A 57,066-nucleotide genomic window follows, 5' to 3' on the forward strand; every position below is an offset into this window, starting at 1 on the left:
GCTGCACTGGCTGCCTTCAGGGCGGATGAGCGAGCAACTGATGGCAACTGAACCGACCGTGCGCAGAGCCGTTGTAGACCGTCCCTACTACTACGCCACCAGTATGGAAAAGACAGTTCACGCCTACACGAGGGACGAATGGGGCATTGGCGGGTCGCAGCCATCCGGCAATTACTCGGTTCACACCACCACGGGGCTATACATTGTCACGATCCTGATGACCATACCCGCGATATTTGCACCACTTCTTTTGATTATCGCGGTGGCCAGCCTCAACATCATTGTTGGCTTACTCGCTCTGGTGTGCACCGTGCTATTCACTGGAGGGTGGCTATTCGGGATCGGCAACCTGCGCCGGGAGCGGCAGGCGTCGAAGCAGCGACGGCTCAAGGGGCTGCCGAAGCCCCGCTTCGCCCTTTCCGACGATCATGCACGCGACTGGTTTGAGTCCCACCCGTCAGGGATTGCCATCACCCGAGAGAATTTTCCCGACAGCACCCGCCCGTTCCCGGGCGAAACTTTCCCGTAAGGATTTGATCGTTAACTGTCGTGCTGGGGCTGGTGTTCCTCGGCTCCCTGGTATTCCTAGCTGCCATGCGCCGTCGTGCGTTTGGTAGCACCGATGAGAGTGACGTAACCGACTGCGCCGTGCCGCTTCCGAAGTCTAAACTGGACGAATGACTACAGCAGCTACCCCCTCCGTCGGCCTGGTCGGATGGCGCGGCATGGTCGGCTCCGTCCTGATGCAGCGCATGCAGGATGAAGGCGACTTCGCCAACATCAACCCGGTGTTCTTCTCCACCTCCAACGCGGGAGGTGCCGCCCCGACTCTTGCCGGCACTGCCGCCGGTGCGGCCGGCAAGCTCGAGGACGCGTTCGACGTCGACACGCTGGCTAAGCTGCCCATTATTGTCACCGCCCAGGGCGGCGACTACACCAAGCAGGTCCACGGCGAGCTCCGCCGCCGCGGCTGGGACGGCCTCTGGATCGATGCCGCCTCCACCCTGCGCATGAACGACGACTCGATCATCGTGCTGGACCCGATCAACCGCGACGTCATCGACAAGGGCCTCGCCAACGGCACCAAGGACTTCATCGGCGGCAACTGCACCGTGTCCTGCATGCTGATGGGCCTCGGCGGCCTGTTCAAGAACGGCCTTGTCGAGTGGGGCACCTCCATGACCTACCAGGCCGCCTCCGGCGGTGGCGCCCGCCACATGCGCGAGCTCCTGAGCCAGTTCGGCACGCTCAACGCCGAGGTCAGCACCGAGCTGGACGACCCCGCGTCGGCCATCCTGGACATCGACCGCAAGGTCCTGGCACACCAGCGCACCGACATCGACGCCAGCCAGTTCGGCGTCCCGCTGGCGGGTTCGCTGATCCCCTGGATCGACGCGGACCTCGGTAACGGCCAGTCCAAGGAAGAGTGGAAGGCCGGGGTGGAAACCAACAAGATCCTCGGCACCGACGCTGAGAACCACATCAAGATGGACGGCCTGTGCATCCGCATCGGCGCCATGCGTTCGCACTCGCAGGCGCTGACGCTCAAGCTCCGCGAAGACCTGTCCGTCGCCGAGATCGAGAAGATCCTGGCCGAGGACAACGAATGGGCCAAGGTCATCCCGAACACCAAGGAAGCCTCCATGGCGGAACTCACCCCGGTGGCGGCGTCCGGCACGCTGGACATCCCCGTGGGCCGCATCCGCAAGCTCGAGATGGGCCCGGAATACATCAGCGCCTTCACCGTGGGCGACCAGCTCCTCTGGGGCGCCGCCGAGCCGCTGCGCCGCATGCTCAACATCGCCACCGGCGCCCTCTAGGCCACACCGGCGCACACTAGGAACTGCCGAGGAACGTCAGGTACCTCGCGGTCTGCAGCTCAAATGACTTTTGGGCTGCAGGCCGCAGTCCGTTAACGGCGTCAAACGGTTCCGGCACGACGGCGGCCGTCCGGCCGTTGCCCTTCGTCGCCCACGTGCCGATCACCTCTCCCCCGGAGACGATGGTCTTCTTGAACATCCCGTTGCCGCCGGGAACCACTTTCCGGGCGTGCTCGGTGGGCAGCACCAGCGACCGGTCCGTGTAGCCCAGCAGGAATTCATCGAACCCGGGCAGGGCCAGCAGGGAGCGCTGGCCGGGTACGCCGTCGTCGAGCAGGGCCGCGGTGGCCGGTGACATCCAGTAACTGGTTCCTTCGAACTCCAGCGCTGCGAGCTGGTCCTTCACCAGGGCCAGGGCGCTGCGGACCTCCGTGACCGGCGTGTTGGACCACCACGCGAAATCCCGTTCCGTGGCCGGGCCGTGGCTGAGCATGTAGCGCAGCAGCAGCTCGGCGACGCCCTCGGCCCGGTCCAGTTCCCGCGATTTCGGGATCCATTCGTCGAACGCCTTGATGAGCTGCTGGTTTCCCACGAGCGGTCCCTGCACCAGCCAGGCACGCTGGCACAGGATGCCGAGCAAATGGATGCCGCGCTGGCCGGCTGTGGACTGACCCGCGCGTTCAAAGGCCTCGAACAGTTCCTGGCGGGTGGCCGCTCCCCCGCCCGAGACGAGTTCCAGGGCCGTATCGCGGACGATGTCAACGTCACGCGCTTCGATCTGCAGCTCCCGGTGGCGGCTGCCCATTCCGCGGAGCAGGCGGGCGGCGGTGATGTCCAGTATCCAGCGCAGGTCCTCCGGAGCGAGCAGGTGAAGGGTCCCGCGCATCGGCCAGGACCGGACTATCGACCCGTCGTCCAGTGCCGCCCGGACCGTGTCTGCGTTGGCCCCGCGCACCCGCAAACCGACGGCCCACAGCGCCGCTTTCAGGTCCTGGGCCTGCATTGCTGTCATCCAGCGCACGGCCTCGGGAGGCGATTCGAAGGCAGGACCCAGCAGCCCCTGCGCAGCGAGGCGCAGCCGTCCGATGACGTTCCTGGTTACCCGGGTCCGCGTCTCTGGTCCCATGACCCCATCGTAGGGCGCCGCCCGGACATTTGCGGTCCGCAGAGCGCCACAGCCCGGCTGCGATGTCCCGCACGTGAATCGCCTCCGGGCGGAGCACTGCGTCCTCCCAGCGGATTTCCAGCGGAGGTCCGTACGCTGGATGGATGACCATCGGAGAGCTCTGGCCGCACCTGCGGCTCCTGTGCCGGGCGCTGGCCCTGCTGGGCTGGGCCGCGGCTGCTGCCGGCATGACGGCAGGACTGTCCATCGCCGTGGCCGGCGGGACCAGCCTCTCCCCCGCCATGCAGACCCTGCAGGTCGTTTCGGTGATCAGCATGGGTGTTGCCGTCATCAGTTTCATCACGGCGTCCATGCTGCAGCCCCGGCACCGGGGCCGGCGCGCCACGGAGCCCCGCGGGTTGGATTCAGCCCCCGATCCCGCACACGACTCCTCCGGCGAATTCCCGCCGACCCTGCAGAGTTTCCTGTTGGCTGCCTTCGCCATGCTGGCGGGGGCCGCGGTGTTCGCCTGTGCAGGGCTGGTCCTCCGCAACGGTCCCAGCGCTCAGTCCGTGGCCTTTTGCCAGGTCTTCCTGTTGGGCGCGGCGGCGTCCGGTTTCACCTTCATGCTGTTCAGCAAAGTGACCCCGCGCCACGGCAGCAGCTGACGGCCGGAGCGGTTAGAGTTCGACGCCGATCAGCAGGGGTTCGGGGTGCAGTTCAATTCCGAAGCGTTCGACGACGCCGCGGCGCACCTCGCGGGCCACCGCGAGGACGTCCGCCGCGCTGGCCGAACCGCGGTTGGTGATGGCCAAAGTGTGCTTGGTGGACAGGGAGGCCCGCCCGCCGGAGACGCTCCCCGGTTCGAGGCCGTAGCCCTTGCCGAAGCCGGCATGGTCGATCAGCCACGCTGCCGACAGCTTCACCAGGCCGTCGGCTCCGGCCGGGTACCGGGGAGCGTTGTCCGGAAGCGACTCGGCCGCGTCCGCAGGAACGATCGGATTCGTGAAAAATGATCCGGTGGAATAGGTGTCGCGGTCCTCGGGGTCCAGGACCATGCCCTTGGACGCCCGGAGCCGGAGGACCTCCCGGCGCACATCGTTGGCGTATGCCCTCTTCCCGGGCTCAACACCCAGGGACTTCGCCAGCTCGGCATAGCGGATGGGCGCGCTCATCCGTCCCAGCGGCAACTGGAACTCCACCGTGAGCACCACATAGCGCGGGGAACCCTGGACTGTGGTCTGCTTCAGGATCGAGTCCCGGTAGCCGAACTTCAGTTCTGAATTCGTAAAGGTCCGGACGGCGTTCTGGTGGCGGTCCCAGGTCCGGACGGCGGCGATGGTCTGCGAGACGTCCGCACCGTAGGCACCCACGTTCTGGACCGGTGTGGCGCCCGTGGACCCGGGAATGCCGGACAGCGCTTCGATTCCCGACCATGCATGGCGCACGGCGTGCTCCACGAGGGCATCCCAGTTGTGCCCGGCCTGGACCACCACGGCGACTCCGCCGCAGGAGTCCTCGGCGTTGACGGTGAAGCCTTCGGAAGCAATCCTGAGCACGGTGCCGGGGTACCCGTCGTCGGAAATCAACAGGTTGGACCCGCCCGCGATGATCAGCAGCTGCTCCCCGGCAGCGTCGGCAGAGCGGACGGCGTCGATGATTTCCGACTCGGTGCGCGCCTCGATGTAGTTGCCGGCGGGTCCGCCGACCGCGGCAGTCGTGAGGTCGGAAAGCAGAGTCTGGATCACCCATCCACCCTATCGGTCCGTGGTCGAGGAACGGGAACTCGAAGGAAGTTTCCGCGCCACCGGCGATAGCAGGAAGCTGACCGCCAGCATCACCATCACGGCGAGCAGCGAGTGGAGGATGCCCACATGCTCGGCCAGGAGTCCCAGCAGCGGCGGTCCGCACAGGAAGGCGCCGTACCCGATGGTGGACACCACGGAGACCCGGGCCGCCGCTTTGACCGGATCGTCGGCCGCAGCGGACATGCCCACCGGGAAGCCGAGTGACGCACCGAGGCCCCAGAGAGCCAATGCCACGAAGGCCAGCCACGGCACGGGGGCGAACACGAACAGCCCCAGTCCGGCCACGGCCAGGGCAGCGCACCAGCGCATCACCGGGACGCGGCCAAACCGGTCCAGGACCAGGGTGCCGGCGAACCGGCCGACCGTCATTAAGGTCACGAACAACCCGTAGCCGGCCGCACCGGCGGCATCGCTCTGGCCGTGGCCGTCAGCCAGCGCGAGAGCCACCCAGTCGCCTGCCGCCCCCTCGGCGAGGGCGAGTCCAAGCACCAGCACGCCGAGCAGCAGGGTGCGCTTGTCCCGCCAGGCCTGGGCGATCTGGCGTTTGTTGTCGAGGGGCTGCTCCGGGACCGCGTCCGTCTGGCGGACGATCGGGATGGGCCCGGTGGACGGATCCTCGAACGTGTTGGTCCCCGCCGCCTTGAACGGGCGTTCCCCTTGGACGGGCGTGATGTCGGCGCGGAACCAGGATGCTGCGGTTGTCACCGAGCCTGCGACCAGCAGCCCGGCGGTGGCGAGATGCCAGAACACGGGGATCCCGGCTCCGGCAGCCCAGGCACCCAGCCCGGCTCCCGCCACCGTTCCCAGGCTGAAGGAGCCGTGGAGCCGCGGCATGATGTGCCGCCGCACGGCCCGTTCCACCGCGGCGCCTTCGACATTGGATGCGGTGTTCCAACTGGCAGTGCCAAGCCCGATAATGGCCAGGCCGGCGGCCACCGGCACCGGGCTGGCGAGCACGGACGTACCGAAGCCTGCCAACACCAGCCCGAAGCCCACCATGATGCTGCCGATCCGGATGGTCCGTTTGGAGCCCAGCCGAAGCACAATCAGCCCTGAGGCGGAAACGGAAACAAACGAACCGGCGGTCAGGCAGAGCAGCAGCAGCCCGATGGTGCCCGGGGTCAGGTCCAGGCCGTCGCGGATGGCCGGCAACCGGGACACCCAGGTGGAAAACGCGACGCCGCTGGCGCCGTAGGCCACCACCACGGCGTTCCGCCAGTGGGTGACCTCGGCAGCCGGGACAAACACGTCCTTGGTCACTGCGGCATTTTTGTTACGCAAGCCTGACGACTGCCTGTGCCTTCATCAGGACCTTCTGGCCGGCGAAGACCACGGTGAGGTCGACACGGGCGGTGCCGGCATCGGCGTCGAGCGCGCCAATGACGCCGCTGACCTCAATGACGGCTCCGGGCTCTTCTGTCCCGGTGGTGTCCGTCACCAGGACAGGTTTGGTGAAGCGGGTCTGGAAGTCGACGACGGCGGCAGGGTCGCCCGCCCAGTCGGTCACCAGCTGTACTGCCGCGCCCATGGTGAACATGCCGTGGGCGATGACGCCGGGCAGGCCCACGCTGGTGGCAAAGGCTTCATTCCAGTGGATCGGGTTGAAGTCACCGGACGCGCCGGCATACTTCACCAGGTCCTGGCGGCTGACGGTGATGCTGCGGCTGCCGAGGTCCTGGCCGACGGCCAGTTCGGACAACGCGGGGGCAATCGATGCGGTGCTCATGGTTACTGTCCCTCTCCGCGGACCAGGATGGACGACGTGGTGGTGGAAACGGCCTCCCGGGAAGCGCCCGGGCCGTCCGCGGTGTTTTCGCCGGTAAGGGCGAAGATTTCCGCGCGGGTGGTGATCATTGCGCCGCCGCCCATGGCACGGACGCCGTCCACGTGGAGTTCTGCAATGAGCCGGTCCCCGGCGAAAATCGGGCGGTGGTGGACGAAGCGCTGGTCCGCGTGCACTACACGGGAAAAGTCGATACCCGACGCCGGATCCTCGATCAGCTGGGCATCGGCGCGCTGGGCGATGATGATGGCGAAGGTCGGCGGCGCCACGAGATCCCGGTGGCCGAGGGCCTTGGCAGCGTCCAGGTCGAAATGCGCGGGGTGGGTGGCCTTGACGGCCCGGGCGAACTCGCGGATTTTCTCGCGGCCGACGTCGTACACCTCTGCGGCAGGGTAGCTACGGCCCTGCAGATCCGGATTGATAGTCATGGCCTCAAGCCTATCGTTCCGGTGCTCGTTCCCCTGCGGTCCGGCCGGCTACCTCTTGTAGGTCTTGCGGATCTGCTGGCCGCGCACCACGATTCCCACCACGTGCAGGAGCAGGCCCAGCCCGATCACCGGCAGGGACGCCACGGCAAGGCCCTGGTTGTGGGACGTGTTGCCTACCAGGTTGAGGATGATGCCTGCAGCGATCAGTCCCATGGCGCTGAAAACGAGCACCTTGTAGGCGGTGGATGCGGTAGCCCAGAATTCGTTCAGCACCGTGCCATTCTACGGGGCCGGGTTCAGAACAGGGACTCCTGCACCGGAGGGACTTCCGAACCGTGGTTACCCAGTTCGACGGTCCGCGCCTTCAGCTCCCCGAGGTTCACCACAAATTCCAGCTCAGTTCCGTCCAGGGCCGCCACGGCGATGGTGCCGCTCAGTGCGGTGATCCGGAACCCGTGGGCGCCGGTGGCGAAGGTGGCCACATACAGCCACTGCTGTTGCATCAGGTAGGAGCGCAATCCCGGCGGTACGCGGCCGCCGCGATGGAAGTCGTGGATGAGCCGCGAATCGTCAACCACGAAGCATCGCTCGCACTGGTTGCCCCTGACGGCGGGCGCCTTGGCGGGGCAGAGGATGTGGTCCCGATCGGCAGGGCTGCGGGGCCGGGCGGCGGCCCATCCCAAAAGACCCCGTGGACCAGATAACGGGTATCGGTCACGGGGTCTCCTGGTTATGCTGATGCAGCTTACAGCGCGGGCTGCACGCCAAACGCTACCGCGAGCTTCATGATCTTTTCGGCGCGGCCCAGGCGGGGCAGGTCCGAACCGTCGCGGATGACTCGGCCGTTGGCCTCGAAGTCCGCCATGAAGTCCGTGGCCCAGGCGACGTCGGACGGCGTGGGGCTGATGACTTCGTTAATGACATTAGTCTGGTCGATGGCCAGGCACAGCTTGCCGGTCATGCCCATCATCACGGTGATCCCGGTCTGCTCGCGCAGGATCGGGTGGTTGGTACCCACCGTGGGGCCGTCAATGGGGCCCGGGAGGTTGCCGACGCGGCTGGCGACCACCAGCTTGGCGCGCGGATAGGCCATGGCTTCCTGCGTGGCTGCCATGCCGGTGTCGCGGCGGAAGTCGCCGGAGCCGAAGGCCAGGCGGAACGCGCCCTGGGCCTTCGCAATGTTGTTGGCTTCCTCGATGCCGACGGCGGACTCCACCAGCGGAATCACAGGGGTCTTGCCGTCCATGCGGTGGAAGCTTTCCGTGACCTGGTCAGCGGATTCGGTCTTGGCCAGCATGATGCCGAGCAGTCCGGGGGTGCCGCGCAGGCCGGCGAGGTCGGCGGCCCAGAACGGACTGGTGGCGTCGTTGATGCGCACCCAGGCACGGCCGCCGGCGGTCAGCCAGTTGACCACGTGCTCGCGGGCAGTCTCCTTCTGCGACGGGTCCACGGCATCTTCGATGTCCAGGATGATCGAGTCCGCCCGGGACACAGCGGAAACGTCAAAAAGCTCGGGCTTCATTGCGTTGACCAAAAGCCACGAACGGGCAATTTCGGCGGGGATATTTCGTTCGGGCCGTACAGTCACGACGGCGGCGGAGGTAGAGGTCATACATCTACCGTATCCGCCCGGAACACCCAAACGCTAAGTAACAGCCGCCCGCGGTCCGAACAATGCCGCGAACAATACGACCAATATCCGGCCCGCCCGGCGCGTCAAACTCCTTCACGGGCCCAAACCGGGCGAAACGGGGCGTCTTGTGACCCGGAGTTTCGTTCTGTTTCCGCTCATTTCCGCGGGTTTCCCGCGTGACAGCAACGTTCGCGGGCCCGTACGTGCTGCGCACCGACTTCATCGCGAAAAACCCCAACACCACACGCACGTTCACCACCGGGGTGGCCAAGGCCATCGAATGGGAACGGACCACACCCCGCGAGGAAGTGATTGCCCGCTTCACCAAGAAGGACGAGGATTTCACGCGCTGGGGCAAGTGGCTCAAGGACACCAGGATCGTCCAGGGCGAGCTGGATCCGAAGAAGCTCTACACCAACGAGTTCAACGGGCTGGTGAGCGGATGAGCCCCGCCCCGACGATCCTGCCACGCCGCCTGGCTGGCATCCGCACTCGGCGCCGCAGTCATCCTGGCAGTCACGGGCTGCGGCGGAGCTGCCGGCAATCCCGTCGCTGAGCAGGCCAAGACGGTCAGGTACCAGGGCTTCCAACAACGTCTCACTCCCGGAACTCGCGCAGGACCTGGGCTTCCTTGAGGACGTCAAGCTCGAGTGGGTGAGCAACACCACCAGCGGTCCGCAGAGCATCCAGTCGGTGGCCACCAGCCAGACGGACATCGGCGGCGCGTTCACCGGTGCGGTGATCAAACTGATCGAGGCAGGGGCTCCGGTCCAGGCCGTCATCAATTACTACGGCGAGGACGACAAAACGTTCACGGGCTACTACGTGCTGGAAGGCAGCCCCATCCGCACCGCCCGGGACCTGATCGGTAAAAAGGTCGCAGTGAACACGCTGGGAGCCCACCACGAAGCCGTCATCACTACCTTCCTGAAGAACAGCGGCCTGTCTCCCGACGAAATCAAGCAGGTCCAGTTGGTGGTGGTGCCGCCGAACGAAACCGAGCAGGCACTGCGCAAGAAGCAGGTGGAGGCCGGGACCCTGGGCGGCGTGCTGCAGGACCGCGCGCTCGCGGAAGGCGGCGTCCGTGCCCTGTTCACCGACGTCGGCGTGATCGGCGGGCCCTTTGACGCAGGCCAGTACGTGATCCGGAAAGACTTCCTCTCAGCCAATCCGGACACCAGCCGGAAACTGGTCACCGGCATCGCGAAGGCCATCGAATGGGAACGCAGCACCCCGCGCGGGGAAGTCATCGCGAAGTTCGAGCAAATCATCGCCCAGCGCGGCCGCAACGAATCCAGCGAAGCCCTCAAGTACTGGAAGAGCGTGGGCGTTGCTTCACCCGGAAGCCGCATCCAGGACAAAGATTTCACCCGCTGGACCGACTACCTCACCTCCGCCGGGATCATCAACGGCGAACTGGACCTGCCCAAGCTCTACACGAACGAGTTCAACGGGCTGGCCGCCGGGACGGGTCCGTCCCATGGAACCAGCGCCTCCCCCGGAACCACTCCCAATGACACGAAAGGACAACCATGACGCCGAAAATCAGCCTCCGGAACGTCACCAAGGAATTCGCGGTGCGCCAGGGCAAAGGCAGCCGGAAGCAGCCGGGCCAGTCGGTGCTCACCGCCCTGGATGACCTCAGCCTGGACGTCGCTCCCGGCGAGTTCCTCACCGTGGTGGGACCCAGCGGCTCCGGCAAAACCACCCTGCTGGACCTCCTGGCCGGTCCGGCCCACCTCGGGAAGCGTGCTGGTGGACGGCAAGGAAGTCACCGGGCCGGGACCGGACCGCGCCGTCGTCTTCCAGCAGTACGCGCAGACCATCATCTTCATCACGCACGGAATCGATGAGGCCGTCTACCTCGGCCAGCGCGTGGCCGTGCTCAGCGCCCGCCCGGGCCGGCTCAAGGAGTTCGTGGACATCGACATCCCGGACCGCGACGGCGACGGTGACGTGCGCTCACATCCGGCGTTCGTGGAACACCGGCACCAGGTCTGGTCCCTCCTCCACGACGAGGTCCGGCTCGCCCAGGACTCCGGACACCGCAAGATCCTCCCCGACGGTACGGCCCCCGACGAACAACCCAAGGAAAGGAGCGCTGCCTGATGAGCGCTGTGTTGACCCGACCGCCAGAGGCGGCTGACGCCGTCGAACCTTCCCTGCAGCCCGGGCCCTCCGGTCCCGGAACCGGACCGCGCCCGACGCCGGCGGGCCGGATCGCTGCCTTGACCGCGGTCGCCGGACGGGCGGGCTGGAAGTCGCTCGCCGTGCTGCTGTTCCTGGCACTGTGGGAACTGGGGCCGACGTACCTGGCCAGTCCGTCCACCCGGGTGTTCCTGCCGCCGCTGCACGAAGTCCTCGCGGCGGGCGCGAAGCTGCTGGAGACCGGGCAGCTGCAGAACCACCTGCAGGCGAGCCTCACCCGCTCCGTCTCCGGTTTCAGCATCGCTGTGGTGTCCGCCGTCGTGCTGGGGCTGCTGATTGCCTGGTACGGCTGGCTGAGTTCCTTCCTGAACCCGCTGCTGGAGCTGTTCCGCAACACCGCCACGCTGGCACTGCTCCCGGTGTTCACGCTGCTGCTGGGCATCGGCGAGGAGTCGAAGATCACCATCGTGGCCTACGCGGCGTTCTTCCCGGTCCTCCTTAACACGATCGCCGGCGTCCGGACCGTGGACCCGCTGCTCATCCGGGCAGCGAGGTCACTGGGACTGAACAGTTTCCGGCTGTTCCAGAAGGTCATCCTGCCCTCTGCGGTGCCGACCATTTTCACCGGCATCCGGATGGCGGGCACATCCTCCATCCTGGTGCTGATCGCCGCCGAAATGGTGGGTGCCAAGGCCGGGCTTGGCTACCTGATCGTCAATTCGCAGATGAGCTTCCTCATCCCGGACATGTACGCCGGCATCCTCACCGTCTCGGTCCTGGGGCTGGCGGTCAACGTCCTCCTCGTGGCCCTGGAACGGCACTTCTCCCGCTGGCGCACGGCCGTCGGCGCGGGCAACTGATTTCAACCCTGCACCACCAACCAGATTGGAAAAAGCAATGACCACCATCACCGAAACGAAGCTCGAATTCGCCAAGCTCGGCTCCCGCATCGGCGCCGAAATCCGCGGCCTGGACCTGAGCGGTGACCTCTCCGCGGACACCGTGGCGCAGATCCGCGCAGCCCTCAACGAGCACAAGGCCCTTGTCAACGCTGCGCAGCATCGACCTGCCGGCCTACGGCGGGGAAACTCTGATCGCATCCTCGGCCGGGGCCTACCGCGACCTGCCTGACGAGCTGCGGAACTTCGCGGACACTCTGTGGGCCATCTACACCAACGACTACGACTATTCGGTGCCCAAGAACCTGGAGCACCAGAACGCGGAGGAGCGCCGCAAGGAGTTCACCCGGCTCAAGTTCGAGACCACGCACCCCGTGGTGCGCGTCCACCCGCTGACCGGCGAGCGCGGATTGTTCATTGGGGGCTTCGCGCAGCGGCTTCGGATCGTGGGCCTGTCCAACACTGCGTCTAGGGACATCATCCGGCTGCTCCAGGCCTACGTCACGCGGCCCGAGAACGTGGTGCGGGTGAACTGGGAGCCGAACCAGCTCTGGTGCTGTTCGACAACCGCATCACCCAGCACTACGCCCCGGACAACTACGACGGCCAGCTGCGCAAGCTGAACCGCGTGACCATCGCCGGGGACATCCCCGTGGGCGTGGATGGCAAGCCGAGCCAGGCGTTGAAGGGCGACTCGTCCACGTACTCGGTGGTGGCGCCGCTCTAAAACGGCTAGGGGAGGTTGCTCCCCCGGGCGGTGACCCACAGCCGGTACCACTCGGCCCGGGTCATGGCGGCGGCGACCCGGGCCGCGCCGGCGCAGGCGCGGATGCGGTCCGGGTTCGCCGAACCGATCACGGGTGCAATCCCGGCCGGGTGCCGCATCAGCCATCCGAGGAGGATTGCCTCGCGGGTGGTTCCCGTGCTTTTCGCCATGTCACCGACGAGCGCGGCCGTGGCGGCCTCCGCCGGCGTCGGGCTTTCCGGCGGAGCTCCGGTGTAATGGCCCCGCGCGAGCGCTCCGTAAGCCTGCAGGGTGATTCCCTGCCGGCTGCAGAACTCCACGGTGCCGTGCGGGAAGCTGTGATCCAGCCCCTCCTCCGCATGGTTCACCAGCACGGTGCTTTCCAGCCAGGACCGTTTCAGCAGGCTCATTTCCAGCTGGTTGGCCACGACAGGGGTGTCCAGATGGTCCTGCAGTGCCTCAATCTGCGCCGCGGACATGTTGGACACCCCGACCTGCCGCACTTTGCCCTCCTGCATCAACTGCCCGACGGCGGACGCCACCTCCGCCGGGTCCGCCAGCGGATCGGGGCGGTGCAGCAGGAGGACATCCACGTAGTCGGTCTTCAGCCGCTTCAGGCTGCCGTTGACCCGCTCCAGGATGCTGTCGCGGCTCAGGTCGTAGTGCGTCTCGAGGCCCCGCTCGTTGAGCCGGATCCCGCATTTGGTCTGGAGCCGGATTCGTTCCCGCAGCCCCGGCGTGATCGCCAGGACTTCCCCGAACACGGCCTCCGCCTTTCCGCCGCGGTAAATGTCGGCATGATCGAACAGCGTGATGCCGGAATCCAGGGCCGCCTCGATTGCGGCCGCGGCCTGGTCCACATTCTCGGAGGCAAAGGGCTCGGCGGACCAACTGCCGCCCAGCCCCATGCAGCCGTAGATGAGCTCCTGGCCACCAGCCGATGCATGGCCAGCCAGTGCATGGCCGGGCCGGCCGGGCGCGGGGTTGTCCCCCGTCACCCGGCCGCCCTGTCCGCTCGACGGAGTGCTCACCGCATCCAGACCGTGGTGGCGCCGGGCAGCTTGCCGGCTTCCAGCGGCGCGCTGCTCAGCAGGACCTCGCCGGCCGGAAGTTCCACCGGCTCGGTACCGAAGTTGGTCACCGACTGCCAGCCTCCGTGGCGGCTGAAGTGCAGCACCTCGGGGTTGCCGGTTTCCACCCATTCCAGCTCTTCGGCGGCCTGCAGTTCGCGGCGCAGCTTCAGTGCCTTGCGGTAGAGCTCCAGGGTGGAGCCTTCCACGCCGTCCTGGACTTCCACCGCGTAGCGGCTGAACCATTCCGGCTGCGGCAGGTGTGCGTCACCGTTGCCGAATCCGTACGACGTTCCGTCTGCGGCCCAGGGCAGCGGGACGCGGCAGCCGTCCCGGCCGATCTCCACGCCCTTGTTGCGGAAGAACGAGGGGTCCTGGCGCTCGGAGTCGGGGATTTCGGTGACTTCCTGCAGGCCCAGTTCTTCGCCCTGGTACAGGTAGGCGGAGCCCGGCAGTGCCAGCATCAGCAGACTGGCTGCACGGGCGCGGCGCAGGCCCAGTTCAACATCCAGTTCCTCGGCGGGGGCGCCGGCCAGCAGCCAGCCCTTGCCGTCCTGGCCCTTGGCGTGGACTCCGCCGCCCTTGGGCAGGCCGTAGCGGGTTGCGTGCCGGACGACGTCGTGGTTGGAGAAGACCCAGGTTGAGGAGGCGCCGGTGGCTGTCGCTTCGGCGAGGTTCCGGGTGATGATTTCCTGGAACTCCTCCGCGTCAAAATCGGCCTGCAGGAGGTCAAAGTTGAAGGCCTGGCCCAGGCCCTGCGGGCTGGCGTAGCGGGCGCGGCGGGTGGCGTGCACCCAGGCCTCGGCGACGGCCGTGCGCGGCGGGTTGTACTCGTTGAACACTTCACGCCATTCGGCGTAGATCTCGTGGACTTCGTCGCGGTCCCAGAACGGGTGCGAGCCGTCCGGGAAGCCGTCCGTTCCCGTGTTCGCGGCGCTGAGCTCCACCTTGGAGATGAGCGGCTCGGTGAGGTCCTTGGTCAGTGCGTGTGCCACGTCCACGCGGAAGCCGTCCACACCGCGGTCGGACCAGAAGCGCAGGGTCTTCAGGAAGTCGTCGCGGATCTCGCGGTTGGACCAGTTCAGGTCCGGCTGCTCCTTGGCGAAGATGTGCATGTACCACTGCCCGGGCGTGCCGTCCGGTTCGGTGATGCGCTCCCAGGCGGGGCCGCCGAAAACGGAGTCCCAGTCCGACGGCGGCAGTTCGCCGTTCTCGCCCAGGCCGTCACGGAAGATGTACCGGTCACGGGCGGCCGAGCCCTTGGGTGCCGCGAGTGCCTCCTGGAACCATTCGTGCCGGTCGGAGGAGTGGTTGGGGACGATGTCCGCAATGAGCTTGATGCCGGCCTCGTGCAGTGCGGCGGACATTTCGGCGAAGTCCTCCAGGGTGCCCAGCTTGGGGTCCACGTTGCGGTAGTCGTCGACGTCGTAGCCGCCGTCCGCGAGCGCGGACGGGTAGAACGGGCTAAGCCAGACGGCGTCGATTCCCAGTTCCTTCAGGTACGGCACTTTGGCAGTGATGCCCTTGATGTCGCCCAGGCCGTCACCGTTCGAATCCGAGAAGCTGCGCGGATAGATCTGGTACACGGACGCCTGGCGCCACCAGTTGGGATCGGCTGCGAGGTTTGAGTCGGACAGGGTTGCCAGAGTGGCGGTGGTGGACAAAGGAAATTCCTTTTCTTGGATTAGGTGTTGTTGTTGGTCAGGAAAAAATGGATGCCTGTTTCACTGCGCCTATTTCACTGCGCCCCGCATGACTCCGGACAGTACCCAACGTTGCGCCAGGATGTAAACAACCAGTGTGGGAGCCATGGCCATCAGGTACGAGGCGAAGGCCAGGCTGTAATCGGTGTTGAACTCCCCCTGAAACAGCATCTGCACCACGGGTAGGGTCTGGAGGGCCGGGTCCGCGATGATCATCTGCGGCAGCAGGAAGTCGTTCCAGGAACCGAGGAACGCGAAGATGCCGACGGTGGCATTCATGGGGGCCAGCAGCGGCAGGATGATCTTGAAGAAGACCTGCCAGGTGGTGGCCCCGTCCATCCGCGCGGATTCCTCGAGCTCCACCGGGATGGCCCGGACGAAGGCGATGTACAGCAGGGTGTTGAACGAGATTCCGCCCAGGATGTGGAGGAAGGCGACGCCGGCGGGGTTGTCGAGTCCCAGCAGGGCGGTCTGCTTGATGAGCGGCAGGATGATCACCGGGAACGGAATGAACATTGCCGAGAGCAGGTAGACGAACGAGCCCCGGAAGAAGCGGCGGTTCCAGTTGCGGGCAATCGCGTAGGCCACCAGTGAGCTGGATGCCAGGGCGCCCAGCACGCTGAAGATGGTCACCAGTGCCGTGGACAGGAAGGCCTTGGGGAAGTTCGTCGCCACGTAGGCCTTCGCGAAGTTCTCCCAGTTCAGCGGGTTGGGCCAGGCCAGCCCGGTTCCGGTGCCGATCTGGTCCGGGGACTTCAGCGCCATGGCCACCGTGAAGTACAGGGGCACCAGGATGGTCAGCGAGGCCACGAGCATCAGGGCGGTGAGCCACCAGTTGATCCGGTAGCCTTCACGGGACGTCCGGCGGAACCGCGGCGGACGCGGCTTTCCGGGCTGGGAGGGAGCGGTGCCCGCGGGTCCTGCGTTGCCGGCGTCGGGCAGGGTGTTGGAAGCAGTCATTAGAGTGAAACCCCCCGGCGCTGGATGATGCGCAGCTGGATGACGGAGATCAGCAGAGTGATCAGGAAGTAGATGACGGCGTTGGCCATCTGGTAGGCGTAGTCCCCGCCGGTGAAGCCGGAGAAGATGCGCATTGCCACTGACTGGGTGGCCATGCCGGGACCGCCGCCGGTGAGGCCCACGATGATTTCGTAGGTTCCCAGGAAGCCTTTGAACCCGAGGATCACGTTGATCACCAGGTAACCAAGGATCAGCGGCAGGGTCAGGCTGGTGAACTGCCGCCAGGTGCCGGCGCCGTCGAGGTCTGCCGCCTCGTACACCTCGGAGGGAACACTCTGGAGTCCGGCGAGGTAGATGATGGTGGCTCCGGGCGCGGCCTGCCAGACCGTGACCACAACAATCGCGATCCAGGCCAGGTTCTCATTGGCAAGGATGCTGGTGGCCAGCGGCGTCATTCCGTAACGCTCCGCCAGGACGGGGAGGGTGTTGGAGAAGAGGTAGTTGAAGACAAAGGACACGATCAGGGCGGACAGCACCATGGGGATGAAGAACACGGTGCGGATGCCGGTGCGCCACTTGATCTTCGCGTTCAGGCCCAGCGCGATCGCCAGCGACACCACGTTCACCACCACGGTGGTGGTGAGGGCGAAGACGAACGTGAAGACGTAGGACTGCAGTACGGCCGGGTCCTTGAAGATGTTTACGTAGTTCATCAGGCCGATGAACTTCCAGTCCCCGTAGCCGGCGTAGTTGGTCAGGCTGAAGAACACACCCACGAGTGCCGGCAGGGAGATGAAGAAGGCGAACAGGGCCAGCACGGGAAGGATCATCCAGTAGTACGTGGGATCGATCCTGCTCCCGCTGCGCGTTGCTTTGGCGGTGGATGGGCGGGGTGCGTGTTGGGAGGGCGGCGCAGTCCTGGCCGCCCGGGAAGTGATGGTCATGGTTACTCCTGGAGGCGGGATCAGACGGCGGTGCGCTCGGCCACGCGGCGCCATTCGGCGTCGACCGTGGACAGGAACTGTTCACCGTTTTTGTTGTAGATGAAGGACTGGATGTAGTTGTTCATGGGGATCGACGGCGGGAAGTACGTCCCGGCGCCCTGGTAGTACCGTCCTTCGCCCACGTGGGCGGCCACTCCGCTCAGGTGCGGGTTGCTGTCGGCGGGGGCGTTGATGAGGGGTGAGAAGGCGGCGTTCTTCTCGTTGTACGTGTTCACGACGGACGGTTCCAGGAGGTAGTTAAGGAAGCGCTCCGCGGCCGCCCGGTTGGGGGTGTTGCGGGTGATGGAGAGGGCCATGTCCACGTTGACGCGCACCTTGGTCTCTTCCGGGTTGTTGGTGACGGGCAGCGGGAAGGTGCCCAGCTGGATGTCCTGGTTGGCCTGCACCAGCTGCGAGAGCGCCCAGGGGCCCTGCAGGTACATGGCGGCCTGGCCCTTGGCGAACGCGGCGTTTCCGTCGGCATAGTTCTTGCTGGCCGCACCGTTCTGCGAGAACGAGGCCAGCTGGAGGATCTTCGGCAGTGATGAAGCGTAGTGGTTGCTGAACGACTCGGGCGCCTGCTGCGAGATCCTGGCGCCCTTGGCCATCAGGTCCTTGAAGAACGCTCCGACGTCCAGCATCCCGCCGGTGACATAGTCAAAAGCGCCCTGGCGGAGGGTCCAGGCATCCTTGAATGTGCCGTAGATGGGCGTGATGCCGGCAGCCTTGAAGGTCTCGCACGCGGCCACGAACGCGTCCCAGGTGGTCGGAACGGCCACACCGTGGGCGGCAAAGAGGTCGCGGTTGTAGATCACGCCGGCAGCCGCGACGGAGAACGGAAGGGCGCTGGTCTCGTGCCCTTTGTACTGTCCCCAGGAATTGACGAGGTCCTGGAACTTCGGGTCCACGGTCTTGGCGACCGGGAGGTCTGAAAGGTCGGCGAAGATTCCCTTCCGGACGAATTCAGCCGTTTCGGTCGCGAAGCCGCGGGTCACGACATCGGGCGGGTCGTTGCGGACCAGTGAGGGGACGAAGTTGCCCTCGTTGAAGTCCTGGACCACGTGGATGTCAGGGTTCAGGGCCTCGAAGTCCTTGATGACCTGGTTGAAGTAGGCCACCACCTCGGGCTTGTTCTGCATGAAGCGCAGAGTGGTGATGCCGTTCCGGGGGCCGCCCGCGGCGGTGCAGCCGGTGAGGGGAATCAACGCTGCGGCCCCTGCCAGGCCCGCGGCCCGGATCAGGGAGCGCCTGCTGAGCAGCGCTGCGGGTACAGCGGCGTTCACTGGGCAGGGGCCGACGTGCGGGGGCGGCCTGGCTGGGACTGGAGTCCGGGCGGGCAGTGCTTCGGGATGCGGTTCACAGTTGCTCCTTTGCAAAAGGCTGAGTGAAGGGCGGAAGTAAAGCCAGTGGTCGGCGGCCGTCCGGTCCACGGTGCTCTAAGTTTATATGGAGTCTAAATTTAGTTCCTCAAGTATTATGTGGTGCAAAGCACAGAGAGGTCAACACCATGTCTGAAATGACGGCCGCAACGCCCCAGCTGCTGCGGCGTGTAAGCGCCGGGGCGGTCCTGGATTTCATGCGCGCGTCCCAGGCAGTGACTGTCACGGAAGTCATGGAAGCGACGCGGCTCACCCGCGCCACAGCCATTGCCGTGTGTGAAGACCTGATGGAGCGGGGCTGGATACGCGAACTGGAAAACCAGCGGGCCTTCGGCGGATACCAGAAAGGCAGGCCGGCACGCCGGTTCGAGCTCAACGAACGCGCCGGCTACGTTCTGGGCATGGACGTGGGCATCTCCAAGGCCACGGTGGTCGTCTCCGACCTCCGGGGCAAGGCCCTTGGCCGGGCGAGCCAACCGTTTGCCGGCGCCGAAATTTCGGCCGGGGAACGGGTCGCCGTGATCGACCGGACCGCCATGATGGCCCTCAACGGCGTGGGGGCCTCCCCGGACTCGGTGCTGGCCGTTGGTGCCGGAATTGCGGCCCCGGTGGACCGCAACGGGAACGTGCTGGTCACCCAGCACTTCTGGGGCCTGTTCGACGTCGGGCTGAAGGCCGCGCTGCGGGACCTGCGCGGCTGGACTGTGCTGCTGGAGAACGACGCCAACCTCGCCGCCCTGGGCGACCGCTGGCGGGGTGCGGCGGCCGGCGTGGACGACGTCGTGGTCATTCTCGCCAGTGAACGCCTCGGCTCCGGCATGATCGACGGCGGCAGGCTTCTGCACGGCCGCGGCGGCGGTGCCGGTGAACTCGCGTTCCTTGACATGGTGGACGGTGTGGGAGACACCTTCGGCATCACCTATCTGGCGAGGGCCTGGGCCGCCGATGCCCTTGCCGGGAAGGCCAAAACCTCGCTCCGCACCCATGCCGGGGAGATTGTGGAGGCGGAGCAGGTCTTCGCCGCAGCGGCTGCCGGCGACGCTGTGGCCCTGAAAATCCTGGACCGGCTGGCCGACAGGATGGCAAGGATCATCGGCGCGGTGGCCACGATCCTCAACCCCGATCTGGTGGTCATCGGAGGAGCCGTGGCGAATTCCGCCGGCGTGCTGCTGGAGCCGATCACCGAACGGCTGACCGAGTTCACCGTTACTCCGCCCAGGGTTGCCGTTTCCCCGCTGGGCGACTCCATCGTGACCGTGGGTGCCGTGCGGTGCGCGCTGGACTACGTGGAGCAAAACGCCCTCGACCTGGAGCTAGCCGCCCCGGCCTGAGCGGCGCCCGTCCTTACCAGCGCGAACGGACACTTGCGGCCCGTCGGGTTCGGGGCTCAAGTGTCCGTTCGCGCTCTCCGGCGGGGCGTTGGTTCCCGCTTAGCCCGCAGGCTCCAGGGCCGCGGCAACGGGCAGGGTGCCGTCCCGGAACTCAATGGTGCGTCCGGCCGTTTCCGGCAGCCTCAGGACGGCGGCAGCCACGAGTGCCACGTTGGCCCGGGATGTTCCGGTTCCCGAGGAGGTGTCCGCCGGATCGACGTCGATCAGCCCGTTCCCTGGGCCGTCCGTCAGGGAGCCGGGGCCAAGGATGGTCCAGGCCAGGCCCGTCCCGCGCAGGTACCGGTCCGCTGCGGCCTTCGCCTCCGCGTAGGCGTGGAAGCTGTGATCCGCAGGCACGCCGTGATCAGGACCGGCACCGAGATAGGACACCATGATGTAACGCCCGACGCCGGCCTCCGCCGCCGCGTCCATCGAACGGATTGCCGCGTCACGGTCCACGGCATAGGTGCGGTCGGGATTGCCGCCGCCGGCACCGGCGGACCACACCACGGCGTCATGTCCGCGCAGGGCGCTGGCGAGTTCCGCCGTCGTCGTATGTTCAACGTCAAGGACCGACGGCGTGGCTCCCGTTGCCGCGACGTCCTCCGTATGGTCCGGGTTGCGGAAGAAGGACGTCACGTCCTCACCATCCGCCGCGAGGATTCTGGCCAGTTCCAAAGCCACTTTGCCGTGGCCGCCGATGATTGCGAGGCGCGTCATGGCCCCATTCTGTCCCACGCGTCACCGGTTGTGGCGTTCAACCCGCTTTCTTGCCGGTCATCACCTCATAGTGCCGGACGATCTGCGCCTGGGTCAGTTCTTTGTCGTACACCGCTACCTTGCCCACTCCGCCTTCAAAGAACGATTCCAGGTTGCTGGTCCCGATCCGGAGCGGTGCGTCCCCCCTGGTGGGACCGATTGTCCGGCCATTGATGCTGAGGTCGTCCCGGTCACGCAGGATGCCGTCCCGGTAGATCTTCGTGTAGCCGTGCGGATAGTGCCGCCTGAAGCGCCCATGTTGATGACCAGGACGTAGTGGATCCATTCGCCTGCCCTGACGTTGTCCTGGAAATAGGACCCGGCCCCCAGTCCCCCGTCCTGGTCGAAGGCATAACCTGAAATCCGGTTGGGCCTGTCTTCGGCATTCTCGGCGGAATAGATGCGGGCAACATACTCGTAATTCTCCGGCTCGCCCTTGCCGAGCCAGTGGACGTAGCCGTGCCCTCTTCGTGGCGGAACTGGAGCGCATCGGGGCGCAGCCACGCCTCAAGCGTGATGACGCCGGCAGTGTCCGGGCTGAGGGCCGCAGCGTCGGCGATCTCCAGATGCCGCTCCGGGGAGGACCGACGCATTCGATAAACCAGTAGGCAAGTTAGCCATTGTGGTGCTTCCTGGCACGCTGTCGTGCCGATGGAGCCGGGGCGCGATGGCTGCACGCCGCTATGGATGCAGGTAAGGACCGGGGGACGGAGCCTTGTGCGCACCCGGACCGTGAGGAGTTATGTGCAAACCACGGTGGGCCGGGCCCTCGGCTTGGTGGTCCAGAGGGACCGGCCTTATGCGCCTTTGAACTGGCCGTTGTCTCGACCAGGGCTGCGGAAGCTATGCAACCTCTCGGTGAACTAATTCACACGATTTAACCTAGTTCGAGCAGACGGGATGGCTACGAGTGGTAACTACTCGATTCCCGCGTGGCTTAGGGCAAGAGGTGGAGTGGACTACTTGCTCGCCGGGCGGCGGCCTACTGAGGGAATCGGCGGCTACTCGGGGGCCGCCCATCCCCGAGGAAGTACTGTTGCGCCAAAGTCCACAGGTTGGAGACGGTCCAGTAGATCAGGACGCCGATGGGGAAAAGGATGCCTCCGGCACCAAAGACCAGCGGGAGGACATACAGGAGGAGCCTCTGCTGCCGCATCACCGGATCCGCTGCGGTCTCTTCCGTCACGTTCCGGGCCATGATCAGCTTCTGCGTGATGAACTGCGACGCCGTCATGGTCAGGATCATCAGGACGGCCAGTACTGCAACCGCCGCGGGATCACCGGGAGTGCCATGGAGCAGGGACGAGGACAGCGGGGCGCCGAAAATGCTGGATGAGTCGAACTGCACCACCTGCTGGTGGCTCATGGCCCCGATGCCTTGGTCTTGGCGGGGTGCCGTGGAGATCCCTGAGAACACCTGGAAGAGGGCGAGGAAGAACGGCGCCTGGATCAGCAACGGCAGGCAGGCGAAGAACGGGTTGGTGCCATGCTTTTTGTACATGGCCATCTGCTCCTGCGCCATGGCCTGCCGCGAGAGCTGGTCTGTTCTGCCTTGTATTTTTCCTGGAGCTTCTTCAGGTCAGGCTGCAGGAGCCGCATCCGGCGCTGGGCTTTGACCTGCACCAGGAACACGGGGATCAGCGCGGCGCGAATCACCAGCACCAGCCCGATGATGGACAGCGTCCAGGTCCAGCCGCCGGCGGCCGGCATGCCGATGGCACTCAATCCTTGGTGGAAGCCCACCATGATGGCGGAAACCAGCCACCTGAACGGAAGCATGACCGCTTCCAAGAAGTCCACCAAGTCCCCCATCCGCCAGTTGCTGCAAAGCTACTGTGAAACAACCCGCTTGTCACGGGCCCGGACAATGGGAATTCACATGATTCAGGAAACAGGAAAGCCCCCGGGATCTCTGGGATCCAGGGGGCTTCTCCTGTAGCGGTGGGGAGGCTCGATCTCCCGACCTCACGATTAGACAGGCCCGAAGCCCTTCACCTCCATGAGGGGGGCGGCTTCACTGACTTTGACGAGATCGGTGATCTGGTTGTTGTTCCTGGTCAATTCCTTGTCGAGCTCATCGATTCGCTTCGCCAGCCTGACAGCTTCCGCACGGGCTACGGAGAGTGCCAGATCCTCGTCCCGGGCACGCCACCGGGACACTTCTGCAATCTGCACTCCGCTCAGGGCCTTGCGGGCATCCAAGCCGAGCTTGTGGACACGCACCAGGGCGGTCAGTGCGTTCACCGCACGGGTCCGCTCGGCGGTCATGAAATTTCGCGCAGAAACCAAAACCCTCAATGCCGCACGGATACCTTCATTCAGGCGCGGCCGTCGCAGTTGCTTGTCCTCCAACGGGAGCACTGCCCTGGCGATCCGCTGGGCATCGAGTTCATCGGATTTGCCGACGCCGTGGTGGGCTCGGGCGTCCATCCGTGCCGCCTCGACAACCTGGTAGCCCTCGGAGGCCACGGCTCCGGCGAGGATGGCCCCGTAGGAGGCAGCGCCTTCGATCACCCAGAGCGCGGCAAGGTCAGCACCCGTGCGGCGGGCCACCCAGGCAATGGCGCTGTTGATGCCGGTACTGCTGGTGGGGAAGTCCCTGGTACCGACGAGTTCACCCGTCCTGGCGGCGATGATGGCGTAAACGTGGTTGCGTGCGTGAGTGTCGACTCCGACGACAAACGCGTGTGAATGCGCAACGATAGACATGGCGGTCGCACCTTCCTCTTCACGGATATGGTTGTGGCCGCTGTCGGCCGGTACCAGCCCGGGTAGAGGTCACTTCGGAACAAAACTGTGATGAGCCATGCCCTGGGGCGGACAACCTTCTGATCAAGTCACCGAGGTGGGCCGGACGGGTACCGGCCGACCACCCCGATGGAAGGACAGGTCGGGGCCAAGACACCATGGTCGGTCCAGCCGGGGTATTTTCGGTCCTCAGCAGGGTCTTTGACTACGGAAACCGATAGGGGCGCGAACAGCGTCCGGGGAGGAGGAGGAGGAGGAGGAGGAGCGCGTCACCGCTGACCAGCTATGCCACCATCGGCGGTCCGGAACTCCCGTCCTGTGTGGTGATAGGCGTGTGCTGGGCGAAATCTTGAGCGAAACGCCCGGGTGATCTTCAGTCCGAGCTGAGAATCTGTGCGTAGGCTCACTGCACAAGCCCGGTGAAAGGTTGCACCGAGATGACAATTACCAGCTATGTCGTAGGACTGTCGATCATGTTGGTCCAGATGATGGCCGCCCTGGGCGTTTCTGTCTTTCTGGTCCGATTCCGATTCGGCCGGTAGGAGGTTCCCGATGCCTCCGTATGGCGGCCTTAGGGCTTGGTCGGCTCGCGAAGATGCAGGACGATCACGGCGGACAGCGACGGCGAGCGTGGGCCGTCCGCGAAGATCGCGTGTCCGGATCCACACTATGAGGCCTGAACGATGGACGGTAAGGAATCCTCGCTCCCGCCGTTGGACTGGTACTTTACTTAAGCTAAAACCGTTCTCGAGTCTGGACTCCCATGTGGGATAACCATCCCCCCTGCCCGTTGCAGTTCACACGGCGGGCAACCCTTGGTGCCCTCGGTGCCGCCGTCGTCGCCGTCCTGAGTGCCTGTGGTGACCCAGGCAAGCCGGTCGCGTCCGGAACGGACGCGCCTTTCGCGCCTGAATCTGCAACCCCCACCGCGACCCCCACCGCGCCGCCCAAACCGACCTTCGTCTCGGACTACACCCTGCCACCGGTGGTGGACGGGCTGGCGCCGGTCATCACCAAGATCGACACCAAGCAGCCGGTGGTGTTCCTGACCATCGACGACGGCAACACCAAGACCCCCAACGAGCTCCAACTGCTGGCCGACTACGACTACCCGTGCTCCCTGTTCCTGACCAAGTCCGCCATCCAGGACAAGCCCGGCTTCTTCAAGGACTTCCTGGGCCACCACTGCCTGATTGAAAACCACACCATCAGCCACAACGTGAACATGGTGAAGCAATGGGGCTACCAGCAGCAGCTCAACGACATTGCAGGCATGCAGGACTACGCCGTGCAGCAGTTCGGCCGCCGTCCCGTGCTGTTCCGGCCGCCCGGCGGTGCATACTCCAACGCCATGCGCGCCGCCGTTGCGGCCGCCGGGCTCAAGGCAATCATCACCTGGGAAGCCAAGGCCAACGCCGGCCGCATGGACTACCAGGTGGGTAACTCGCTCCGCCCGGGTGACATTGTGCTGATGCATTTCCGCCCGGAATTCGCAGCAGACCTGGCGGCATTCCGCGCAGCCCAGCAAGCGGCCGGGCTCCACGTCGTGCTCTTGGAGGACTTCCTGGGCCTTGCCTAGATGGCTGCCGGGACCGGGGTTCGCGCCTCGGGCCCGGCTGCCGCGGTGACCAGTTCGACCGGCCCGTCGGCAGCATCCAGAGCGGGGGACTGGGCGGTGGCCGCTTCAAACGGTCTTCCCAGCGCCCGGTATTCCCAGCCGGCCGCACGGTAGGCGGCGGCGTCCAGGGCATGGCGTCCATCCACCATGCTTCGCCGGGCAACCAGCATGCCCAGGGCTGCGGGGTCGGCGTTCCTGAACACGTTCCATTCCGTGAGGAGGGCCACCACGTCCGCGCCGGTGACGGCGGCTTCGAGGCTCGGGGCGTAGCCCAGCAAAGGGTACTTGGCCCGGGCATTGTCCATGGCCTGGGGGTCGAAGACAGTGACAATCGCTCCGGATTCGTGGAGCATCCGCGCGACGTCGAGGGCGGGGGCGTCCCGGATGTCGTCGGAGTCCGGCTTAAAGGCGGCTCCCAGAATGGCGATCCTGGCCCCGGCCAGGTTGCCGTGGACGAACCCACGGATCAGGTCAACCGTGCGCCGGCGCCGGCGCTGGTTGATGGCGTCCACCTGGTGCAGGAAGCCCACGGCCTGCCCCACGCCCAGGGCTTCTGCGCTGTGCGCGAAGGCACGGATATCCTTGGGCAAGCATCCGCCGCCGAAGCCGAGCCCGGGTTTGAGGAACCGTCCGCCGATGCGGCTGTCGTAGGACAGGGCGTGGGCCAGCAGGTTGACGTCCGCGCCGGCGGCTTCGCAGACTTCGGCCATGGCATTGATGTAGGAAATCTTCGTGGCCAGAAACGAGTTCGCGGCGACCTTGACCAGCTCTGCGGTGGCAAGGTCGGTGACCACCACCGGTGTGCCGGATTCCGTCAGCGTCCGGTAGCACGCACTCAGCTGCTCACGCGCCCACCCGGACGCGACGCCGAACACCAGGCGGTCGGGCGACAGGGTGTCGCTGACGGCATGTCCCTCGCGCAGGAATTCGGGGTTCCATGCCAGTTCGATTGCCTCGCCGGCCGGTGCAGCTGCGCGGGCCAGGGAGGTGAGGTGGCGGGCGGTGCCCATGGGGACGGTGGACTTCCCCACGATCAGGCATTTGCGGTGCAGGTGCGAAGCGAGGCGTTCGACGGCCGCGGTGACGAAACTCAGGTCCGCGGCCGGAGAGTCCGGCGCCTGCGGGGTGCCCACACAGATGAAGTGGACGTCTCCGTGGGCGCCGGCCCTGGCGAAGTCGGTGGTGAAGCGGAGCCGGCCGGTGTCCAGGGCCCGGGTCAGCAGCTCCGGGAGGCCCGGTTCGAAAAACGGCAGTTTCCCTGCGGCGAGCGAGTTGATTTTGGCCTGGTCCACGTCCACACCGATCACATTGAACCCCATGATCGCCATGCACACGGCATGGGTGGCGCCGAGGTAGCCGGTCCCCACCACGGTGATGTCCGGATGCTCCGCGATGCGAGGGACCGCGCCGCCGGGAGGTTCCGCAGCCAGGGCTTCCGCAGGCAGATTCTGGTCCAGGGGAATCAGGTCAGGCATGGTGGTCTCCTTCAACGGTTGAGCGGTGAGCGGGCGTACCCATTGCTGTGTTGCGGGAAAATCAGTGGGAGGTGCACTTGATGTTGCTGGGGCCCTGCCGGGCCCCGGGAGCGGTGTTGGAGCAGCTGACGGTGTTGTGGAGCGCAGGCGTGGCGGCGATGCCGTGCCCGGGCCCGTTCACGGCGGCGGTGTTGCCGGTGAAGAGGTTGTGGTCGCCCCAGTTGTGGAGGACGTTGTGGGTCTGGAATCCGTCGCGGGGCGCGTCCCGGCCCTCATTTCCTTCGATGGTCCAGGCGTTCCCCTTGACGTTCACCCAGGCGTCCGCAGTGGTCATTCCCGTGCCGTTGAAGCGGTTGCGGGATACCACGCCGCCCACGGTGCCCTCCTTGATGTCCACGCTCTCACCGGTGGTGGCGGATATCGTGTTGCCGCTGATGGTGTTGTAGTTGCTTTCATCCGGGCGGCAGCCCGTCATGGTGCACCAATTGCTGAGGGCGGACCCGATGTAGATGCCCTCGCCGTATTCGGGGACATCCTGCCCGGTGTCCCTCACGGTGTTCTCGAGGAGGAGGTTGCTGCTGCTGTTCCGGCGCAGGTGGATGCCTTCCATCCCCACCTGCATGACGGTGAGCTTTTCCAGGACAGCGCCCGCCACAGCGTCGGCGACGATGCCCTTTTGGGCGTTGCGCACGGTGAAGCCGGACAAGACCCAGTAATCCGCCTGATCCAGATGGAGAACATATCCTTCACGGATGTCGCCGCCGTCCAGGACGGCGCCAGGGCCTCCGCAGAGGAAGATCCGCTCCTGGGCGGACCCGGGATGGTCAGCCGTGAAGCGGCCGGTATACACGCCGTCGTTCATGTGGATAACGTCCCCCGGGCGGGCACTGGCCAGCGCTGAGGAGAGTTCGATGGCGGTGCGCACCGACTTGGTGGGGCGGGGGCACTCCACCGCCTTCGCTTCGGGGACGGGGCCCTGCCCCGGCCGGGCGGCCTTCGCTGCGGAGCTCATCGGTACGTCCTTGGGGTCCATGGCAGGTTCCGGGGCTGCCGTAGGCGGCGGCAACGCCGGTGATGCGGTCTGCGGTGCGGCCTCAGGGGAGCTTTGCACTCCGAACCCGCCGCCCGGGGTCCGCCAGAAGCCGCGCTGGCCCAGGGACAGAATGCCCGCCCCGAGGAAGGCTGCCACCAGCACAGCGACCGCGGCGTACATCCGCCAGTTGCGGACAGTGGCCCGGGACATCATTTCCACCCCCCGATTCCTGTGAGGCTCCCGGTTCCGTCGGCGTGCCCGTCCGGGGGCAGGGCGATTGCGGGCGGCGTCCCGTCGGCCGTGAAGCTGCTTAGCGACGCCTGGTCACCGTACGGATGCAGGGTCTTTCCCTTGTGCCGTGTACCGCGCAAGGCAGTAAAGACGACGATCAGGGCCAATACGGTCCACACGATGGTCAGGGGCTGGAAGAACGTGGCCACCTGCGCCCAGAAAGGCCTGGTGGTGGTCCACGCCCGGGTGTTGTTGGTGTCCGTGACCGGGGCCCGGGTGCCTTTTTCGTAGAGGGCGCTGGGTCCTGTTCCGGCGATGGTGTTGCCGGCAATCTCATGCGCAGCGCTGCCCAGGGCGGTGATCCCGTGCTTGGTGATCCCCGCCATGGTGTTCAGGGCAATCCGGGCCTCTGCGTTGCGCAGGAACACTCCTGTTTCCCCGCCAATGATGGAGTTCCCCGAGACCAAGGTGCTTTTCACGCCGTCCAGCAGGGCAACGGTCCGGAATTTCTGCCGCAGCAGGGCGTTGCTCTCCACTGTGATGTTGGCGGCATCGCCGGAGACCAGGATGCCGGTGCCGTTGTCAGTGACGGTGTTGCCGTAGATTCCGACGTTCTGGCCGCCGATGATTTCGACGCCGGCGCGGCCGTTGCTCTCCACGGTGCTGTTGCTTACGGTATGGCTGCCGTAGAGCGCCGTGGGTCCGCCGCCCGCAGACGCGCCCGGAGCCAGTGACCGGCCGTCCACCCGGATTCCGTCCCACCCGTTCGATGCGGCCTGGACCTGGGTGAGCGCAATGCCCTGGGTGGCCCGGGCCAGGACGAATCCGCTGCCCGCATTGTTGCGCGACGCCGTCATGTCCACTGTGGTGTCGCTGACGCGGTGGTGCAGGACAACGCCGTCCACCAGGCTCCCTTCGACGGTCATGTTGCTGATGCGGACTCCCCGGGCCTTGGTCAGGAACAGGCCGAAGGCGTTGCCCGACACCGTGGTGTCCTCCACGGACCCGGTAACGAAGTTGTCCGCCGGGGCCGGCCCGGCGTCCAGCAGCGGTACCGCCGGCGGCGCGGGCGCGGGCGCGGGTGCCGGTGCCGCTGGGGCTGGGGTAGGGGCCGGTGGCGCAGTCACGGTCCTTGCCGTGGGGCGGTCGGTGCCGGTCAGCGCCAGGCCTCCGGTGCGGCCGCTCCAGAAGCCCAAGGCTTCGACGACTGCGTGGCTGATGGTTGCCTGGCCGCCGATGGAGCGGATGTAGGCGCGCCCGTCACCGGTCGCGGTGTCCGGGCCCGCCCCGCCGTCGTTCCAGCTCGTGATCCTCACCGGCCAGGCGGCGGAGCCGGCGATGTCCAGCCTGCCGCCGTCGTTCACTATGGAAACGAACCCCTGCGGCTTGCTGGCAAGCCGCAGGTCCAGCCCGCTGCCGCCGCCAACGGTGAGCACTGCGCCGGCCTGGATGAGAATGTTTTCCGACAGCAGGTACTGCCCGGGGGACTGCTGGGTGAAGCCCTGCGGTGCCAGCTGCAGCAGGTCCGGCACGGTGTACGGCGCGGCCCGCGGCGTCAGGACCAGCGTGAGGGACTGTCCGGACTGCACGCGGTACGGGCTGGCCAGCTTCACGCGCTTGGTCCGGGCATCGGCGGCGGCCGTACGCACCTGCGCCAGCCGCTGGTCCTCCGCGATGACCAGCGCCGGTTCGCGGACCCGATCGCCGGCGTAGGCGGCGCCATGGCCGCCTTCCGGCTGGGCGGTGTCCGCCGCGGAGGCGAGGACCATGGCCGGCGGTTCCGCTGCTGTGCCCGCGGTGGCAGGGGACGGGGAGAAAATAAGCGCTGCCGCCGCCAAGGGCAACACCGCGCAGCGCAGGACCGGGTTGGCCTTCATCCGAGGGCCTCCCGGCGGGCGAGGCTTTGCGCAGTCTGGCCTTCACCGCCAGTGGTGGTGTCCAAGCGCGTCAGCCAGCCCTGCTTGTTCATGGTGATGAACGCATAGACCTTGATGGGCAAAGCCACCGTAATCACGACTATGGCAAGCAATGGCAGCAGAACGATGTCCCGCGGATACCGGACAAGGTGCGAAATTCCCCGGACGCCGCGCCCCAGCAGGAGCCAGCCCACCGCCAGCCCCACTCCCAGGGGCGTCAGTTCCAGCCGGCTGAAGAGCAGGTACACCAGCGAAACGCCCATGGTGACGGGCGTCAGCAGGATCTGCAGCACTGTGATCTTGGTGACGAACGGCACGCGCCACAGCCAGCCTTTGTAGGCCGCAGTCAGGTAGCACCGGTAGGAGTTCCTGCTCCAGCGGATGCGCTGCTTCAGGAAGCCACGGAGCGTATTCGGGAACATGGACAGGGCCCGGGCCGAGGACTGATGGACCGTTTTGTACCCAGCGGCCAGAACCAGCCAGGTGAGCCGGCCGTCGTCGCCGGAGATGCAGCGGCGGCTCAGGAAGAACTCATCCTCAAGATGCGGCAGCAGCGGCCGGACGACCGACGCGCGGTAGGCCGCCGTGCGGCCGGACAGGCAGGCGACGGCGCCCGCCCGGCCCATGGCCGGAACGTAGTCGAAGTAGCGCAGGTTCACCAGCCAGTCTGCCATCCGCCGCCACACACTGGAATTGCGCTGGTACACGTTCTGCTGGGTGCCCACCCCGCCCACGGCGGGATCCGCGAACGGCATCTGCACCGCCGCCAGCAGCCCCGGCTCCCAAGACGTGTCCGAATCGACGAAGACCAGGATCTCCCCGCTGGCGGCCCGGACACCCCGGCCAAGGGCCGAGCGTTTACCGGCGTGGCGGAACAGGATGGGCCGCACCGACGGAATGTCCAGGGCGGTGATCCGCTGGTAGGCCTCCAGGTCCTTGGTGTCCAGCACAATGATGATCTCCGCCGGGTCCTGGGCCAGCCAGGACCCGAGGCAGCGCATCAGAATATCGGGATCCTCATGGAAGGACGGGACGATCACCGAAGTGCTTGCGCGGAAGGGGGTCACCACCGGGCGGGCCCGGCGCGAGAGGATGACCCGGTACAGCCACAGGCACCAGACCACGGCCCCCGCGGCGCCCACCGGAAGAAACTTTTGTACTTGCGTGAAGTCGGCGCCGGGCAGGAGCACCCACTCCCACCCGGTCCGGTCCTGCGCGTAGAGAGCAAGCAGCAAGGGTTCCACGGTAGTCGTCCTCCCGGAATGCGGTTACCTCGGCCAATGCGAGGCATGGGCTGAATACCGCAAGTGTGGAGGGGCCCGATGAGAAACGCATTTGAAGCAAATTAGAGGCTTCTCATCAAAAAATCAGGGCACGCCAAAGCCTGCGGGAACGCCGGTAAGCTCAGACGGCCGCCAGCCGGTAGCCGGTGCCGCGGACCGTGACGAACCGGTCGGCTCCCAGCTTTTTTCGCAGGTAGAGCACATAGACGTCCACCACATTGGACGCGCCGGAGTAGTCATAGCCCCAGACACTGTTGAGCAGCTGCTCCCGGCTCAGGACCTGCCCGGGGTGACGAATGAACGTTTCGGCCAGCGCGAACTCCCGGGTGGAGAGGTCCACCTCCTGGGCCCCCACCCTCGCGATGCGGGAATGCGGGTCCAGTACCAGCTCACCGCATTTGAGGACATGGTCGGCGTCGTCGGGACGCGGATCCCGGAGCCGGATCCGGATGCGTGCCAGGAGTTCCTCAACGTGGAATGGTTTGGCCAGGTAGTCGTCGGCACCTGCGTTGAGGCCGGCCACGGTGTCCTGGACCGACGTCCGTGCCGTGACCATTATCACCGGAAGGGGCACCTTACTCTCCCGCAGTAGTCCCAAAACGGTAAACCCGTCCAGGCGCGGAAGGCCCACGTCCAGGATCAACAGGTCGAATTCGCCGGACGTGGCATAGTCCAAGGCGGTGATCCCGTCGCCGACCACCGACGCTGCATGCCCGGCTGAGCGCAGGCCCTTCTCCATGAATTTGGAGATCCGCTCCTCGTCTTCGGCTATCAGGATGCGGCTCACAGCAGGGCCCTGTCCTGACTGAGTGGAATCAGGACGGTGAACGTGGAACCTTGTCCGAGGGCCGACGTCACCGTCACTTTCCCGCCGTGTGCCTCGGCAATGGCCGTCACGATCGCCAGTCCAAGGCCGGAGCCCTCTGCGCCGCGCCCCGCTTCGACCCGGGCGAACCGGGAAAAGATCCGGACCTGGTCCTCGGCGGCAATGCCCTGGCCCGTGTCCCGGACCCACACAGCCAGGGTGTCGTATTCGGGCAGCCCGTCCTCGTTGGGCTGGCCAGGTTCGACCCTGCTCCCAAGCGCTATGACCCCGTCATCATCGGTGTACTTCACCGCGTTGGCGGCGAGTTGTACCAGCGCCTGGGTGAGCAGCTGGGGGTCTGCCACCGCCACGCCGCCGCAGGCTTCGTCGATCTCCCACCGCCGGTTCGCGAGCACGCGGATCTTGCCCATGACCTCGTCCGTGAAACGTGCGACGTCCAGTTCCTGCACGCTGACGAAATTCGGGCGACGGGCATTGCCCAGCAGCAGCAGATCATCCACCAGCCGCTGCAACCGGGCCAGCTCATCGAGGAGGAGGGCCCTTGTCTCGGCCACATCCTCGGGGTCACTGGGCGACATCAACTCCAGATGGCCGCAGAGAATGGTCAAAGGGGTCAGCAGTTCATGAGCCACATCGTCCATGAACTGCCGCTGTTCATTGACCCCGTCATCGATGCGTTCAAGCATCGTGTTGAAGGTGCGGGCCAGTTGGGACACGTCACTGGCACCTCCGCGCACATCCACCCGTTGGCTCAGGTCGACGTGGCTGACGATCTCAGTGGTCTCGCGCATGCGGCGCAGGGGACGGAGGAGGTGTCCGGCCAGGAATCCGCCCACCAGTCCCGCAACCACTAGCGCGCCGCCGGAGACCATGGCATAGGTCCGTATGGAGGCGAGGATCCGCTCCTGCTGGTCCGATATGTCCCGGCCTGCCACCAGGAAGGCTGTTCCGCTGCCGCCGGAGACCTCGACGGGCAAAAGGGTGATCCGTATCTGGTCCGGGTCTGCGCCAACGCTCCCCGTTACCTGAGCGCGGGGATCCGACATCGCGGCGATCGGACGGTACAGGGTCTCGGGCAGCACCTGGTTGTCAGGGTTGCCTTCGACCTTCCAGGCGAGGTGTCCGTCGACAAACAGTGCCAGCACTCCGTGCCGGCCGGGTTCGACGTCGGCGGCTGCGGCTCGGAGCCGGTATGCAAACGGCTGCGCGCTATCGGCCGAACTGGCGCGGGCGAGTCTTTCCACGTTTCGTGCCCTGTCGGTGAGGCCCTGATCGACGCGGCTCTCCAGCTCGTTGAAGGAAATCGCAAACGTGATGGTGCCGCTGAGGGCGAGACCGGCAAACATCATGCCCAGCATGGCGGCCAGAACCTGGAAACGCACGGAATGTAAGCCGGACCAAAGGGCGGCGAGCCTGGCTCGCGTGGACGCGCGTGCATTGGCCGCCTTGGAGACGGGCAGCCTCACGGGGCACCACCCGACGTCGCTCGACCCCCTGTGATGGACACCGGTCTACCGTCCCTCCACGTCCGGCCGGAAACCGGCCTCCCAGGGAGATCCTTCCAGCGCCAGGCAGCAGAAGCGCGAGTGGCCACTACTTGTTTAACCTGCGCCTCACTACGCACATCCGCCACGCCACTTGCGGGCGCCAGCCGACTGACCGGTCACCTGCAACGCGCTGGCCGCGGCGCTCCTTATGGACGTCGACAAGGTGGCCCCGCACGAGCGCAATTACGTCCGGATGATGTTCACCGACCCCCACGAATGAAGGACTACTACGAGAACTGGAAGAGCACGGCCAGCGCCGTCGTGGCCCTCCTGGCATGCAAGCCGTCGACAACCCCACCGATCCGCAAGCTCCGCATCCTCAGCTCCTGGAGCCAGGTCCCTCCACCCGGTATGCGCCGACCGGAAGTACCGAGGCATGACCAGGCCCTCCAATGAACATGACCACCGATCGCAAACGCCACAAAGCGTCGCGGGACTGTGAATAACGGTGGATCCGTGGTTGGCCTGACACGCCGGGCCGTGCCTGGCGGGAAGGACCGATCATGAGCGAAACACTGGATCCCATGGCGACTGACGTGGATCAGCAAGAGTTGGCGCAGCAGCTCCTGGCTCAGGCCAGAGAACAGGGTATCGACCTCGTGGGCCCGGGGCGGGTTGTTGAATCGGCTCACGAAGAACGTTTTGGAGACCGCGTTGGAAGCCGAGATGGACGAGCACCTCGGTTACGGAAAACACGAAGTGGCCGGGCGTGGAAGCGGGAACTCCCGTAACGGCATCCGCACGAAGACCGTGCTGACGGAGATCGGGCCGGTTGAGATTGACGTGCCGCAGGACACCGGCTCCACGTTCGGCCCGCAGATCGTGAAGAAGCGGCAGCGAAGGCTGACGGGCGTGGACGAGATTGTGCTGTCGCTGAGCGCGAAGGGCCTCACGACCGGGGAGATCGCGGCCCATTTCGGGGAGGTGTTCGGGGTCGGGGTATCGAAGGACACGATCTCGCGGATCACCGAAAAGGTGATCGGGGAAATGACCGACTGGCAGAACCGGCCCTTGGACCGGGTGTTCCCCGTGGTGTTCATCGATGCAATCCACGTCAAGGTCCGCGACGGGCAGGTCACGAACCGGCCGGTCTACGTCGCGATCGGTGTCAGCGTCAACGGTGAGCGGGACATCCTGGGGCTGTGGGCCGGGGACGGCGGGGAAGGCGCGAAGTTCTGGCTCTCCGTCCTGACGGAAATCAAGAACCGCGGCGTTCAGGACGTCTGCATCACCGTCTGCGACGGGCTCAAGGGCCTGCCGGAGGCCATCAACACGGTCTGGGACCGCCGTGGTCCAGACCTGCATCGTCCACCTGATCCGGAACACCTTCCGGTACGCCGCCCGGCAATACTGGGACGAAATGTCCCGTGACCTGCGCCCTGTCTACACCGCTCCGTCCGAGGCTGCGGCGGAGGAACGCTTCGTCGATTTCTCGGGCAAATGGGGCCAACGGTACCCGGCGATCACCCGGCTCTGAGAGAACGCGTGGAGCGAATTCGTGCCGTTCCTGGACTACGACGTCGAAATCCGTCGGGTCATCTGCAGCACCAACGCCATTGAATCCGTCAATGCCCGCTACCGGCGCGCGATCCGAGCCCGGGGACATTTCCCCACCGACCAAGCCGCACTGAAATGCCTCTACCTGGCCACCCGGGCACTGGACCCGACCGGCAAAGGCAGGGCACGATGGGCAACGAGGTGGAAGCTGGCCCTGAACGCGTTCGCCATCACCTTCGCCTGAACGCGTTCGCCATCACCTTCGAAGGAAGAATCAATTAATGCCAGCCACGGTTCCACCGTTAAACGGACACTCCCGACCGCCGCCGCTAGATTCACTCTCGGGGCGCCCATGTTGGCCGGAAACTCTTACTGTGGCTGAGTCAGCCCGATCCGGACGGCGTGCAGGCATCCCTTAAGGCGAGCTTGGAGACGATGATGTGCGTCTGCGTTGCTCAGCGGTCTGACTATCTGGCGAGGAACCGGATGAGTGTTTCATTCATTCCTCGGCATGGCTGACATTGCAGCCATGCGGGCACCGGTGAACAGGTCGTAAGCATGCTGGCCTTCGGACGGGTTGAGTTTTTCCCAAGCACGGCATGATTGGCGACTCCCTGCTGAACCGCTCCGTGACCCCGTCCTCGTTCCACTGGATTCAGCGGCCCCCCGAGAGCGGTCAACACCTTGGATCCTGCACGAGAGCCCGAACGAGCAAGTCAACGTTCCCGTTTAGGGCTCCATCGGGGAGGCTTTGCTTCCGTCTGGTGGGTCTGGCCGCCCCAGCAGCGGCCAGTCCGTCAGGGTGTCAGCGGAGGACGCCGCATACGGCCGGGTCTGTGGCTTCGGCTGGCAGGTTCGGGTTCAGTTCGCTGGCTCCTTCAGGGTTACTGACGTTGTAGGTCCCGTTGCCGTCGTAGTCCAGGCCGTGGATGACCAGGACGCCTTCGCCTTCCCGGATGGAGTCGGCGATCTGTTTGGCTGTGCCGAGTCCGCCCGCACCGGGGTAGCCTGTGCCGGCGACGTCGGTGAACTCAATGTTGTCCCGGCTGTAGTTAAAGATCCCGTCATGGGAGACCGGGAAACGGGCGACGTCCAGGAAGCTGGCCGGGGTTGTGTCCCCGGTTGTGTTCAGGGATACGACCACGGGGCCGTAGGCCGGTATGCCTTCAACAGTGTTTAGGCCACCGTCCAAGTCGGCGTCCAGGGCCAAGGTCGGACACTCGTTCAGCGCGTCGTTGCCGTAGTGGATGTGCTGGGCGTGGGGTGCGTCCGGGGTCAGGCCGGTGGCATGGACCTCAATGTGTTCGATCTTCTGGTTTTTCACCACGGCCGTGGCGGTGCCGGACGCGCCGGACCCGTTCAGCTCGGTGAGCACAGCGGTGAGCGTCACCGTTTTGTCTGTCGCCTTGCCGTTCTGGGCCAGGACGGGGCCGGCACCCATCGAAACAACGGCAAGAACCGCCGCTGCCGCTCCGCCAAGAGCCAGCTTGGAATTTCTTTTCATGTTTTCGCTCCCTATCAAGGGGCCACCGAGTTAAGGGGCCACCGAGAAATTCGGTGGTCTTATGTGATTCGCGCCACAAGCGTGCGGGGATGGGCGGGGAGCCTACTATTCGTGGGCCGCCCGGTTCTCTTGGACAGACTTCTGCCTCATTCGGCAGTCCATAAGGGCCGGAGTGACGAATAGCGTGCGTGGGGTAGTTTCCTGATGGGCGCGCCGTCCGGCGGGTGGAGGACAACATCCCTTGAAGGGGATTGTCATGAAAACCATTACTCACATTTGGGCCGTAGCTGCAGCTGTTTCGCTGGCGGCCGTCACCGGATGCGCAGGTCAAGGCGGGGAGTCTTCCGCCCCGCCTGCCGCCAGCAGTTCCTCCGGCCCGTCATCCACTGCTTCGGCACAGGCCGGCGGGGCTGTCATCATGATCAAGGGCTTCGGCTATGACGTCCCGACATCGGTGAAGCCGGGGTCGATGGTGACGGTAATGAACGCGGACAGCGCCCCGCACACGCTGACCGCGAAGGACAAGGGCGGTTTCGATGTTGCGGTGCCGGCCGGTGCGACGGTGACTTTTCAGGCCCCGGATGCACCGGGTGAGTACGGAATTATCTGCAGCTTTCATCCGCAGATGACCGGGACGCTGGTCGTGAAGTGAAACGCGCACACATCCTCGTAACCGGTCATGGTCCCCTGCGGGTGGTCCGGATCTGCGCCGCGGCGTCGCTGGTGCTCAGCGCGGTGATTCATGTTCAGCTCGCGCCCGGATACCAGCAGGCCGCACCAGGAGGCATCGGTCAGGGCACCCTGTTCCTGATCCAGGCCGGGGCAGCCATCCTGGCCGCGGTGTTTATTCTGTTGAAAAACACACGGACCGCTTTCGCTGCCGCCGCATCAGTCGCCCTTTCCTCCCTGGCCGCCGTCATCCTTTACCGGTACGTACAGGTCCCCGCCATGGGGCCGCTGCCTTCGATGTATGAACCGGTCTGGTACACCGCCAAGGTCATCACCGCCGTCGCCGAAGCCATCGCCGGTGGGCTGGCAGTGACAGGTTACGGGCTGCTGCTGCGCAAAACCCGCCGCGGACCGTGGATACAGCCCCGGAGCCAGCACGCGTCAGCCGCCTGAAACGCCGGGAACGGACCTGAAGCGGCCCGGATCCCTGCCGGTGAAAGCCCTGCCAGAGTGTGCCTTGGCGTCCCGTTCATGTTTTTGTGTGCCGGGCCACATTCGTACCCATCCTTCGGTGGCACTGTTCCGAAGTATTGGTGACCCCCTTTTTCGGGGGCGCCAACATCACACGCGCGTGTATGAGGAGATTTTCCAATGAATAAGACACTTCGCTTTATGGCAGTCCCCACTCTCGCTTTGGGCGCTCTTGCCCTTTCCGGCTCCCCGGCCATGGCCGCGGACCAGTCCTACCAGTCCACGCTGGGCCAGATCAACGGCAGTGCCGGCTCGGGAACCATCACTGTTGATGTCACGGGAAACCAGGCCCATGTCGTGTTGAACGTCTCGGGCATGCCTGCCACTTTCATGGACGCCCCGTACCCCCACGTCCAGCACATCCACGGCGGAGCCAAGGGCCTCTGCCCGGACCCTTCAGCCGATAAGGACGGTGACCAGGTCATCTCCACCACCGAAGGCGCCCCGTCCTACGGCGGCATCGTCACCACCCTCTCGACCAGCGGCGACACCAGCCCCGCAGCAGGCCTGGACCTCAAGGTCGGAGGACAGGGCGCCGCCTACACCGTTGACCGCACCTTCGAACTGAACGCCGAAACCAAGGCAGCCCTGGAAGCCGGCACCGCTGTCGTGGTCGTCCACGGCCTTGATCCCGCCACCCTCAGCGCGGCAGGCCAGGCCGCCAAATCCGATCTGGCCCCCACACTTCCGCTGGCCGCCACTTCCCCCGCCCTGTGCGGGACCCTGAAAGCCGGGCAGATGAAGATGCCCGCGGGCGGCGCCGACACCGGCCTCACCCAGGAAACCGGCACCGATACCGGAGCACTTGCCCTCGGCGGCGGGCTCGTCCTCGTGGCCCTCGCCGGCGGAGCCTACGCAGTCCGCCGCCGCAACGCCGGCACCGCAGCCTAAACGCGGCCTGACCGGATCACTACTGTGAGAACCACGAATCCCGGCCGCCGCGGACGCCTCCTGGCCCCCACGGCGGCCGGGGTTCTGCTCCTGCTGTCCCTGGGCGGCTGTGCCGCCGGAACCACCGATGCCCGGTCCGCTCCTTCCGCTTCCGTTACGGCCTCGGCCTCTCCGGCCACCCCGACTGTTGCGGGCTCCCCAACAGTTGCAGCCTCATCGCCCGCCACCCCCGCAGTACCGCCGGCACAGCAGCGTCCACCGGTGATGGGCGCTTCCACTCCCGTCACCCTCAGCATCCCCACGATCGGGGTCCGGACGGACCTTCTCCATCTGGGACTGCGACAAAACGGGTCCCTGGAAGTACCGCAGGACACCGGCAGCGGCGCACCCGCCAGCTGGTACAACGGCTCCCCCACCCCCGGGGAACGCGGACCCTCCGTGATGCTGGGCCATGTGAACGCACTCGGCGGCAACACCGGTGTCTTCGCGGACCTCCGGACGCTCACCCCCGGCACCGAAATCAACGTCTCCCGAACCGACGGCAGTGTCGCCCTGTTCACCGTGGACCGCGGGGCCACCTACAGCAAAAACAGCTTCCCTACCCTCGAGGTCTACGGAAACACACCCGGAGCTGAGCTGCGGCTGATCACCTGCGACGGGTATGATCCCGCCACCGGGCTCTTCGACGACAACTACGTCATCTACGCCAAACTCAAAACCTGACAACGGACCCCTCCTCCAGGAGCAAGAAACAGGCAAAGGATGGACAAAAAATGAAATCCCAAGCCCACGCGCTGGCCGCCCTGGCCGTTGCGTCCGTGCTTCTCACCGGCTGCGCCGCCGCAGCAGGAACGGAGGGCGCGGTCTCTGCAACGCAAACGGACGCTTCAACGCTGGCCCCACCGGAAACTTCACCGGACACCGGAAACACTGGCGGTCACAGCGGCGGACATCACGGCGGCGTGACACCCTCACCCGGTACCACCCCGGAGGGGCCCAGCGATGCTGCCCTGATGGTCTGCGGGGACCAGCCCATGGACAGGCTCACCTCAATCCTTGACCTGAAGGAGGCCCCGCACACCATCAACATCTGGGCGGACAGCACCTTCACCTGCATCTACCACCTGCAGGAAGGGGCACTGGAAATATCCGTCCAGGACGCCTCCAACCAGGCGACGGCACTTACCTACTTCAACGCCATGCAGGCCCTCGCCAAAGAGGCAAAACCCATCGAAGGGCTCGCCAACCTCGGATTCCCCGCATACGAAACCACTGACGGGTCAGCCGTGTTCCAAAAAGACAACTTCATCCTGCACGTGGACGCCTCCGATCTCCCCGCAACCCTGGGACCGGAGGGCATCACCAGGAACGCCCTGGCCTACCAGCTCTCCACCACCATCCTCGCCTGCTGGGTCGAGCACCCCTGACAGCCGATCCACCGAGCAACCCTAGACCACGGGCGCTTACCCGAAGCCCACGAAAGGTTCATCATGAAAATGACCACTAGAACTGTCTGGGCGCTCGGGACGGCTGCGGCCGTCATTGCCCTCTCCGGTTGCGGGAACGGGAACCCGGCTTGACCCGGAACCGGCTCCTCGGCGTCGCCGGCCCGGACAACAGAACAGTCAGCTTCCGTCCCGCCCGCCGACACGACGAGAACCCAGGCCGCAACACCGCCTGCTGATCCACCGTCCGGCGGCGCGGATCCGGCTGAAATCCTGATCAAGGACTTCAAATACCAAGGGTCGGAAATTGTGGGCCCCGGGACGCTGGTCACCGTCATCAACGAGGACATCGAAGCCCACACGATCACCGCGGACACCGGAGCTGCGTTCGATGCTGTCATCAAAGTCGGCCCAGGCACCTTCACCGCACCGACCGAACCCGAAACCTATTCCTATCACTGTATTTTCCACGGCAATATGCACGGAACCCTCACCGTGAAGTAGGCATACACAGAGCGTTCCAGACAGGCCGCCACGTGGCCGATGGAGCAGTGCAGACTTACGGATGCAGCCGGAAGTGACACCGGCCGTGTACAGCCCCGAACCCTGCTAAAGACCGAAACCACAAGCGGGGTGAAGGTCTTTGTGTGCTGGAGGTGAATCGCCCAAACCGGGCCGCGCCGGCTGAAGGGTAAATCCGATCCTTTGGACGCCTACCAGGCCGCCAAATCCGTCCTCGACGGACGGACCACGTCGATCCCGAAATCCAAAGACGGCCCGTTGAATGCTTGCGAATCCTGCGTGCCGGGCGCACCTCGGCCCTAAAGGCCCGCACCGCACTCCTGCTCCAACAAGCGGTTCCGCTTCTTCAGCTCCCGCATCTCGGCCGACTCCGCTGCCGCCGGCCCTGCCCCGGTCTCCTTACGTTCGGCTATCGCAAGCCAACGCTTCAACGTCGTGACCGAAAGCCCGAAATCCTTCGCAATCTGCGCCAGCGGCGCCTCGCCCTTGCGGGCCACATCAATAACATCCTGGCGGAACTCCGCCCCATAAGCCGTGGGCATGGTCAACATCCTTCCACGAGCACCAGCTCGCTAGGTCAAGGAGTCAACAAAACCGGGGGCAGTCCCGTTGCTGATCCGGTCGGCGGGTGGGGTGTATATCTGCGGTCATTCGTGGATCCTACCCTGACCGCTGCTCTAGGATTTGGCTCGAGGTTGGAGCATCCTGTACCGGCGGACGTCGGACCAAGGGATCCTCAGTGGCGAGTTCTTCGTCCCGCTGCCTGCCTTGTACGCGTTGGGGAAGTCACCGGAGCGGGCCATGATTCGAATCGTTTCGTGGTGGTGATCAGGAACTCCGCCACCTGCGCAACGGTGGCGTCTCCCGGGGGCATGTCATCACTGTTAGTCATGGCCAGAACCTACTGTCCATGGCACTCCAAGGCCGTCATTCCCTATGTTCAACGGTGCGTCTGCCCCTATCGCCCCGGCGGTATCCCCAATCTTCCCTAGCCTTCTCTGACACCCGGCTGGTACGTTCAACCACAACTGAGGGCGCCCGGCGCTCGGTACGGATAAATGGGGGGACTATCTATGGCTGATCGAGAAATCCGAGACAGTAAGCATGCCTGCCCGCGGTGTGGCACCACGCTCCGCGAGGTATGGAAGTACGGACGGGATGACGGCTTGGTGCCGTCGTACGAGTGGCAGCGCATCGGCCGGCCGACATGCCCGCAGGGGCACCGCCTTGAATGGACCGTGGCTGGCACGCCCGTCTAGCGGCAGTTCCATGAGAGAAGCCCCGCGCCACCATGACGGGATGCGGGGCTTTTTCGTGCGATGTTTACTGGTGGTGCTAACCGGAACTAATCCGCCGGCAGAAACCCCGGAAGCCTCTTCCCCCACCTGACCGCCCCGCAGAGTTTCCGAGCATTCCTGGTACTCGATGATGTCCCACTCGGACGCGGTCAGCCGCCGGACATTGCCCTTGGGGACCCATGCGTTGTGTCGGTGGCCGTCGCCGTCCAGCCATTCGACGTGGATCGTGGCGTGGCTCCAGCGGGACGCCATGGCGTAGACGGCCACGGTGCCGCCGCCCACCAAGGGGACGGCGGCCTCGACCCGCGGCCAGTGCCCGTACTCCCATGACTGGATCTCCTCGAGGCGGCCGGTCGGCTCCGGCCGAAGGTACTCGTATGTGACGCCATTGAGGGTGAAACTGGTCATGGGGCCATCGTATGGCGTGGCCTGAAACGGCGGACAACAACCTGGGCTTCCACGCTGGCCGTGTTGGGCGTGAGTGCTTGAGGAGACCCAGGTGGCCACGCATGAAGGCCCCGCGCCTCCCCATGATGGGAGAGACGCGGGGCTTTCGTTACGGGTGGAACATAACCGGATTTATCCGCCGGGCGTATTGCGTCACACAGTACGGGTCTTGATCGAATCTTGAGGACCCCCCTAGTACGACTTGCGCATGTCAAAATACCGCCGTTACAAAGATTCACGCCAGGCTGGCACGTCGAAGCCCTACGTGGCGTACGTTGCCCTGGCGATGTTGTTCGTCGCAACGGCAATCGTGGTGGTCCTTGCGTTAACGAAGTAAAGCCTCCCGGGCACGCCTTCCCGTGAGTTATCTGCCCGCTATGCTCGGGCGCAAATGCAAGTGCTCAGGAGTGATTTGATGGATGCGACAGATGGCAAGCACTCGGCTCTGCCAATCAGGTCCGGCCATAGCTTCCCTCTCGATGAAGCCCATAGGTCAACCGGATCCCGGGTCAAGGAATGATCCGCGAAAGCTTCACGAAGACGGCCGCCGGCGAAAGAGTGCTGCCGTTGCCGGCGTTCGCCATTGCGATGGTCATGGGGCGCCAGGTGGCCGCTGTGGGGAGCGTCCACGACGTCGTGTTCCCGTCCGCGCTCGGCACCCTGCGCGATCCGTCAGCGGTACACAAGCAGTGCGCACGGTGCGCGCCTGCCTCAAGCTGGACTGGGTCACCTCCCACACCTTCCGGAAGACTCTGGCGACTCTGCTGGACGGTCAAGGTCTGTCGGCACGAATTGGTGCGGACCAGCTCGGCCATGCGCAGGTATCAATGACCCAGGACGTCTACATGGGCCGCAAGGTTATCCACACCGAAGTGGCGGACGTGCTCGATCGGGTCGTGTCGACGACGACGGCGTTCCAGTGACTGTCCGGTTCACTTGAACGCTTTGCAGGGCATTCCAGTTCACTTGAACAAGTGGCAGCTGGTTCTAGCGAGGGCCCCTCTCGCTAGAACCAGATACTGCTAGCGCCTTGTAAGAATGCCGAAGATGTCGGCGGCGATGTACGTCTGCTGCGCGGCCTCGAACGGGTAGTCCTCAAGAATTCCAAGCTGCTGGAGCTTCGCCACAGCGTTGCTAACTGTTTGGTAACTCTTGTTGAACTTCTTGGCGAGTCTCGGCCTTGTAATGATGGGGTTGGCAAGAAGAGACCCGGCGATGTCGAGGATGACTCCCGTGGCCGAAGCCTTCCGAAGAGTGTCCATATGCTTTTGGCTCACGTCGAGAAGGTCATCGACCAAGGCCGCTGTTTCGTGTGCTGATGCAGCAATGCCCTCGGCGAAAAACTCCACCCAACTCGACCAGTCCCCCGTTTCACTGAGTCTGGCCAACTGGTCTTGGTAGACATCCCTCCGTGCTTCGAACCAGGGGGAGACGCTCAGGAGTGGCTCGCTAATCACACTGTCCCGCATCAGGCCCAGCACAATCAACAGTCGCCCGAGCCGCCCGTTCCCGTCGTTGAACGGGTGAATTGTCTCGAACTGGTAATGGGCCAGGGCAGCAGCGATCACGGGATCGCGGCCGCCACTGGGGGCTTCTTAGTGGAGCGATTCACGCTGACTTGAAGACTACAACATTGATTCAAGTCAAAGCTGATTTCACTTGAATAGGCGCCAATCGGTTCAAGTTGACGTGAATCAGTTGGGTTTCCGTTGGATCGAGTACTTAAAACAGAAGCAGGCCAGAAGCGAAACGCCTCTGACCTGCGCAAACTGTAGCGGTGGGGAGGCTCGATCTCCCGACCTCACGATTATGAGTCATAATGTTCTCCCCCTAGATCACAAGGATATTTAGACATAACGTAGCCAGTTTGTAGCCACGACCTTTTTCGTAGCCACTCACGTGGCTACTGCCGGGGCAGTCAGCAAGGCGTCCACGGCCCGCGCCGAGGCGTGCACGTCGTGAGCCAAGAGCTGCGTGTAGACATCCAGCGTCGTCACTGCCGAGCTGTGGCCCGCAATCTGCTGGACAACTTTCACATGCTGTCCAGTGCTTATCGCCAGCGTGACGGCGGTACGCCGCAAGTCGTGAAAAACCATGGAGGGGAATTTCGGATCTAGCGTTTGGCATCGCTCCACTGCTGGATGGAATACCCGGCGTGCAAAGTTGGATGACCTCAATTCAGTACCGGACGGCGACGTGAAGACCAGGGCATCGGCAGATGCGCCCTTGACGTGCGCCTCAAGGTCTACCGCGACAGAGGCAGGAATCGGGACAGTGCGGGGCTTGCGCCCCTTGGTCGTCTCCCTAAACTCCAGCCGCCCATCCACAGGCACAAGGGTTGTCCGCACTTCGACTTGCGCCTCGTCGGCGTCCAACGAAAGAGCGCCAACCTTGAGGCCCGAGACCTCGGACCATCTAAGCCCCGTGGTGCCAGCAAAACGGATCAGAAGCCCGTAGGCGTCGTGTGACGCCTTCTCATAGCGACCGCCTGCTGCGGCCTGCTCCGCGAGCTTCATTAGCTGCGGGGCGGTCAATGCGGCAGGTTCCCTGACGGGGGCTGGTGTAGGCACGTTATTGATCGTGGCATTACGGGCTGGATTAGCGGCGAGGTAGCCGCTATCCACTGCGAATTGAAGCATCCGGCCAAGCTGTCGATACGCCCTGCGGCGGGCGTCGTCCGTGTCGAAGGTTGTCAGCCATTCGTTGATCACGGGCAGCGTGACGCTGGCCAACGTGCGGTGCTCAAGGTGGGGCCTCATGTGCTTTTCGTATACGCGCCGATAACCGGCGACCGTTACGGGCGACGTGGGCCGCTGACCCCGTGCGCCCACACGCTCTATCCGATCAAGCCACGCTAGGTAGTGATCATGAAACCTGATCTTGCCACCCTTGCGGGTGTCGATTAGCGTACCTCCGGCCTTGGCTGTGTTGATCTGCAACTCGTGCGCCAAAGCCTCAGTTTTGGTCCTGAACTGCTTGTAGGTGCGCTTGCCATCCACGCGATAGTCGTGTCGCCACTTCCCGTTTTCAAGTTTGTTGATTGCCATCCCCACACAGTAGCCATAAAATCGTAAGCTCGCGAAATAGCGGCATGCAGGGGTGCGACACGCCCGCCCATCTCGCGACACGGGGGGTGCTCATCGCCGGGCGAGCACAACGCGATATGGATCCTGTGGCGCAAAATCGCTGGAATCCGGGGGATTCACTGGAGCTCTGCCTGTGGATTAACGGTGCATTAAATGACATACTTGTAATACATCGCATTTAGTGCTAGGGAGCGCCTTGCACTACATGTAGGATTAGCAGAGCTTGACAGGGAACAGTGAGTGCGCTAGGCGAGGAACGCCAGCGCCCCTGACTCCCCGTTGTAGTTACCGATCAGGATCACTGGTCAGGATTCCGTCCTCCTAAGTTAGTTCCGCAGCCCCCTTTATCCGGCGCGGTGCTTGGGAGCCATCCGAATCCCAGCGTCCCCACCATCACGCGCCCTCTGTAGGGCGCTCCATCAGCACTGCCGCATGCCCCATTAGGCATAGGCCCTTAGTACCGGAGTTTTGTTTGCACTCGTCCACCATCATGCCCATGGTCGTCCAAGCGCGGGAGGTTACCGCGTCCATCTACCTGAGCCGCCGCGAGGCGTCTCAGTACATGTGCGTTAGTGAAAAGTTCCTAGCCACGCATCTGTCGGACGGCCCCAAGCGCATGCGCATCGGGTCCAAGATCATCTATCGCCTCTCGGATATTGAGGACTGGATGCGCCAGCAGGAAGTAAGCCGGTGATCAGGGTCCGCTTCGCTAGGGCTACGCGGCCCGCAAGTGGAGGCCACAACCCCAGTAGCCCTAATCATGCAACGGCACCTCCGAGCAGTGGCAGTGGGCAGGAATCCCCGCTAGCACTGGGGAGCTGGCCACGTTCCGGGCCAGAAACAGTGCAAGTTTCTTGGACACGTTTCTTGGACAAGATCGGCGGCAAATGGGCAGACCAAAAACCCTGAGCAAATGCAAAATCAAGGGCTGCGGCAAGGATGCCGCCAGCCGTGATAGGTGCTGGACCCATTACAAGCAATGGGACCGGGCATACGGCCACCTGCGTTGTCACTGGCCCGGTTGCCGCACACACCAGGACGACGGCGGACGACGGATGAACGGCGTCTTTTTGTGTAGACGCCACGAACACGAGCACCTACGGATCACGCAACAGGCACTAGCCCTGAACCTTGAGCGCTTGGGCCACGGCCTCACTGCCGATGCCAATGGCTGTTGGCTGTGGCATGGACCGGCCAACGATGGCGGTTACGGGCTGTTTGTTCCCGAGGGTGCGAACACTGCCAAGTGGTACGCGCACCGCGTTGCGTGGGGCCTACTCATCGGCGGTCACAGGCCCGGCCTTGAGTTGGACCACCGAACATGCAAACGCCGTAACTGTGTGAACCCGCTCCATCTGGAGCCGGTCACCACAAGCACCAACCAAAGGCGAAAGCGAATCGGCCCTGAATGGGCATGGATCAATCCAGACGCCGCTGCCTCCCCCAACATCCATGAGTTTGCCGAGCGCCACGGCTTACCCATGCCAGACCATGGCGCACCAACCACAATCAGAAAGACCCGATGCACGACGCCCCCGAAACTCTCAGCCAAGCCCGAGAGTTTGACAAGACCAACGCCCACTATCGCCGCCTAGGACTTTGCAGCCGCTGTGCACCACAAGCGGCGGACGGCCACGCCATTGGATTCAGCGCCGTACACCAGCCATGTTCCCCGTGCCTGCCGCTGATCTCTCGTTTTCCAAAGCAGGAGGTGAACCAGTGGCGTAGCCATGGCCGCCGATCTGTACGGACGCCATCCGCTGGCATGCCGGTGATCACCTCCCCCGCGCGGATTTGAGGGTGGAGACAGCGTCTCCCCCTCCCGGCACCCCAGCACAGCCCTTACCACCCTCAAACACCCCTACCAGTTTCCAAGGAGAAACACAGATGAGCACCACCAAGAACACCGCCAAGAACACCGCCGCTATCAAGGCGGCGGAGCAGGCCATCACCGAGGCCGAGGCCAAGCACGCGGCGTTGCTGGCCGAGTCCACCGCCGCCGAGGAAAACGTGACCAAGGCGCAGGCCGAGCTTCACCGGATCGAGCAGTGCATTGCCAACGATGACCCGAAAGCCGGTTTGGAGGAACTGACCAAGACGGATACTGAGTTGCGTTTCCACAAGCTCCAAGCGAAAGCCAAGGCACGTGCCGCCCGCTTTGCTGGCGGTGCTGTTGCCACCGCACGAACCGCGCTCATCCTGGCGCGTCTCGAAGCTGGAGAGTATGGCATTGCCGCCGACAAGCTGACCGCCGAGGCCGAAGCCCTCGCCTCCAAGATTGCCGGACTTCTGCAGGATTACGCCGCGAAGTGCGACGCCCACAATGCGGGCAGGCTGCGACTCCTGGCCGACGCCAAGGAGTCCGACGCGGTAAACGACCAGGGCACCGGCAACCCCGCCTCTTCTCTGGCCCATGGCCACGAGGAACGGAACCACCGCAAGCCCTTCTGGATCGAGGTTGATGGCGAGCTCGTGGCAAGTGACATCGGCACCGAATACAGGCTGGGCCGGGTGCAGGAGCGGGCCAAGCTCATCGTTGAACATCACGAAAAGCTAGCAGCAAACGTTATCCAGTTCTTCTAGGCCAAGCGGGAGACAAGGCGGGGCTTTGCGGCCCCGCCTTTCCGCATTTACTCGGCTTTTTATCCTGTAAAAAATGCCGGCGGCTAAGACCAGCGGGGGCGGCGGGAAAATCGCCAAGGGGTCCCTCCCCCTCCCCTACTAGTTCGCTGGGACCAAGTCAGGCGCAGGCTGCATGAATCCAGCCTCATCCACTAGGCGCGCCCATTCATCAATGACGCTCTGACCATCCGCGATACTCTTCATCCCGGCATCGAACCGCTTGAACGAGGGGCGGAGGTCCCTGCTGTAGTTCGCGTAGCTTCTGGCCATTGCCCCGACAGTTGACACGGTGGCCGATGTCGAAGCTGACGTTGCCGCCATCTCCTTGATCGACGCAAACTGTGTGCGCGCAGTTTCTGCCGCGTCTGATCCAGGCTCCGCAAGCTTTGAGACTTCGATCATTGCCCTAACCATTGGATCGATAGTCATGAGGCGGCTGATGTATTCGGCACCTCGTTCTTCAAGCGCGACTGTCGTCGGTTCTAGCTTCTTCGCCATGTTCCGAAACACGAGAATTCGCTGAGCGAAGGGCTTATCGCTTACTTCGCTGAGGTCCGAAGCACCTTCGTTCATAATGGCGGTAAAGTCTTGGAGGAGCGGAGGAATACTATTTACGGTCTCAAGCCATTCCTCTGATACTGGTTGAAAATCCGCGATCAGGTCCAGAAGGCCAGGGGCGTCTTCGTTCTCTTCCGTCTCTTCGTGGACCTCGGAGTAATGCGTGACGGCGTCCGTCGAAGGCCGTGACTCAACGAGTTCGGACAGTTCTTTGAGGCGCAAGGCGAGCTTGTTAACCGCTCGCCGGTACATGGGACCGTCCTCATCCTCAAATCGAAGGGCTTCCCAGTCCTCAAACTGTGTCGAGGCAACCAAAGCCTTGATGTCGTCCGTGCTGTCTTCTTTCAAATCTGGCACAGGGATGTAGCGGATGGCGAGTATGTATTCCGACACGCCAAGCGACTTCGCTGTGTTGACGAACGTCAAGAACTCCTTGCGGCACTCCTTGCTGTCAATGAAGTTTGGAGTAATTACGGGGATGTAGAAAGTGGTCGTCTGTAGCGATTCACTAATCCGGCCCCGCCACTGCTGGCCCCAGGAGAGACTCGTGCGGTCGACAAAAATTTCCAACTCCTGCGTCGTAAGAGCTTGATACTCAAGACGAATCTTCTCCGCTAGGCGTGTGACGCGACCTCCGTCTGCTTTGTCGTCCAAATGCGCATATCCCCAAAATCCTGCATTGCTTGTATCAGTCATGGGGCCCAGTGTATGTAGCTCACCACCGTTTTCCCTTTAGGCACTCACCCTTTAATCAAACGATTAGCAGATTAGTCATACAGCAAGGGTTCCCTTGTTGTATGATCGAGCTATGACCACCACCGAAACACCACTCCAGATACTGGGCTATGTCCGCGTGTCCACGGACAAGCAGGACATCGGCCCAGAGGTACAGATTGACGAGCTGCGGGCCGAAGCCAAGCGCATGGGCTATGAGCTCCACATCGTGCGCGAGGACGCCGCCAGCGCCGCCACAGTGGCTAAGCGCCCCCTCATGGTGCAAGCGCTGGCCGATATGAAAGCTGGCAAGTACCACGGACTCATGGTGTCCAAGCTGGACCGGCTCAGCCGCAACATGGAGGACGGCACGCGGCTACTGGCAGACTCCCAACGGCAGGGCTGGCGGATCATCTGTCTTGACCTGGGCGTGGATACTGCCAGCATCATGGGCGCTGGCATGTACAACATGGCGCTCAACTTTGCTGAGATTGAGCGCAAGTTCATAGGCAAGCGGACCAAGGACGCCATGGCAAAGCTTGGCGAGACCAAGCACATGGGCCGCAAGCGGCAACTTCCGGCTGAGACAGTGGAGCGGATCAAGGCGGCACGAGCCAGCGGTGCCAGCATGGCGAAGATCGCCGCCGCTCTGAATGAGGATGACGTGCCCACGTCACAAGGCGGGGCAAAGTGGTACGCCTCCAGCGTGAAAGCCGTACTGGACAGCACCGCGCGGGAATCCTTGCAGGGATTCACCGCCTGAACCGGGGCAGCTGAGGCCTCAAGGCGAAGTAGCCAGTAGCCATTTAGTAGCCACCACTCAGAGAAGTGGATAGTTTTTGGGGGAATGCAGGAGACTCCCGATCTGTCAAGCATTTTCTTTTGAGCAATGAAAAACCCCCGGAATCTCAAGGAATCCGGGGGTCTTTCTATGTAGCGGTGGGGAGGCTCGATCTCCCGACCTCACGATTATGAGTCGTGCGCTCTAACCAACTGAGCTACACCGCCACGAATGAGAAAAACCTGCATCAAGCCGGTCAAAACCGCCTTGACACAGGCCCTCATTCAGAGCCCCCCACCGGAATCGATCCGGTGACCTCGTTCTTACCAAGAACGCGCTCTACCACTGAGCTAGGGGGGCAACGAGTAAATACTCTACCGGAAGATTCCGCTCCCAACAAATCGGCGGCAGGGCGGCTTCGGAAAGTAGGACCACGAGCCGGAAAGTGCCCCGGAAGTGCGGAAAAGCGCGGAAATCCAAGGGCGCCGTAGCCACCGGGGACCGCCGCCGAGGGCAGCAGCATCCGGCTCGAGTAAGCGATGTGACGATGAACATACTGCTGACTGCGGGAGGCTTGCACGCTAGGCTCAGGGTCTGACCGCCCGCTTGGGCCCAAACCGCCCGGACGCTTCGACCAGGGCCGAAAAACGCCGGCTGAGCAGAGAGGCCAGCCATGGACTTCCTATCGGATGCTGAACCTGCGCTGAATCCGTTCCCGCAGTACGAAAGGATGCGGGCAGCTGCTCCCGTCTTCCGTGATGAGCAGTCCGGGAGCTGGCATGTCTTCCGGTATGACGACGTGCAGCGCGTGCTCTCCGAACATGCGACGTTGTCCTCCAGGATGGGCGGCGACGACCCATCGGAGACAGGCCAGCTGTTCGCGGCGAGCCTGATCACGACTGATCCGCCCCGGCACCGGCAACTGCGTTCCCTGGTGACGCAGGCGTTCACCCCCAAGGCAGTCGATGCACTGGCTCCACGCTTCGCAACACTGACGGAGGAACTGCTGGACCGGATCGCTCCCACCGGAACAGCCGACCTCATCGAGGAGTTGGCGTACCCCCTGCCGGTGATCGTGATAGCGGAACTCATGGGCGTGCCCGCCGAGGACCGGGACCGCTTCAAGCTCTGGTCCGATGTCATCGTGAGCCAGACACGGACCGGAGCGGAGAACGCCGACCACCGCGCCACCAACCGGGAAATGACCGAGTACTTCCTGGCCCTGATCGAACACCGTAGACGCGAGCCCGGAAATGACCTGATCAGCAACTTGCTGGCAGCCGAGATCGAAGGCCGGAAACTGAACGTGGCGGAGCTCCTGGGCTTCTGCAGCCTCCTGCTCGTCGCCGGGAATGAAACAACCACCAACCTGATCGGCAACGCGGTCCTGAGCTTCACGGAAACTCCGGGAACAATCGAACGGCTCCTCACCGAGCCGTCCCTCCTCCCCCAGGCGATTGAGGAAGTACTGCGCTACCGTTCTCCGGTCCAGTCCATGTACCGGGTGGCCGCTGCCGGTACGAAGGTTGGCGACACCGAGATCCCGGTAGGCTCCCCGCTGGTGGCCTGGATCGGGTCGGCGAACCGCGACGAACGGCAGTTCGAACGTCCGGATCAGTTCGATATGGACCGCGGACCGACACGGCATCTTGCCTTCGGCCACGGCATCCACTTCTGTCTCGGCGCCCCGTTGGCACGGCTCGAAGCGAAGATCGCGTTGGAAGCGGTCCTGCGCCGCCTGCCCGGCCTGGCCGTTACGCCGGGAGCCAGCCTCCGGCGAATGCAAAGCACCATCGTCTACGGGGTCAGGGAACTGCCTGTCAGCTGGCAGGGAACCTGACGCCCTGCCGCATCCCCCAACGCAGGAAGGCTCCGTCCGAATATTCGGACGGAGCCTTCCTTATTTCAGCATCACTGCAGCATCACTGTTGGAGCATCACTGCTGCGGAGTGGTTACCACTTGCCCTTGCGGTTGAAATCGCGGTGTCCGCCTTCGTTGCCGTGGCGGGGCTTGCGTGCTCCGTCGCCGTGGCCGCCGAAGCGGGAATCGCTGGCCTGGCCGCGGCTGGCGCCGCTGTCGGCGCCGAAGCTGCGCTCGGAACGCTCGCTGTACGAACGGCCGCCGCGGTCAGCGGAGGACCGCTCGCCGTCGTTCTTGCGGAATTCCTTCTTGAACCCGCCGCTACCCTTGAAGTTGCCGCCGCGGTCTCCGCCACGGTTGCCCTGGTAACCGCCACGCTCACCGCCGCCGGACGGCTTCCGGCCGTTGTCCAGCTCGAGGTGGATCAGCTCGCCGCCGATCCTGGTGCGGGACAGGGCGCGCAGCTGGTCGGCGCTCAGGTCCGCCGGGAGCTCCACGAGGGAGTGGTCCGAGCGGATGTCGATGCCGCCGATCTGGGCCGAGGAGATGCCACCTTCGTTGGCAATGGCGCCCACGATGGAGCCCGGCATGACGCGCTGGCGGCGTCCGACGGCGATCCGGTAGGTGGCGTTGCCCTCGGTCAGCGTACGGGTCGGGCCGCGTGAGCCGAAGCCGTCCTTGGCGCGTTCGCGCTTCTGGAACTCAGGAGCAGCGGGCAGTTCCTTGACCAGGAGCGGCTGTCCGCCCTGAGCCATAACGGCCAGTGCCGCAGCGATCTCCGCGGCGGGAACGTTGTGCTCTTCCTCGTAGGAGGCGATGAGATCGCGGAAGGCCGAGACGTCCTCGGACTCCAGGGTCTCCGTGATCTTTTCCGCGAACTTGCCGAGGCGCAGCGTGTTCACGGTCTCGGCGGTGGGCAGGTGCATCTGCTCCACCGGCTGGCGCGTGGCCTTCTCGATTGAGCGCAACAGGTACTTCTCCCGCGGCGTCATGAACAGGATTGCGTCGCCGGAACGGCCTGCACGCCCGGTGCGGCCGATGCGGTGCACGTAGGACTCGGTGTCGTGCGGGATGTCGTAGTTGATGACGTGGCTGATGCGTTCCACGTCAAGGCCACGGGCCGCGACGTCGGTGGCAACCAGGATGTCGATGCGGCCTTCCTTCAGCGCGTCCACAGTGCGTTCGCGCTGCTGCTGCGGGATGTCGCCGTTGATGGCGGCAGCCTGGAAACCGCGGGACTTCAGCTTGTCGGCGAGGTCCTCGGTGGCCATCTTGGTGCGCACGAAGGCGATGACGCCGTCGAACTCTTCAACCTCAAGGATGCGGGTCAGCGCGTCGAGCTTGTGCGGGACCATGACCTGCAGGTAGCGCTGCTTGGTGTTCGCACCGGTGGTGGTCTTGGACTTCACCGAGATCTCGGCGGGGTTGTTCAGGTACTGCTTGGACATCCGGCGGATCTGGCTCGGCATGGTGGCCGAGAACAGTGCAACCTGGCGGTCCGAGGGGGTCTGCTGGAAGATCTGCTCTACGTCTTCGGCGAAGCCCATGCGGAGCATTTCGTCGGCCTCATCCAGCACCAGGTACTGGAGTTCGGACAGGTCCAGGGAACCCTTGGCGATGTGGTCGATGACACGGCCGGGGGTGCCGACAACAACCTGGGCGCCGCGGCGAAGTCCGGCCAGCTGCGGGCCGTAGGCAGAGCCGCCGTAGACGGGGAGGACGGTGAAGTCATCGATGTGCTTGGCGTAGGACGTGAACGCCTCGGCAACCTGCAGGGCCAGCTCGCGGGTCGGAGCAAGGACCAGGGCCTGCGTCTTGCGGGACGGGCCGTTGAGGTCGTGGAGCTCGGCCAGGCGGGACAGTGCCGGTACTGCGAATGCTGCAGTCTTACCGGTTCCGGTCTGGGCCAGGCCCACGACGTCGCGGCCTTCGAGCAGCAGCGGGATGGTTGCTGCCTGGATGGGGGAAGGCTTCTCGTACCCGACGTCCTGCAGCGCGGCAAGAACGCGGGGATCGATGCCAAGGTCGGCGAACTTAGCGCCTTCTTCTTCGGCTTCTTCAGCCTTCGGGGCCACAGCAGGTGCTTCTTCAGCCTTCGGCGCCTCGGCAGGTGCCTCTGCAGCTGCGGGGGCCTCGGTGAATTCGGGGGCGGAACCGGCTGCGGGAGCGGCGGTTTCGGCAGACTCGACGGCGGTCTCGGCGACGGGAGTCTCGGTGGTGGCGTCGTTGTGATTTTCGGGCATAGGGAAGTTTTCCTCATCCATAGGGGGCCAAGCGGCACAACCCGAGGTGAGCGGAGCCGCAGTACATGTGCCGTTTGGACGCCGGGCAGACATTGACCGGCCGGTCACGTAGAAGTCCGGCGCTTTCGCAATCCCGTGGCAGGACTTCCCGCTGCATCTCTTGGCTGCTATCCCAGCAGTCTGTACAGCGTTTTCTTTAGCCGGCTCTCCCTATGAAAATGCCCGCATCACAGTTGCGGGCCCCAACACTTACCAGTCCTGCCTCAAAAATTGGGCAGGAATAAGGGATTTCCGGAGTGGGGGATATTTCAAGTGTAGGGCAAAGACCCAGCCCGAGGGTAATTGAACGTCCGACGGCGGCGGTGAGCTTGCGCACACGGCCCGCCGGGCAGCGGGCTTCTACCGCCCCAGCCGCCTCAGCAGGGCCTCAAACTTCGTGTCGAACTCCGGTTGCTGGAGCCGGATCTCACCGTCCGCGTCCGCGTCACGCAGCGCTTCCATGTCCTCGATGGTGGGCTCGCTGAACCACTTGCCGACGGTCACCCCGTGGGAGGGAACGAACAGCCGGTGGACATGGTCGCCGGCCTGGATCGTCCCGGTCTTGATGACGCGGAGGTAAGCGCCCACGCGCCCGGCCTGGGTGAATCGCTTGACCCACTGGGCCTCGTCCATGCGGCGCTGGAACGTGGCGCACGGAACGCGGGGCGACGTCACCTCGACTTCGACGTCAAGGCCGATCCTCCAGCGTTCGCCGATCACCGCTGTGGTGGTTCCGATGCGGGCCACCCGCAGGTTCTCACCGAAGACCCCGGGAGGGAGCTCCCGCTGCAGTTCACCCACCCAGTAATCGGCATCGGCCTCCGAGTATGCATACAGCGCCTGGTCCAGGCCGCCATGGTGGATGCGGCTGGCCTGGATGTCGCCGTGAAGCCCCAGCCGGTGAACCTTGACCGGGCCCTCCACCGCGCGCTTGTCAATGGCGGTGACGCCCACGCTCCCCTCGTCACGCAGAAGCTGGTGTACCCGGCAAACGGCAAGCACAGATGCGGTGTCCATGGCACCAGTCTAGGTTCTCCGTTCCAGGCTCCTTGGCGGAACGAGTCCGGCGTCAGGGATCGAAGCGGTACCCCATGCCTGCTTCGGTGTGCAGGTGGCGCGGCTTGGCCGGGTCCTGTTCAAGTTTGCGCCTCAGCTGCGCCAGGTACACGCGAAGGTATTGCGTCTCCTTCGCGTACGCCTGGCCCCACACCTGGGTGAGCAGTTGCTGCTGGCTGACCAGCTTCCCGGCGTTGCGGACCAGCAACTCGAGGATGTTCCATTCCGTCGGGGTGAGGCGGATGTCCTGCCCGTCCCGGACCACCTTCCGGGCCGCAAGGTCGACTACGAAGTCCGCCGTTTCCACCGTGGGCGCCTCCCGCATGCCCGGCGAGCGCCGTGAGGCGGCGCGCAGCCGGGCGAGGAGTTCATCGAGGCCGAAGGGCTTCGTCACGTAGTCGTCCGCGCCGGCGTCGAGGGCTTCCACTTTGTCCTCTGAGGAGTGGCGGGCGGAGAGCACGATGATGGGCACGGAGCTCCAGCCGCGGATCCCGCGGATCACGTCCGTTCCGTCCATGTCCGGCAGTCCCAGATCGAGCACGACGATGTCCACGGGGTGCTGGGCGGCCAGCTTCAGGCCGTCCGCGCCAAATCCCGCCGTGATTGCCTGGTAGCCGTGGGCGCGGAGGTTGATCTGCATGGCCCGGGCCAGCCGCGCCTCGTCTTCGATGATCAGCACCAGTGTCACGGCAGCGGACCTTCCCACAGCGGCAGGGTGACCACCATCGTGAGCCCGCCGCCCGGCGTCGGCTCCGCTGCCAGGACGCCGCCCATGGCTTCGGTGAAGCCGTTCGCAACGGCCAGGCCCAGACCGATCCCCACGTTGTGGCCACCGTCTGTCCGCTGGGCATCGTTGAGCCGCTGGAACGGCCGGAACATGTCCAGCACTGCGGCCGGAGCCACACCGGAACCATGGTCCACCACCCGGAGTTCGCTGGCGGGCCTGCCGGCCAGCGCGATCCCCTCCCCGGCGCGCGCGGTCAGCACCACATCGGCGTCTGGCGCGTATTTCAGCGCATTCTCCACCAGGTTGGCCACAACCCTCTCCAGCATGCCGGCGTCGGCCTCCACTCGGGGCAGGTTGGCAGGCAGCGCCACCCGGATCCGCTCCGCCGGCAGCCCCCTCAGCGCATCCGGCAGCACCTCGGCCCATCCCAGTCCGCCCAGGAACGGGTTGACGGAATCAGCCGTGATCCGGGACATGTCCAGGAGGTTGCCGATGAGGTGGTCCAGACGGTCCGCCGAATCCTCGATGGTGGCAAGCAGTTCGCCCTCATCCTCCGGGGAAAACTGCACCTCCTGCTGGCGGAGGCTGCTGACCGCCAGCTTGATGCCGGCCAGCGGAGTCCGCAGGTCGTGGCTGACGGCCCGCAGGATCGACGTGCGCATCTTGTTGCCTTCGGAGAGACGCTGGTTGTCCTGCATGCTCGCCGCCAGTTGCCGGCGCTCCAGGATGGCCACCAGGAATGCGCCGAAAGCGGCCAGCATCCGCTGGTGCTGACCGGTGAAGTGCTGGCCCGCCGGCGGCCCGCCGTTGATCAGCACCGTGTAGCGGGAATCGACGACAACGGCATGGTCGGCTGCCGCGTGGGTTACCGGCGGGCTGGTTCCGGCGCTGGCAACCACTGTCCATTCGGCAGGGCTCCCGGGCCCGTGGGGAGCCCGCCCCGGACTTCGGGGGCTGCCCGGCCCCGCGCCGCGCAGGCTGCCGGAAAAACCAGGGGTGCTGCCGGCCAGCAGAGTTACGGCTTCCACTCCCAGCCTGCTGCGGACCTTCTCCAGGAACGTCTCAAGGCTGCCGTCGGAGCTGAGGATCTGCAGCGAGAGTTCGCTCAGTGCCCTGGCTTCGGCCCCCGACCTCGCGGCTTCCTCCGCCCGGCGGGTTGCCAGGCCAACTGCGAGGGCCACGCTGCAGGCGACGGCCAGGAAGACCAGGAGCGTGAACAGGGTGGAGGGATCGGCGATGGACAGGGAACCCACCGGGTCGGCCGAGAAGTAGTTGAGCAGCGTTGTGCCTAGGACAGCTGCCACG

General features: G+C 64.8%; 51 protein-coding genes, 2 tRNA genes and 7 pseudogenes (2 of these 60 only partly in view). 24 read left to right on the forward strand and 36 right to left on the reverse strand.

Annotated elements, in window-relative coordinates; translation table 11 throughout:
* The 3 genes from J7I92_RS04285 to asd form a co-directional block, all read left to right on the forward strand.
* Positions 1–51: the final stretch of a hypothetical protein gene (locus tag J7I92_RS04285; protein WP_214837730.1), read on the forward strand. 609 nt of this gene lie to the left of the window's left edge; the window shows 51 of its 660 coding nt (coding positions 610–660); its start codon lies beyond the left edge, outside the window; it ends in the stop codon at positions 49–51.
* A complete protein-coding gene (locus J7I92_RS04290) occupies positions 26–529 on the forward strand; it encodes a hypothetical protein (RefSeq protein WP_214837733.1) in 504 nt (167 codons plus the stop codon). Before J7I92_RS04285 ends, J7I92_RS04290 begins: the two co-directional genes overlap by 26 nt.
* 148 nt (positions 530–677) lie before the next feature.
* A complete protein-coding gene (asd, locus tag J7I92_RS04295; protein WP_214837736.1) occupies positions 678–1,820 on the forward strand; it encodes an aspartate-semialdehyde dehydrogenase in 1,143 nt (380 codons plus the stop codon).
* 16 nt (positions 1,821–1,836) lie between these two features.
* On the opposite strand, the gene J7I92_RS04300 is transcribed toward asd, so the two are convergent.
* Positions 1,837–2,946: a winged helix DNA-binding domain-containing protein gene (locus J7I92_RS04300; RefSeq protein WP_214837739.1), complete on the reverse strand. Its 1,110-nt coding sequence runs from the start codon at positions 2,944–2,946 to the stop codon at positions 1,837–1,839.
* Positions 2,947–3,089: 143 nt separating this feature from the next.
* Between J7I92_RS04300 and J7I92_RS04305 the strand changes: the two genes are divergently transcribed.
* The gene (locus J7I92_RS04305) at positions 3,090–3,593 is read left to right on the forward strand and encodes a hypothetical protein (RefSeq protein ID WP_214837742.1); all 504 of its coding nucleotides are present in this window, start codon (positions 3,090–3,092) and stop codon (positions 3,591–3,593) included.
* A 12-nt stretch (positions 3,594–3,605) separates the two neighbouring features.
* Here the strand turns inward: J7I92_RS04305 and J7I92_RS04310 are convergent, their stop codons facing one another.
* The 7 genes from J7I92_RS04310 to J7I92_RS04340 form a co-directional block, all read right to left on the reverse strand.
* Entirely contained in the window at positions 3,606–4,673 is a 1,068-nt protein-coding gene (locus J7I92_RS04310) for a UDP-N-acetylmuramate dehydrogenase (RefSeq protein ID WP_214837745.1), read from the reverse strand.
* A 9-nt stretch (positions 4,674–4,682) separates the two neighbouring features.
* Positions 4,683–5,993: a sugar MFS transporter gene (locus J7I92_RS04315; protein ID WP_214837748.1), complete on the reverse strand. Its 1,311-nt coding sequence runs from the start codon at positions 5,991–5,993 to the stop codon at positions 4,683–4,685.
* 13 nt (positions 5,994–6,006) lie between these two features.
* The gene (locus J7I92_RS04320; protein WP_251039416.1) at positions 6,007–6,459 is read right to left on the reverse strand and encodes a MaoC family dehydratase; all 453 of its coding nucleotides are present in this window, start codon (positions 6,457–6,459) and stop codon (positions 6,007–6,009) included.
* Between the two features lie 2 nt (positions 6,460–6,461).
* On the reverse strand, positions 6,462–6,944 hold the full coding sequence (locus J7I92_RS04325) for a MaoC family dehydratase N-terminal domain-containing protein (RefSeq protein WP_214837751.1): 483 nt from the start codon (positions 6,942–6,944) through the stop codon (positions 6,462–6,464).
* Positions 6,945–6,992: 48 nt separating this feature from the next.
* Complete coding sequence (locus tag J7I92_RS04330; RefSeq protein WP_214837753.1) at positions 6,993–7,217, reverse strand: DUF3188 domain-containing protein; 225 nt, start codon at positions 7,215–7,217, stop codon at positions 6,993–6,995.
* 23 nt (positions 7,218–7,240) lie between these two features.
* A complete protein-coding gene (locus tag J7I92_RS04335; protein ID WP_396020347.1) occupies positions 7,241–7,522 on the reverse strand; it encodes a hypothetical protein in 282 nt (93 codons plus the stop codon).
* A gap of 167 nt (positions 7,523–7,689) precedes the next feature.
* Entirely contained in the window at positions 7,690–8,556 is an 867-nt protein-coding gene (locus J7I92_RS04340) for a CoA ester lyase (RefSeq protein ID WP_214837756.1), read from the reverse strand.
* A 206-nt stretch (positions 8,557–8,762) separates the two neighbouring features.
* Here J7I92_RS04340 and J7I92_RS04345 point away from each other — a divergent pair.
* From J7I92_RS04345 to J7I92_RS04365, 5 genes and pseudogenes are all read left to right on the forward strand, one after another.
* Positions 8,763–9,023: pseudogene (locus J7I92_RS04345) on the forward strand (ABC transporter substrate-binding protein); the annotation flags it as partial.
* Positions 9,024–9,231: 208 nt separating this feature from the next.
* Entirely contained in the window at positions 9,232–10,113 is an 882-nt protein-coding gene (locus J7I92_RS04350) for an ABC transporter substrate-binding protein (RefSeq protein ID WP_311380112.1), read from the forward strand.
* A pseudogene (locus tag J7I92_RS04355) lies at positions 10,110–10,686 on the forward strand (ATP-binding cassette domain-containing protein). Before J7I92_RS04350 ends, J7I92_RS04355 begins: the two are co-directional and overlap by 4 nt.
* Positions 10,686–11,585 (forward strand): ABC transporter permease, encoded by a 900-nt coding sequence (locus J7I92_RS04360; RefSeq protein WP_214837759.1) that lies wholly within the window; start codon positions 10,686–10,688, stop codon positions 11,583–11,585. The pseudogene J7I92_RS04355 and the gene J7I92_RS04360 overlap by 1 nt, the downstream one beginning before the upstream one ends.
* A 37-nt stretch (positions 11,586–11,622) precedes the next feature.
* A pseudogene (locus J7I92_RS04365) lies at positions 11,623–12,351 on the forward strand (TauD/TfdA dioxygenase family protein).
* Positions 12,352–12,356: 5 nt separating this feature from the next.
* On the opposite strand, the gene J7I92_RS04370 reads toward J7I92_RS04365, so the two are convergent.
* From J7I92_RS04370 to J7I92_RS04390, 5 genes are all read right to left on the reverse strand, one after another.
* Positions 12,357–13,325 (reverse strand): aldo/keto reductase family oxidoreductase, encoded by a 969-nt coding sequence (locus tag J7I92_RS04370; RefSeq protein ID WP_285290063.1) that lies wholly within the window; start codon positions 13,323–13,325, stop codon positions 12,357–12,359.
* A gap of 71 nt (positions 13,326–13,396) precedes the next feature.
* Positions 13,397–15,103, reverse strand: coding sequence for an alpha-amylase family glycosyl hydrolase (locus J7I92_RS04375; RefSeq protein WP_214837762.1), 1,707 nt, complete (start codon positions 15,101–15,103; stop codon positions 13,397–13,399).
* Positions 15,104–15,172: 69 nt separating this feature from the next.
* Positions 15,173–16,102, reverse strand: coding sequence for a carbohydrate ABC transporter permease (locus J7I92_RS04380; protein WP_311380114.1), 930 nt, complete (start codon positions 16,100–16,102; stop codon positions 15,173–15,175).
* Entirely contained in the window at positions 16,102–17,046 is a 945-nt protein-coding gene (locus J7I92_RS04385; RefSeq protein WP_214837765.1) for a carbohydrate ABC transporter permease, read from the reverse strand. The genes J7I92_RS04380 and J7I92_RS04385 overlap by 1 nt, the downstream gene beginning before the upstream one ends.
* Positions 17,047–17,066: 20 nt before the next feature.
* Entirely contained in the window at positions 17,067–18,368 is a 1,302-nt protein-coding gene (locus J7I92_RS04390) for an extracellular solute-binding protein (protein ID WP_214837770.1), read from the reverse strand.
* Positions 18,369–18,592: 224 nt separating this feature from the next.
* On the opposite strand from J7I92_RS04390, the gene J7I92_RS04395 reads away from it, so the two are divergent.
* Complete coding sequence (locus J7I92_RS04395) at positions 18,593–19,795, forward strand: ROK family protein (protein WP_214837774.1); 1,203 nt, start codon at positions 18,593–18,595, stop codon at positions 19,793–19,795.
* Between the two features lie 99 nt (positions 19,796–19,894).
* Here the strand turns inward: J7I92_RS04395 and J7I92_RS04400 are convergent, their stop codons facing one another.
* From J7I92_RS04400 to J7I92_RS04415, 4 genes and pseudogenes are all read right to left on the reverse strand, one after another.
* Positions 19,895–20,554, reverse strand: coding sequence for an NAD(P)H-binding protein (locus tag J7I92_RS04400; protein WP_214837777.1), 660 nt, complete (start codon positions 20,552–20,554; stop codon positions 19,895–19,897).
* Between the two features lie 37 nt (positions 20,555–20,591).
* A complete protein-coding gene (locus tag J7I92_RS04405; RefSeq protein WP_214837780.1) occupies positions 20,592–20,879 on the reverse strand; it encodes a LamG domain-containing protein in 288 nt (95 codons plus the stop codon).
* Positions 20,880–21,617: 738 nt separating this feature from the next.
* Positions 21,618–22,393 (reverse strand): annotated as a pseudogene (gene yidC, locus J7I92_RS04410) (membrane protein insertase YidC); the annotation flags it as partial.
* Positions 22,394–22,567: 174 nt separating this feature from the next.
* A pseudogene (locus J7I92_RS04415) lies at positions 22,568–23,302 on the reverse strand (transposase); the annotation flags it as partial.
* Between the two features lie 829 nt (positions 23,303–24,131).
* Between J7I92_RS04415 and J7I92_RS04420 the strand changes: the two are divergent.
* Entirely contained in the window at positions 24,132–24,920 is a 789-nt protein-coding gene (locus J7I92_RS04420; protein ID WP_251039417.1) for a polysaccharide deacetylase family protein, read from the forward strand.
* Here J7I92_RS04420 and J7I92_RS04425 read toward each other — a convergent pair.
* The 6 genes from J7I92_RS04425 to J7I92_RS04450 form a co-directional block, all read right to left on the reverse strand.
* Positions 24,917–26,434 carry a UDP-glucose/GDP-mannose dehydrogenase family protein gene (locus J7I92_RS04425; RefSeq protein WP_214837784.1) on the reverse strand — a complete coding sequence of 506 codons (1,518 nt, stop codon included), beginning with the start codon at positions 26,432–26,434 and terminating at the stop codon, positions 24,917–24,919. The genes J7I92_RS04420 and J7I92_RS04425 overlap by 4 nt on opposite strands.
* A gap of 61 nt (positions 26,435–26,495) precedes the next feature.
* A complete protein-coding gene (locus tag J7I92_RS04430) occupies positions 26,496–27,680 on the reverse strand; it encodes a nitrous oxide reductase family maturation protein NosD (RefSeq protein ID WP_251039473.1) in 1,185 nt (394 codons plus the stop codon).
* Entirely contained in the window at positions 27,677–29,575 is a 1,899-nt protein-coding gene (locus J7I92_RS04435; protein WP_214837790.1) for a right-handed parallel beta-helix repeat-containing protein, read from the reverse strand. Before J7I92_RS04435 ends, J7I92_RS04430 begins: the two co-directional genes overlap by 4 nt.
* A complete protein-coding gene (locus J7I92_RS04440) occupies positions 29,572–30,858 on the reverse strand; it encodes a glycosyltransferase (protein WP_311380115.1) in 1,287 nt (428 codons plus the stop codon). Before J7I92_RS04440 ends, J7I92_RS04435 begins: the two co-directional genes overlap by 4 nt.
* A 160-nt stretch (positions 30,859–31,018) precedes the next feature.
* The gene (locus tag J7I92_RS04445; protein ID WP_214837794.1) at positions 31,019–31,684 is read right to left on the reverse strand and encodes a response regulator transcription factor; all 666 of its coding nucleotides are present in this window, start codon (positions 31,682–31,684) and stop codon (positions 31,019–31,021) included.
* Positions 31,681–33,189, reverse strand: coding sequence for an ATP-binding protein (locus tag J7I92_RS04450; RefSeq protein ID WP_214837798.1), 1,509 nt, complete (start codon positions 33,187–33,189; stop codon positions 31,681–31,683). Before J7I92_RS04450 ends, J7I92_RS04445 begins: the two co-directional genes overlap by 4 nt.
* Positions 33,190–33,400: 211 nt before the next feature.
* Here J7I92_RS04450 and J7I92_RS24495 point away from each other — a divergent pair, with 211 nt between their 5' ends.
* Positions 33,401–33,490 carry a hypothetical protein gene (locus tag J7I92_RS24495; RefSeq protein WP_396020353.1) on the forward strand — a complete coding sequence of 30 codons (90 nt, stop codon included), beginning with the start codon at positions 33,401–33,403 and terminating at the stop codon, positions 33,488–33,490.
* Between the two features lie 304 nt (positions 33,491–33,794).
* A pseudogene (locus J7I92_RS04460) lies at positions 33,795–35,011 on the forward strand (IS256 family transposase).
* 561 nt (positions 35,012–35,572) lie between these two features.
* Here J7I92_RS04460 and J7I92_RS04465 read toward each other — a convergent pair.
* Entirely contained in the window at positions 35,573–36,271 is a 699-nt protein-coding gene (locus J7I92_RS04465) for a hypothetical protein (RefSeq protein WP_214837800.1), read from the reverse strand.
* Positions 36,272–36,527: 256 nt separating this feature from the next.
* Here J7I92_RS04465 and J7I92_RS04470 point away from each other — a divergent pair, with 256 nt between their 5' ends.
* From J7I92_RS04470 to J7I92_RS04495, 6 genes are all read left to right on the forward strand, one after another.
* The gene (locus J7I92_RS04470; RefSeq protein ID WP_214837802.1) at positions 36,528–36,923 is read left to right on the forward strand and encodes a cupredoxin domain-containing protein; all 396 of its coding nucleotides are present in this window, start codon (positions 36,528–36,530) and stop codon (positions 36,921–36,923) included.
* Positions 36,920–37,393, forward strand: a complete 474-nt coding sequence (locus J7I92_RS04475; RefSeq protein ID WP_311380116.1) for a hypothetical protein — start codon at positions 36,920–36,922, stop codon at positions 37,391–37,393. Before J7I92_RS04470 ends, J7I92_RS04475 begins: the two co-directional genes overlap by 4 nt.
* Before the next feature lie 198 nt (positions 37,394–37,591).
* Positions 37,592–38,362, forward strand: a complete 771-nt coding sequence (locus tag J7I92_RS04480; RefSeq protein WP_214837805.1) for an LPXTG cell wall anchor domain-containing protein — start codon at positions 37,592–37,594, stop codon at positions 38,360–38,362.
* A gap of 24 nt (positions 38,363–38,386) precedes the next feature.
* Positions 38,387–39,085, forward strand: a complete 699-nt coding sequence (locus J7I92_RS04485; protein WP_214837808.1) for a sortase domain-bontaining protein — start codon at positions 38,387–38,389, stop codon at positions 39,083–39,085.
* Between the two features lie 50 nt (positions 39,086–39,135).
* A complete protein-coding gene (locus tag J7I92_RS04490; RefSeq protein ID WP_214837811.1) occupies positions 39,136–39,789 on the forward strand; it encodes a hypothetical protein in 654 nt (217 codons plus the stop codon).
* A 327-nt stretch (positions 39,790–40,116) separates the two neighbouring features.
* Positions 40,117–40,311: a hypothetical protein gene (locus tag J7I92_RS04495; RefSeq protein WP_214837813.1), complete on the forward strand. Its 195-nt coding sequence runs from the start codon at positions 40,117–40,119 to the stop codon at positions 40,309–40,311.
* A 335-nt stretch (positions 40,312–40,646) separates the two neighbouring features.
* Here the strand turns inward: J7I92_RS04495 and J7I92_RS04500 are convergent.
* The 3 genes and pseudogenes from J7I92_RS04500 to J7I92_RS04510 all read right to left on the reverse strand — a co-directional run.
* Positions 40,647–40,871 (reverse strand): annotated as a pseudogene (locus J7I92_RS04500) (transposase); the annotation flags it as partial.
* Positions 40,872–41,396: 525 nt separating this feature from the next.
* Positions 41,397–42,035 carry a hypothetical protein gene (locus tag J7I92_RS04505; protein ID WP_214837817.1) on the reverse strand — a complete coding sequence of 213 codons (639 nt, stop codon included), beginning with the start codon at positions 42,033–42,035 and terminating at the stop codon, positions 41,397–41,399.
* Positions 42,036–42,583: 548 nt separating this feature from the next.
* Positions 42,584–42,733, reverse strand: a complete 150-nt coding sequence (locus J7I92_RS04510; protein ID WP_214837819.1) for a hypothetical protein — start codon at positions 42,731–42,733, stop codon at positions 42,584–42,586.
* A 30-nt stretch (positions 42,734–42,763) separates the two neighbouring features.
* Between J7I92_RS04510 and J7I92_RS04515 the strand changes: the two genes are divergently transcribed.
* Positions 42,764–42,997: a tyrosine-type recombinase/integrase gene (locus tag J7I92_RS04515; protein ID WP_214837822.1), complete on the forward strand. Its 234-nt coding sequence runs from the start codon at positions 42,764–42,766 to the stop codon at positions 42,995–42,997.
* Positions 42,998–43,096: 99 nt separating this feature from the next.
* Here J7I92_RS04515 and J7I92_RS04520 read toward each other — a convergent pair whose 3' ends face one another.
* Positions 43,097–43,642: a Fic family protein gene (locus tag J7I92_RS04520; protein WP_214837825.1), complete on the reverse strand. Its 546-nt coding sequence runs from the start codon at positions 43,640–43,642 to the stop codon at positions 43,097–43,099.
* Positions 43,643–43,969: 327 nt separating this feature from the next.
* On the reverse strand, positions 43,970–45,121 hold the full coding sequence (locus J7I92_RS04525; protein ID WP_214837828.1) for a tyrosine-type recombinase/integrase: 1,152 nt from the start codon (positions 45,119–45,121) through the stop codon (positions 43,970–43,972).
* Positions 45,122–45,656: 535 nt separating this feature from the next.
* Here J7I92_RS04525 and J7I92_RS04530 point away from each other — a divergent pair.
* Together J7I92_RS04530 and J7I92_RS04535 are read left to right on the forward strand one after the other, a co-directional pair.
* Entirely contained in the window at positions 45,657–45,854 is a 198-nt protein-coding gene (locus J7I92_RS04530; RefSeq protein ID WP_214837831.1) for an AlpA family transcriptional regulator, read from the forward strand.
* A gap of 1,193 nt (positions 45,855–47,047) precedes the next feature.
* The gene (locus tag J7I92_RS04535; RefSeq protein WP_214837834.1) at positions 47,048–47,743 is read left to right on the forward strand and encodes a hypothetical protein; all 696 of its coding nucleotides are present in this window, start codon (positions 47,048–47,050) and stop codon (positions 47,741–47,743) included.
* 138 nt (positions 47,744–47,881) lie between these two features.
* On the opposite strand, the gene J7I92_RS04540 is transcribed toward J7I92_RS04535, so the two are convergent.
* On the reverse strand, positions 47,882–49,036 hold the full coding sequence (locus tag J7I92_RS04540) for a TIR domain-containing protein (protein ID WP_214837837.1): 1,155 nt from the start codon (positions 49,034–49,036) through the stop codon (positions 47,882–47,884).
* 112 nt (positions 49,037–49,148) lie between these two features.
* Here J7I92_RS04540 and J7I92_RS04545 point away from each other — a divergent pair, with 112 nt between their 5' ends.
* Positions 49,149–49,817 carry a recombinase family protein gene (locus J7I92_RS04545; RefSeq protein ID WP_214837840.1) on the forward strand — a complete coding sequence of 223 codons (669 nt, stop codon included), beginning with the start codon at positions 49,149–49,151 and terminating at the stop codon, positions 49,815–49,817.
* A 171-nt stretch (positions 49,818–49,988) separates the two neighbouring features.
* Here J7I92_RS04545 and J7I92_RS04550 read toward each other — a convergent pair.
* Positions 49,989–50,062, reverse strand: a tRNA-Met gene (locus J7I92_RS04550).
* Between the two features lie 61 nt (positions 50,063–50,123).
* Positions 50,124–50,195, reverse strand: a tRNA-Thr gene (locus J7I92_RS04555).
* 313 nt (positions 50,196–50,508) lie between these two features.
* Between J7I92_RS04555 and J7I92_RS04560 the strand changes: the two genes are divergently transcribed.
* Positions 50,509–51,675: a cytochrome P450 gene (locus tag J7I92_RS04560; protein ID WP_214837843.1), complete on the forward strand. Its 1,167-nt coding sequence runs from the start codon at positions 50,509–50,511 to the stop codon at positions 51,673–51,675.
* 113 nt (positions 51,676–51,788) lie between these two features.
* Here the strand turns inward: J7I92_RS04560 and J7I92_RS04565 are convergent, their stop codons facing one another.
* The 4 genes from J7I92_RS04565 to J7I92_RS04580 all read right to left on the reverse strand — a co-directional run.
* Positions 51,789–53,939, reverse strand: coding sequence for a DEAD/DEAH box helicase (locus tag J7I92_RS04565; RefSeq protein WP_214837846.1), 2,151 nt, complete (start codon positions 53,937–53,939; stop codon positions 51,789–51,791).
* A 399-nt stretch (positions 53,940–54,338) separates the two neighbouring features.
* Positions 54,339–54,995, reverse strand: a complete 657-nt coding sequence (locus J7I92_RS04570; protein WP_214837849.1) for an MOSC domain-containing protein — start codon at positions 54,993–54,995, stop codon at positions 54,339–54,341.
* 52 nt (positions 54,996–55,047) lie between these two features.
* A complete protein-coding gene (locus tag J7I92_RS04575; RefSeq protein WP_214837852.1) occupies positions 55,048–55,722 on the reverse strand; it encodes a response regulator in 675 nt (224 codons plus the stop codon).
* Positions 55,719–57,066 carry the 3' portion of a DUF4118 domain-containing protein gene (locus J7I92_RS04580; protein ID WP_214837855.1) on the reverse strand. The gene runs 296 nt beyond the window's last position, so only the last 1,348 of its 1,644 coding nucleotides appear in the window; the start codon falls outside the window, past its right edge — the gene reads right to left on this strand; the stop codon is at positions 55,719–55,721. The genes J7I92_RS04575 and J7I92_RS04580 overlap by 4 nt, the downstream gene beginning before the upstream one ends.

It is taken from the genome of Arthrobacter sp. ISL-72, assembly GCF_018613755.1.
Classification (GTDB): Bacteria; Actinomycetota; Actinomycetes; order Actinomycetales; family Micrococcaceae; genus Arthrobacter.

Excerpts from the sequence above, each read along its gene's own strand:
- J7I92_RS04435 (WP_214837790.1), bottom strand. The coding sequence starts at position 29,575 with ATGAAGGCCAACCCGGTCCTGCGCTGCGCGGTGTTGCCCTTGGCGGCG.
- J7I92_RS04290 (WP_214837733.1), top strand. The coding sequence starts at position 26 with ATGAGCGAGCAACTGATGGCAACTGAACCGACCGTGCGCAGAGCCGTT.
- J7I92_RS04535 (WP_214837834.1), top strand. The coding sequence starts at position 47,048 with ATGAGCACCACCAAGAACACCGCCAAGAACACCGCCGCTATCAAGGCG.
- J7I92_RS04320 (WP_251039416.1), bottom strand. The coding sequence starts at position 6,459 with ATGAGCACCGCATCGATTGCCCCCGCGTTGTCCGAACTGGCCGTCGGC.
- asd (WP_214837736.1), top strand. The coding sequence starts at position 678 with ATGACTACAGCAGCTACCCCCTCCGTCGGCCTGGTCGGATGGCGCGGC.
- J7I92_RS04385 (WP_214837765.1), bottom strand. The coding sequence starts at position 17,046 with ATGACCATCACTTCCCGGGCGGCCAGGACTGCGCCGCCCTCCCAACAC.
- J7I92_RS04325 (WP_214837751.1), bottom strand. The coding sequence starts at position 6,944 with ATGACTATCAATCCGGATCTGCAGGGCCGTAGCTACCCTGCCGCAGAG.
- J7I92_RS04490 (WP_214837811.1), top strand. The coding sequence starts at position 39,136 with ATGAAATCCCAAGCCCACGCGCTGGCCGCCCTGGCCGTTGCGTCCGTG.
- J7I92_RS04565 (WP_214837846.1), bottom strand. The coding sequence starts at position 53,939 with ATGCCCGAAAATCACAACGACGCCACCACCGAGACTCCCGTCGCCGAG.
- J7I92_RS04465 (WP_214837800.1), bottom strand. The coding sequence starts at position 36,271 with ATGAAAAGAAATTCCAAGCTGGCTCTTGGCGGAGCGGCAGCGGCGGTT.
- J7I92_RS04470 (WP_214837802.1), top strand. The coding sequence starts at position 36,528 with ATGAAAACCATTACTCACATTTGGGCCGTAGCTGCAGCTGTTTCGCTG.
- J7I92_RS04525 (WP_214837828.1), bottom strand. The coding sequence starts at position 45,121 with ATGGCAATCAACAAACTTGAAAACGGGAAGTGGCGACACGACTATCGC.
- J7I92_RS04430 (WP_251039473.1), bottom strand. The coding sequence starts at position 27,680 with ATGATGTCCCGGGCCACTGTCCGCAACTGGCGGATGTACGCCGCGGTC.
- J7I92_RS04400 (WP_214837777.1), bottom strand. The coding sequence starts at position 20,554 with ATGACGCGCCTCGCAATCATCGGCGGCCACGGCAAAGTGGCTTTGGAA.
- J7I92_RS04380 (WP_311380114.1), bottom strand. The coding sequence starts at position 16,102 with ATGACTGCTTCCAACACCCTGCCCGACGCCGGCAACGCAGGACCCGCG.
- J7I92_RS04570 (WP_214837849.1), bottom strand. The coding sequence starts at position 54,995 with ATGGACACCGCATCTGTGCTTGCCGTTTGCCGGGTACACCAGCTTCTG.
- J7I92_RS04545 (WP_214837840.1), top strand. The coding sequence starts at position 49,149 with ATGACCACCACCGAAACACCACTCCAGATACTGGGCTATGTCCGCGTG.
- J7I92_RS04360 (WP_214837759.1), top strand. The coding sequence starts at position 10,686 with ATGAGCGCTGTGTTGACCCGACCGCCAGAGGCGGCTGACGCCGTCGAA.
- J7I92_RS04530 (WP_214837831.1), top strand. The coding sequence starts at position 45,657 with ATGGTCGTCCAAGCGCGGGAGGTTACCGCGTCCATCTACCTGAGCCGC.
- J7I92_RS04480 (WP_214837805.1), top strand. The coding sequence starts at position 37,592 with ATGAATAAGACACTTCGCTTTATGGCAGTCCCCACTCTCGCTTTGGGC.
- J7I92_RS04300 (WP_214837739.1), bottom strand. The coding sequence starts at position 2,946 with ATGGGACCAGAGACGCGGACCCGGGTAACCAGGAACGTCATCGGACGG.
- J7I92_RS04425 (WP_214837784.1), bottom strand. The coding sequence starts at position 26,434 with ATGCCTGACCTGATTCCCCTGGACCAGAATCTGCCTGCGGAAGCCCTG.
- J7I92_RS04540 (WP_214837837.1), bottom strand. The coding sequence starts at position 49,036 with ATGACTGATACAAGCAATGCAGGATTTTGGGGATATGCGCATTTGGAC.
- J7I92_RS04305 (WP_214837742.1), top strand. The coding sequence starts at position 3,090 with ATGACCATCGGAGAGCTCTGGCCGCACCTGCGGCTCCTGTGCCGGGCG.
- J7I92_RS04405 (WP_214837780.1), bottom strand. The coding sequence starts at position 20,879 with ATGGATCCACTACGTCCTGGTCATCAACATGGGCGCTTCAGGCGGCAC.
- J7I92_RS04505 (WP_214837817.1), bottom strand. The coding sequence starts at position 42,035 with ATGACCAGTTTCACCCTCAATGGCGTCACATACGAGTACCTTCGGCCG.
- J7I92_RS04395 (WP_214837774.1), top strand. The coding sequence starts at position 18,593 with ATGTCTGAAATGACGGCCGCAACGCCCCAGCTGCTGCGGCGTGTAAGC.
- J7I92_RS04340 (WP_214837756.1), bottom strand. The coding sequence starts at position 8,556 with ATGACCTCTACCTCCGCCGCCGTCGTGACTGTACGGCCCGAACGAAAT.
- J7I92_RS04560 (WP_214837843.1), top strand. The coding sequence starts at position 50,509 with ATGGACTTCCTATCGGATGCTGAACCTGCGCTGAATCCGTTCCCGCAG.